Origin of the sequence: Actinacidiphila epipremni, from assembly GCF_012034175.1 — a bacterium.
GTDB classification, from domain to species: domain Bacteria; phylum Actinomycetota; class Actinomycetes; order Streptomycetales; family Streptomycetaceae; genus Actinacidiphila; species Actinacidiphila epipremni.
The window spans coordinates 1-57,671 of sequence record NZ_JAATEJ010000004.1; the positions used below are offsets into that span (position 1 = coordinate 1).

Below are 57,671 nucleotides of genomic sequence, written 5' to 3' on the forward strand. Positions count from 1 at the left end.
GCCCGTCGCCCGTCGCCCGTCGCCCGTCGCCCGTCGCCCGTCGCCCGTCGCCCGTAACTGTCAATCCTAGTGCCGGCAGGCTCGGCCGCGCCGGCGAATCCCCTGATCAGGGGCGCGTTTTCCGGCTGCGGGGAGGACATGCCCCGATGGTACGCGAGCCGTGCCGGACCCCGTTCTGCGTGCTGCCGGGCGTCGTGCGAACGGGTGATTCGGCCACGCGGCTCCGACGGCTCGGGGAGAATCGCCGCCATGAGCGAGGTGGGGATTGCCCTGATCGCGGCGGGCTCGGCCGTGGCGGGAAGTGTCGTGACGGGCTGGTACGGCAGGATCGCGGCCGGTGAGCAGGCGCGGGCCGCGCTGCGCGCCGGCGACCGCCAGGCAGAGGCGATGCTGGAAACGGTGCGCCTGACCCAGGCCGGTCAGGCGGCCGAGCACGCGGCGGAGACCCGCCGCCAGGCGTACGTACGCTTCCTCGACGCCGCCGAGACGGCAGCCGCCGTCGAACGCGGCCAGGGCGGCTCCGACGCCCGGGCCGCCCTCCAACAGGCCCTGGCCGAGGTGGTCCTGGAGGGCCCGGACGACGTGTCCACCGCCGCGAGCGCATGCGTCGACCTGCTCCGGCGGCACGCCCGGGCGGACGAGGTCGAGCGGGCGAAGCAGACCTTCATCATGGCGGCCCGCGCCGTACTCCACACCTGAAACGCCCGCTCGACCGGCCCCGGGGCTAATCCTCGTCGTCCGGGTCGGATTCATAGTGGATGACGCCGTCCTCGTCGAGGGTGGGGTGGATCTGCTCGGGTGGGTGCATGTCGGTGTCGGAGGGGCGTGGGGGTTCGGGGCCGTCGGGGCCCCAGCGGACGAGGCGGCGCATGCGGCAGATGCGGCGGACCTCGCCGTTGACCTCGACCTCGTTGGCGCGTTCGTGGCGGAGGCGGTCGGCGGCGTGGACGAAGGCGGCCAGTTCCTGGGCGGCGGGGTGGGTGCCGGCGGCGACCAGGGTGCGGGCGTCGGTGTCCTTGTCGGCCTCGAAGTCGATGTAGCCCTGGTGCCGGGGCTCGAACCAGGTCAGGCCGAACTCCAGGGAGCGGCGGGCGTCGTGGGCGGTGCTGTGCAGGCTGCCGGTGATGGTCCAGCGGTCGCCGGTGTGCTTGAGGACCCGGAAGGTGGTCGGCAGCAGCAGGACCTCGGGGTGGCTGTCCACCGCCTGGGCGGAGTCGCGCAGCACGTCGGGCGGGTAGCGGGTGCCGCTGTAGGCGAGGCTGCGCATGGCGAGGCGTTCGGCGGCCTGGGTGGGGGTGATCGGCGCCTCGGCGTCCAGGACCAGCCCGGCGTCCACCTCGGGCTCCCGGGAGGACCGGTCCCAGTTGGCGACGGCGGGCTCGGGGTCGGTGGGGCGGGGCAGCTCTATGCCGTCCGGGCCGGCCCCGGCGTACTCGTCGGCCCGCACCATCCGGTAGCGGACGCCCAGCACCGTCAACTCGTCGACGCGCTCGCTCTCCAGCCGGGCGACCGCCGCCAGCAGCGCACGCCGCTCGTCCCGGCTCTGCGCTTCGTCCTTCGCCCGGAACCACAGCATCGAGTTCAGCCGGTCCCGGGCGTCCTGCGGCGTCGCGCACGTCACCGCCGCGACCACCCGCCAGCGCCGCGCCTCGCCCGGGTCCTGCGCGACGACCCCGAACAGCGGGCCCCGCACCATCAACGTCTGCACCTGGCGGGCCGCGTCGAGCGCGTCGGCCTCCTCGACCGCCTCGACCGGCCCGTCCGGATACCGCACCACCACCGGCCACATCGCGTCCGGTCCTGCATTGCCGTCAGCCATGCCGCCCATCCTGCCGCTCCCGGTCCGCCGCCGGTGGCGGTTCCCGCACGGAACACCTGATCGCGTGTACGCGCCGGGTCCTGCCGTGCCGGGGGAGCGGCCGGACTTGACCGGGAAACTGGCCACCGGTCGGGGCCGCGGACACAGTTGTGCGCACAAAGGAAGTCGTGGGACGACCGGTGACATTTCGTGAACGGCCGGTGGTGCGGTGGAAATGGGGTTCGCCGTTTCGGCAGTCGTGCGACGTGCCCGGTGGGTTACGCGGCTTCCGCCGTGAGCAATTCGAGAGGAGTCGCATCGTGAGGGCATTTGCCACCTCCGCGCTCGTTGTCGCCGCCATGACCGTCACCGCGCTGACGGCGGTGACCGGAACGGCCAACGCCGCCATCATGGTGGAGAACCAGCAGTTGGCGAATGTGGAGTTCAGCGAAGACGGCGGTTATTGCGTCGTGGACGAGAACGGCAGCTTCATCGGGGCCTGCTCGCTCTACGGGAACCAGGAACTCTGGAACTTCGAGTCCGTCTACCCGGACGCGCCGAACCACGCCTACGCGAACGTCCGGATCCGCAGCACGGCCTGGAACCAGTGCCTCACGGTCCTGGACAAGACCGGCCCGGGCGGGTTCGGCAAGGAGGTGTCCCCGCGGGCCTGCAACGGATCGGCCGCCCAGGAATGGGCCAGCACGCGCAGCGCCGGCGGCTCGCTGAATTACTTCAACTTCCAGTACCGGGTGTGCCTGGACGGCGGGTACGGGGACACGTACGGCTATCCGGAGAACGGCTGCAACGCCAACGGGGAGAACCCGTACGAGGATTGGTACTACCTCCCGCTGAGGGAGTAGAAACCGCCGGCCGGGGGCGGCCGTCGGCCCGTCCCCGGCCGCCGCGCCTACGCGGTGAGCCAGGGGGCGCCGTTGCCGCCGAGGAGGGGCTGGAAGCCCTGCCAAGTGCCGTTGGCGGCCCGGACGTTCCGGTAGAGGACGTCGTTCGTGCCCGACGCGAGGATCTGCGACGTGCCGGAGCTGTCGGCCGGGGCGCTGACGGAGTCGGTGTGGGCGACGAAGGGGGTGCCGTTGCCGCCGGGGATCGTGCTCCAGCCCGTCCAGGCGGTGGGGGTGCGGGTGTTGTGGTAGAGGGTGCCGTCCGTGGCGGTGACCAGGACTTGTGAGGAGCCGTTCGGCAGCCCGGTGATGGAGGGGGTGGTGCTGGTCTTCCATGCCGTGCCGTTGCCGCCGGTGAGGGGTTGGAAGCCCTGCCATGTGCCGTTGGCGTGGCGGATGTTGTGGTAGACGGTGCCGTCCGTGCCGACCGCCAGCACCTGTGAGGAGCCGGAGCCGTCCGGTATGCCGGCGACGGTCGCGCCCTTGGTGACGAACGGGGTGCCGTTGCCGCCGGGGATCGTGGTCCAGCCCGTCCACGCGGTGAGGGTGCGGGTGTTGTGGTAGAGCGTGCCGTCCGTCGCGGTGACGAGGATCTGCGAGGAGCCGTCCGGGAGGCCGGTGATCGACGGGGCTGTCGAGGTCTTCCATGGCGTGCCGTTGCCGCCGGTCAGCGGGCGGAAGCCCTGCCATGTGCCGTTGGCGTAGCGGATGTTGTGGTAGACGACGCTGTCCGTGCCGACCGCGAGGATCTGTGAGGAGCCGGACCCGTCCGGTACCGCGGCGACGGCGGCGTACTTCGCCACGAACGGCGTGCCGTTGCCGCCCGCGACGGTGGTCCAGCCGGACCATGTGCCGCTCGCGGAGAGGGTGTTGTGCCACAGGGTGTCGTCCTGGGACATCGCCAGCACCTGGGTGCTGCCGTCCTTCAGGGCGGCGATCGACGAGGTCACCCGGAAGGGGTCGGCCGGCGCGGGACGGACACCCCATTGGCCGTAGTCGGCGGTGATGGCGTAGTCCCAGTCGCAGCTCACGCCGCTCGGGGTCGTGTAGTAGCCGCGCTGCCAGATGTGGGTGTGCGCGTTCAGGGTGCCGTTCTGGCCGCCGGAGAAGCCCGACGACATCGACTGCCAGAACCAGGTGGCCTTGCCGTTCGCGGCCAGGTGGTCGATGCACCAGGTGCTGGAGTAGACGCCGATGCGGTTGCGCGGGAGGACCGAGGCGATGCCGTCCAGGTAGGCGTCCACGGCGGCGTACTGGGACGGCTGCACGTCGAAGTCGATGCTGAAGTAGATCGGCCGGTCGGCCGGGATGCCGCTCGACTGCGCGGTGGCCAAGGCCTGTTGGGCGTCGGTGGCGCCGCCGGCGTAGCCCCGGGGGGTGGGGTCGGCGTACCACTCCCAGTTGGCGATGACCGCGACGCCGTTGGCCACGCACGCGGCGACCTTGGCCGCCGTCATGATGCCGGGGCCCGCGAGGTAGTAGGAGATGAACGTGTAGCCGGCGCGGGCGACCTCCGCCGGGTTCGGGTTCGCGTTGGAGTCCAGCCCCTTGGCCCAGGCGTTGGTGTCCGCGCGGGCGGGGCCGGTGTCGGTCAGGCCCAGCGTCAGGGCGCCCGCGACGGCGACGGCGCTCGCGGTGAGGAAACGCCGGCGGTCGACGCCGGTGGGTGGGGGAGTGCTGCGGGAGGGCAGGGAAGACATGGATGAGCTCCGATGGGTGGGCAGGTGGGTGCCGCCAAGTCGGCCGGGGCGACATGGGGTTGGGCCGGGGTGGGCCGGGCCGCGCGACCGCGGGCACACCCCGGCTGTGCTGCGGGGAAGGGCTACGCGGTGAGCCAGGGCAGGCCGTTGCCGCCGGTCAGGGGCTGGAAGCCCTGCCATGCGCCGCTGCTCAGGCGGGTGTTGCGGTAGAGGACGTTGTTCGTGCCGACGGCGAGGATCTCGGACGTGCCCGAGCCGTCGGGGAGCGCCGTGAGGGAGTCGGTCTGGGCGACGAAGGGGGTGCCGTTGCCGCCGGCGATCGTCGTCCAGCCCGTCCAGCCGCTGCTCGTACGGGTGTTGTGGTAGAGCGTGCCGTCCGTCGCGGTGACCACGACCTGGGACGAGCCGTTGGGAAGGCCCGCGATGGAGGGGGTGGTGCTGGTCTTCCATGCCGTGCCGTTGCCGCCGGTGAGGGGTTGGAAGCCCTGCCATGTGCCGTTGGCGTGGCGGATGTTGTGGTAGACGGTGCCGTCCGTCCCCACCGCCAGCACCTGTGAGGAGCCCGACCCGTCCGGTATGCCGGCGATCGTGGCGCCCTTGGTGACGAACGGGGTGCCGTTGCCGCCGGCGATGGTGGTCCAGCCTGTCCAGCCGCTGCTCGTACGGGTGTTGTGGTAGAGGGTGCCGTCCGTGGACGTGACCAGGATCTGCGCGGAGCCGTCCGGGAGGCCGGTGATCGACGGGGCCGTGGACGTCTTCCACGCCGTGCCGTTGCCGCCGGTCAGCGGGCGGAAGCCCTGCCATGTGCCGTTGGCATAGCGGATGTTGTGGTAGACGGTGCCGTCCGTCCCCACCGCCAGGATCTGCGCGGAACCCGACCCGTCCGGGATGCCGGCGATGGCGGCGTACTCCGCCACGAACGGCGTGCCGTTGCCGCCCGCGACGGTGGTCCAGCCGGACCATGTGCCGCTCGGGGAGAGGGTGTTGTGCCACAGCGTCCCGTCGGTGGACATGGCCAGCACCTGGGAGCTGCCGTCCCGCATCGCGGCGATCGACGACGTCACGCGGAAGGAGTTGACCGGCGCGGGAGTGCCCTGGGCGGCGCCGGAACTCACGTAGCCGAGCACCCACATGGCGTGCGGGGTGCCGGCGAAGAGGGTGGTGTGCGGGTTGAAGGCCGCGCCGTTGCCCTCGTCCACCTTCACGCTGGGCGCGTCCCCGTCGTCGCCGCCCTCGTTGCCGCCGACGTCGGAGAGCAGGCCGTCGGCGTAGCCGGTGACGACGGCGATGTGGGCGCCGTTCGGGTACGTGTTGTCGCCGTAGACCACGGCGTCCCCGGGCAGCGGCGTGTAGCCGGAGCCGAGGGTGTGGTAGCCGGGGGCGTCCTCCCACGACGGGACCCACGCGGGAGCGGTGGCGGGGACGGTCACTCCGGCCTGCTGCCACACCCAGGCGACGAAGTCGCCGCACCAGTTCTCCCCGGAGCAACTGCCGTCGAAGCCTTTGCCGTTCGCGCTGTTCCAGTCGCAGCTGTGCGCTCCGACGTTGGCCTCGGCGATGCTGACGATCTGCGCCGCGGTGCCGGTGCCGGCGGCGGCGGCTGCTGCGGAGCCGGGCAGGGTGCCCAGCAGGGCGGCGCCGCCGACGGTCGCGGCGGCGAGGCCGGCGACGGGACGGAACTTCTTGCGGCGTGCGGCCACGGTATTCCTGAGGAACATGGAAAGGCGCTCCCATCGGGGCAGGGACTGGTTCGGCGACAACCTTGTCCGCGCCCGGCGGGCAGCCTCCAATATTCCGGGCAAGTCCGGACACCCGGCCCCGAGGGCGCAGGAACCCCGGCGTCGAGCGCGCAGGACCCCCGGCCTCCGGGCAGCCGGCAACCCCGGCCTCCGGGCAGCCGGGAACCCTTGCGCCAAGGGCACAGGCGCCCCCGGGAGCGCGGCTCACCCCGCCGCAGGACCGGCGGCCAGGGCGACCCGGTGGACCGCCGCCGAACCGGCGTGCGTGACGCCCAGCCGGTCGAGCACCGCGGTCTCGCCCGCGGCGTCGCCCGCCGCCCGCGCGCTGTCCAGGGCGGCGGTCAGGGCGTCGAGCCGCGCGTCGGCTCGGCCCTGGAGGAGCAGATGGTCGCTGATGACGACGAGCAGCTGCCAGGCGGCGGTGTGCCGGCCCCGGTCCGCCGCGAGCCGGGCCGCGGCGAGCAGCCCGGGGGTCTCCTGCTCCCACCACCGCAGGGCCTGGTCGCGGTCGGCGAACTCCATCGGGTGGCAGTCGCCGCCCGGCGGTTCGAGGTCGAGCGGGCGGGCGCACGGGTCGACGAGCGCGCGGGCGCGGTGCGCGCTGTGCAGGCAGAACGCGAGCAGCCGGCCGACGGCGGCCTCCGCCTCCCGCGGCTGCGCGTGGGCGAGTTCGCGCGCGTGGGCGCGCAGCAGGCCGTGCAGGCTGTAGCGGCCGAAGGACCGCTGCCGCACCAGGTGTTCGTCCTGGAGCCGTTCCAGCAGGTGGTGCGCGGTGGCCGGGTCGGTACCGGCGAGCGCGGCGGCGGTCTGCGGGGCGAAGTCGTCGCCGGTGTGCAGGCCCAGGGCGCGGAACATCGTACGGGCGGGCTCCGGCAGGCCGGCGTAGGACAGGTCGAGGACCGGGCGCAGGGCACGGCCGCCGGCCGAGACGGCGTCCAGGCCGCCGCTGCGCAGATGCTCGGCCAGGTCGGTGAGGCGCCACGCGGGCCGGGTGCGCAGCCGGGCGCCGGCCAGGGCGACCGCGAGCGGCAGCCCGCCGCACAGCGCGGCCACCCGGGCGGCTGCGGCCGGCTCGGCCGCGACCCTGGCCGGTCCGGCGACCGCGGCGAGCAGGTCGACCGCGTCGTCCACCGCGAAGGTGTCGAGTGCGAGCAGGGCGGCCCCGTCCAGGCCGGCGAGGCTGCGCCGGCTGGTGATCAGCACCAGGCACGAGGGCGAGGAGGGGATCAGGTCGCGCACCTGGTCCTCGTGCGCGGCGTTGTCGAGCAGGATCAGTGCGTCCTTGCCGTGCAGGCGGTCGCGGAACATCGCCGCGCGCTCGCCGAGCCCGTCCGGTATGTGCGGGACGGGTACGCCCAGGGTGCGCAGGAGCCCGTCGAGGACGTCGGCGGGCGCGGCCGGGGGGCGCTCCGGGTCGAAGCCGCGCAGGTCCACGTAGAGCTGGACGTCCGCGAACTTCCCGGCCCGTACCAGGCGGTGCGCGGCCTGGAGCGCCAGATACGTCTTGCCGGCGCCGCCCATGCCCTCGATCGCGCAGACGGCCACCGCGCCGCCCTCCGTACACCCCGCGGCGAACGCCCCCAGATACGCCCGTGAGGCCGGGCCCGTGGTGGCGGCGGCCAGCGCCAGGATCTCGCCGAGTTCCCGCTCCCGGCCGGTGAACAGCGGCGGGACTCGCGGGAGTTGCCGGAACACCCCGGTCGGGCCGCCGTTCTTCGCGCCCGCCTGCGCCGCGACGCAGGCTGTACGCCAGCGCGCCACCGTCGCCTCGTCGGCGCCGAGCGCCCGGACGATCGCCACCACCAGGTCGAGGTTGAGCCGTTTGCGGCCCGGCTGGAAGACGTCCCCGATCGTCGACTGGGACACCGCCTGCCGGGACCTGAGCAGCGGCCCGACCTTCCTGGCCAGGCTCCGGTAGGACGGTGCGCCGGCCCACAGGCGCAACTCGTCGAGCGCCGCGATGAATTCGGCCAGGTCCGCGGCACGGCGCGGATCCGGGCCGTGTTCCTGAACGTTCTGCGTCATCACGCTCCCCACGACCGGGTGGCCCGCGCCGCGAGCAGGGGGGCTCGTCGGCGCGGGCCGGACCCGCGGCCCGGGACGGCATGCGGGGACGCGGGCCTGCCACGCGTCCACGAAGGGGGCTCGTGGACGCGGGCGGCCGGGGCGGTCCCGGACGCGGCCTCCCCTCCGGGATCACCTCCGGGACCAGGTCCGGCTCCGTGCAGGGACTCTGTCGGCGATCTCCGGCGGCGATCCAGTTTTCCGGTCAAGTCCGGTCACCGCCGCGGTTGGTGGGAGCGGTCGAGCCGGGTCAGCCAGAACACCGGGATCCGCCGTGCGGTGCCGGCCTGGAACCCCCCGACGGCCGGGTGCCGCGCGACCAGCTCCGGCCACAGCGCCTCACGCGTCGCGTCGTCCCACTCCTCGGCGAGTACGGGGAGGGTCCCGGTGCCCACCTCCAGCCAAGTCCGGGGGTGCGCGCGGAGGTTGTGGCACCAGCCCGGGTGCGCGGGCGCGCCGCCGTTCGACGCGACGACCACCCATCTGCCCTCGCCCCACGGGGAGCAGACCAGCGGGGTGACGCGCGCGACGCCCGACCTGGCACCGACGTGGTGGACGAGCCCGAGGGGGCTGCCGGCCAGGGGGCCGCCGACGCGGCCCCCGTTGGCGCGGAACTCCTCGATCGTCGCGCGATCGACATCGGCGGCCGACCCGCGTGCCGAACGGGGCTCGCCCATCAGCGGATTCCGTAGACCAGGCTCAGCCGGCCGTCCGACATCCGCCGCACGTCGTGGAGTTCGAGCCCGTGCCGCAGTTGCGTCGTGGCGAAGAGAGCCGGGCCCTCGCCGGCGAGCAACGGGTGCACGATCAGCCGGAGTTCGTCGACGAGGCCGGCTTCGAGGGCGCCGGCGGCCGTGGGGGCGCCGCCCATCAGGTAAATGTCCTTGCCCGGCCGCCGCTTGAGGTCCGCGATCTCGTCGAGGCCGCGGACGATACGGGTGTTGGGCCACGCCACGGACGTCAGGGTGCGCGACAGCACGTAGTGCGGGAGCCGCGCGGCGACCTCCGCCCACTCGATCTCGCCGGGGGTGGGCGGGGTGTCGTCGATCCAGTGCGGCGTGCCGGGCTCGTTCCTGATCGCGGTCCAGTACTGCTCGTAGGTGCGGTACATCCCCGCGCCGAGGACGCACGCGTCCACCTGCGGCGTCAGTCCGTAGTCGTCGGCCCACGACCTCACCCAGTCCGCGTAGCCTTCCGGTCCCTCGGTCCTGCCGTCGACCGAGATCTTGAACGCGGCGATCAATTTGCGCATGGTCGTCTCCTGGTGGTGTCGGTCCCTTTCCGGTGGTTCCGCGCCGCGCGCGGCGGCCGGTCCGGAAGGGGAGGTTCACCCCACCGACGAACGCGGGCCCGCGGATCGACCGCCGGGCGGAAAAAACTTTCCGCGGCCCTTCCCCGGTCCTTCCGCGGCCCTTCCCCGGCCCTTTCCCGGCCCGCCGCGCGGACGACGGCGGTACGTCCGGGATGTGCCCGTCCGTGGTATGAGATGCGGGAACGCGACCGGCGTACCCGCGGGTGCGTCCGGGCCAGGAGGAGCACCTGTGAAATACGCCCTGTTGATCTGCGACGACGAGTCGGGCCGGTCGGGCGCCGAGGACATCGCGCGGGGCCACGCCACGTGGACCGCGTACATCGAGAGCCGCGGCGCGGTGTTCCTCGGCGGCGTGCGGCTGCGCCCCAGCGAGGACGCCACCAGCGTGCGGACGCGCGCCGGGGAGGTGATGATCAGCGACGGGCCGTTCGTGGAGACCAAGGAGCAGATCGGCGGCTTCGCGCTGATCGAGTGCGCGGACCTCGACACGGCGGCCGACATCGCCTCCCGGCACCCGTACGCCGCGCACGGGGTGATCGAGATCAGGCCGGTCCTGGAACCGTGAGCGACGAGGTCGGCGCGGCGGTCGGCCGGGCCTTCCGGCAGGAGTGGGGGCAGGTCGTCGCGACCCTCATCGGGCTGACCGGCGACTGGGACCTCGCCGAGGAGTGCGCGCAGGACGCCTTCGCGCTCGCGCTGGAGAAGTGGCGCCGCGACGGCGTCCCGCACCGGCCCGGGGCGTGGCTGACGACCGCGGCGCGGCACCGGGCCATCGACCGGCTGCGCCGGGAGGCGGTCGGCGCGGCCAAGCTCCGGGAGGCCGGCATCCTGGCGGGCCTGGAGCAGGCCGGGACCGCCGGGACCGCCGCCGGCGGCGTCGGCGGCGCCGGCAGCGCGGCCGAGGAGCCCGCCGAGGACGAGGCGGCCGTCAGCGGCGTCGCGGACGACCGGCTGCGGCTGATCTTCACCTGCTGTCACCCCGCGCTGCCGCTGGAGGCCCGCGTCGCCCTGACGCTGCGCACCCTGGCCGGGCTGACCACCCCGGAGATCGCCCGGGCCTTCCTCGTCCCGGAGGCGACGATGGCCCAGCGCCTGGTGCGGGCCAAGCGCAAGATCCGCAACGCCGGCATCCCGTACCGCGTACCGGACGCGGCGCTGCTGCCGGGGCGGACCAGCGGCGTCCTCGGCGTGCTCTACCTGCTGTTCAACGAGGGGTACGCGGCGAGCAGCGGCGCCGATCTGGTGCGCCGCGGGCTGACCGCCGAGGCGATCCGGCTGGCCCGGCTGCTGACCCGGCTCATGCCCGACGACTGCGAGGCCGCCGGCCTGCTGGCGCTCATGCTGCTGCACGAGGCGCGGCACGCCGCCCGGCTGGACGCCGCAGGCGACCTCGTGACGCTGACCGAGCAGGACCGCACCCGCTGGGACGCCGACCGGATCGCCGAGGGCGTCGGGCTGCTGCGGGCGGCGATGGAGCGCGGGCGCCCCGGCCCGTACCAGATCCAGGCGGCGATCGTCGCCTGCCACGCCACCGCCGCGTCGGCCGGCGAGACCGACTGGGAGCAGATCGTCGCGCTGTACGGCCATCTCGTGGAGCTGGCGCCCTCGCCGGTGATCGAGCTGAACCGGGCGGTCGCCGTCGCCATGGCGGAGGGGCCCGCGGCGGGCCTGGAACTGCTCGACGCGCTGCGGGAGTCCGGGGCGCTGGCCCGCTACTATCTGCTGCCGGCCGCCCGCGCCGACCTGCTGCGCCGGCTGGACCGGCCCGCCGAGGCCGCGGACGCCTACCGCGAGGCGCTGGCCCTGGCGGCCACCGACAGCGAGCGCCGCTTCCTCGCCCGGCGGCTGGCGGAGGCGGAGGGCGCGGGGGAGGGGGAGGCGGAGGGCGCGGAGGAGGGGGAGGCGGAGCCCGGGGCCGGCGGCTGACCGGGGCGGTCCGCGCAGGGCGTTCCGGGCCGCCCGAGGCTGTCGATTCGCGCCGGCCCGTTCGTCGGTAGGGCGAGCAACCTACCGACCTGCCCGATCCTGGGGAGTCCACCATGTACGCCGCCGACCCGTCCACCGCCGCCCTGCGAATACTGCCCGGCCGCCGCCACCCCCGCCGCACCACCCGGCTCCACCTGCCGTACGGCACCGCCCGCCCCGACACCGCCGCCCGCCCCGCCGGCCGTATCGCCCTCCCGGCGACGGCGGCCGTCCTCGTACGGCTGCCCGGGCCGCGTGCCTCATGAGCGCGGGTGCCTACGGCCGGGTGCTGAGGGTGCCCGGCGTCGTGCCGGTGCTGCTGGCCGGGATGGCCGTACGGGTGCCGTGGGGCGCGGCGGGCGTGGTGGTGGTCCTGCATGTCGTCGACGACCTGCACCGCGGCTACGGCCCCTCCGGCGTGGTGGCCGCCGTGCTCGGGATCGCGACCGCGCTGGGCAGCCCCTGGCGCGGCCGGCTGCTGCAGCGCGCCGGGGTGCGCCGGGGGATCGGGCCGTCCCTGCCGGTGCTGGCCCTGGCCGGCCTCGTCACCCCGTGGGTCGGCTACTGGCCGCTGCTCGGCCTCACCGCCGTGACCGGGGTGCTCGCGCTGCCGGCGCTCGCGGTGGTCCGTGCCGCGCTGGACGCGGCGGTGGACGGGGAGCTGCGGGGCACGGTGATGGCCCTCGACGCGATCGGCGCGGACCTGGCCTTCCTGCTCGGGCCGGCCTGCGGGATCGCGCTGGCCACCGCGGTCGGCGACCGTGCCGCGCTCGCGGTGTGCCTGGTCGGCCACCCGCTCGGGGGCCTGCTGCTGTGCCGGCTCGACCCCGCGCTCGGAGCGCCGCCGCGGTCCGGCGCCGCGCCGGCCCGCGGGCGGGGCGCGGCGGTCCTGCTCGTCCCGGCGCTCGCCATGGCCTTCGCCTGCGCCGTCGTCGACAGCGGCGGGGAGCTGTCGACCATCGCGGCGATGAAGGGCTGGCACCGCACCGAGCTGACCGGCCTGACCATCTCGCTGTGGGCGGTCGGCTCCGTCGTGGGCGGTGTCGTGTACGGGGCGGTGCGCGTACGTCCGTCGAGCGCGGTGCTGACGGCCGGACTCGCCGTGACGCTCGCCGCGACCGCGGCGGCCCGCGGCAGCGGGGCCTACGCGCTGCTGCTGGGCCTCAACGGGCTGTTCGTCGCGCCCGCGTACGCCGCGATCAGCGCGGACGTCACGGCGGCGGTGCCCGCGGGGCGGGCGGCCGAGGCGCTGAGCCGGCAATCCGGCGCGATGGTGCTCGGCGGCGCTTTCGGCACCCCGGCCGCGGGCCTGGTCATCGACGCCTGGGGCTGGCCGGCCGGCCTGCTCCTGCCCGCGGCCGTCGCCGCCCTGGCGCTGCTGTCCCGCGCCGCGACCGGGCCCGGGCCCGGTCCGGCCGCCGAGCCGGAACCCTAGCCGCCCTCAGTCCTCCTCCTGGTAGGAGTAGCGCTGCTCCTTCCAGGGGTCGGCGATGTTGTGGTGGCCGCGTTCCTCCCAGAAGCCGCGGCGGTCCGCCGTCATGTACTCGATGGCCCGCAGCCACTTGGGGCCCTTCCAGCTGTACAGGTGCGGGACCACCAGCCGTACAGGGAAGCCGTGTTCCGCGGTGAGGTGCTGGCCGCCGTGGTGGGTGGCGAGCAGGGTGCGGGGGGAGGCGAAGTCGGCGAGGCGGAGGTTGGCGTTGTAGCCGTATTCGGCCCAGGCCATGACGTGGGTGGCCTGCGGCGCCGGTGGCGCGAGCTCCAGCAGGGCGGTGGCGGGGAGGCCGAACCACTCGTGCCCGGTCGTGGACGTGCCCGACGCGCAGTGCAGGTCGGCGACCACGGTCGTACGGGGGAGGGCGGCGAACTCCTCGAAAGACCATACGTGTTCGGTGCCGCTCGCGGTCGCGCCGAAGACCTTCAGGTTCCACCGCTCGGGGCGGAAGCGCGGGACGGGACCGTAGTGCGAGACGGGCCAGCCGTGGGCCTTGCGCTGGCCGGGCGGCAGCATGTCGCTTCCCACGAGGTGGTCGTCCTTCCCTGCGTACCGCATGTGCGAGGTCAACGCGTGTTGACGAGTATCACATGCGGCACGTTTCGGGCCGTACGCCACGCATCTGCGGCGCGGCGCGCACCGCGGCCGGGCCGCCGGCGCCGAAGGGCGAGCCGAGCGGGGAAAGGCGGGCGCGCGAGGCGGGCCGGTCGTGCCACGATCGGGGGAAGCACGCGCCGGGCGGGACGGCGCGCTCGTTCCTGGGGCACTTGGGGGAGACCTATGCCGTACGACGACGAGGCCACGCGCGCCGCGCGCCTGCTGGACGCGCAGGCCAAGGCGGCGGAGCTGTTCGCCGAGATCGGGGCCCGCGGCCTGGTCGCCGCGGGGGAGAGCGAGCGGGTGGTCAGCGACCGGGTGCGCGACCTCGCCAACGAGATGTTCGGGCCGACCCGGCACTGGCACAAGCGCATCGTGCGGTCCGGGGTGAACACGCTGCGGCCCTACCGGGAGAACCCGCCGGACCGGGTCATCGGCGAGGACGACATCGTCTTCGCCGACTTCGGGCCGATCTTCGAGGAGTGGGAGGCCGACTTCGGCCGCACCTTCGTCCTCGGCGACGATCCCGTGAAGCAGCGGCTGCGCGACGACCTGCCCGACGTCTTCGCGGCCGGCCGGGCCGCCTTCGAGGCCGACCCGGACATCACCGGCTCCGCCCTGCACGCCGAGGTCGCCCGGCTGGCCGCCGACCGCGGCTGGCAGCTCGGCGGCTGGCACGCCGGCCACCCCGTGGGCGCCTTCCCGCACGAGGAGATCGCCGGCGCCGAGATCGCCTCCCACATCACCCCCGGCAACGACACCCCGCTGCGCCGCACCGACAGCAAGGGCCTCCAGGTCCACTGGATCCTGGAGATCCACCTCGTCGACCTCGACCGCGGCTTCGGCGGCTTCTTCGAGGAGCTCCTCGACCTCTGAGCGATGGCCGCGCCCGGCGCCCGCTCTCAGCCCAGCTCCTCCGCCAGCGCCACGATGACGCCCTCGGGCCCGCGCACGTAGCACAGCCGGTAGACGTCCCCGTACCGCTCGACGCGGCCGACCAGCTCGCCGCCGTGCGGGCGTACCCGGGCCAGGGCGTCGTCGAGGTCGTCGACGGCGAACATGACGCTGCGCAGGCCCAGCGTGTGGGGCGGGGCGCCGGCCCGGTCGGCGCCGACGGCCGCGGGGGAGTGGAACCTGGTCAGTTCGAGCTTGCCGTGGCCGTCCGGGGTGCGCACCATCACGATGTCCACCCGTACGCCGTCGAGGCCGCACACCCCGTCCACCCAGGGCCCCTCGACGGGCGTGCGGCCCTCCACCTCCATGCCGAGCGCGACGAAGAACGCGACGGCCGCGTCCAGGTCCTCGACGACGACGCTGACGTGGTCCATCCGCTGGATCGCCATGGCTGTCCTCCTCCGTACGGGGTACGGCCCCGGCGGCCGTCTCCACCCCTGGGACGGAGCCGGCACGCCGTTCTCGACATCCCGGCCCCGCGGGGGGCCGGGATCAGGCCGGTGCGGGCGCGGCGGTCGCCGCCGCGTGCCGGGCGCTGACGTCGGTCCAGTTCACCAGGTCCCAGAGCTTGGTGACGTAGTCGGGGCGGACGTTCTTGTACTGGAGGTAGTACGCGTGCTCCCACGCGTCGAAGACCAGCAGCGGGGTCGTGCCCTGGCCGACGTTGCCGTGGTGGTCGTAGACCTGCTCGACGACCAGCCGGCGGCCCAGCGGCTCCCAGGCCAGCACGCCCCAGCCGGAGCCCTGGACGGAGGACGTGGCGACGGTGAGCTGCTTGCGGAACGCCTCGAAGCCGCCGAGGTGCTCGTCGATGGCGGTCGCGAGGGGGCCGTCGGGGCGGTCGCCGCCGTCGGGGGACAGGTTCTGCCAGAAGATCGAGTGCAGGACGTGGCCGGAGAGGTTGAACGCGAAGGTCTTCTCCAGGCCGACCAGCCCGGTCGGCGTGATCGCGTCCTTCTCGCGCGCCTCCGCGATCTGCTCCAGCGTGTCGTTGGCGCCCTTGACGTAGGCGGCGTGGTGCTTGGCGTGGTGGAGCTCCAGGATCTCGCCGGTGATGGCGGGGGCGAGCGCGGAGTAGTCGTACGGCAGGTCGGGAAGCGCGTAGGTGCCCATCAGGCACGGCTCCTTTCGGCGGCGGTCGGAACGGGTCCGGCACCACACTAGACCGCTATTGCGAAGAAGTTGCAACAGCGACCCTTGTGCATCAGCATGGTGGTGGCGGAGCCGGCCCGACAGCTTCGGAACCTCGCGAGAGCCTTCCTCGCTGATCGTCTTTCACCCGGCAACCGGCCGGCGGCCGGCTCCGTCCCTGCCGCCGGCCGAGGTGCCGAGGACGACCAGCCGCCCGCGCGGCGCCGGCGCCCGGAGCGCGGCGCGGGTGTCCGCCCCGGGCTCGGGCAGGCCGACGCCGTTACGCGGCTGCCGGATGCAGCAGCACCTTCGTCCAGCCGTCCAGGCGCTTGTCGAAGTGCTCGTACGCCTCGGGCGCGGCCTCCAGCGGCAGCTCGTGCGAGACGATCCGCCCGGGCCTGGCCCGGCCCCGGACGATCAGGTCGCGCAGCTGGTGGTTGTAGCGCTTGACCGGGCACTGGCCGTGCCCGAGGGAGATGTTCTTGTCGAAGACGGTGCCGTAGTCGAAGGCGATCCGGCCCTCCTTCGCCCGCTCCGTCGCCGCGCCCGGGTCCTGCGGGTTGTACACGCCGACGACGCCGATGCGGCCGGTGGACCGTACGACCTCCACGAGCTTGTCGAGGACCATCTCCGGGTGCTCCTGACCCGCGGGGTCGTGCGCCTGGTAGCCGACCGCCTCGACGCCGCAGTCCACGCCGAAGCCGTCCGTCGCGTCCAGGATCGCCTCGGCCGGGTCGCCGGCGGCGAAGTTCACCGGCGTGGCGTCGTACTCCTCGGCGAGCGCGAGCCGGTCCGGCTCCTTGTCGACGACGGCAGGTTGAAGTCGGCCCACGGCACCCGCAGGTACTCCGCCTGGCCGCCCCAGTAAGGCCCCATCTGCGGGTAGCCGTAACCGGCGGTCGGCTTGCCGGAGGGGTTCGCGCGCAGGCACGCGTTCGTCCAGCCGGCGTTGCAGTTGCGGCACGTGCCGCACGCGATGTTGAACGGCACGGAGACCCGGTCGCCGACCGCGATACGGTCCACGCCGTCGCCGACGGCCGCGACGACGCCCATGTTCTCGTGCCCGAGCACCATGCCCTCGTCGAGCGGCGCCCGGCCCTCGTACGGGTGCAGGTCGGAGCCGCAGATGTTCGCGGTCGTGACGCGTATGACCGCGTCGGTCGGCTTCTCGATCCGCGGATCGTCGACGTCCAGCGTCGCCACGTCGAACGGACCTCGGTAGACAACCGCCTTCATCGTCATCCCGGCCTTTCCTGGTTCGGGTACGGAGCCCGTTGTACGGAATCCGTCCCTGCGGGTGCCCGGCGGCGGGTGGGGCGAAACGGGGCTTACGGGCATTGCGTGGCGGGAGGGGCGTTTCGCGGCGGCGGGGCCGGTCAGGCGTCCGTACGACGGCCACGAGGAGAGGCGGCGGACGACCATGAACCAACCCGCACAGGAGCAGCGGCCCCCCGGCACCGAGGCGGAGATGGAGCCGCGCCCCGACCACGGCGAGCACAGCTACCGCGGGTCCGGGCGGCTCGACGGCAAGGTGGCGATCGTCACCGGCGGTGACAGCGGCATCGGCAAGGCCGTCGCGATCGCGTACGCGCGCGAGGGCGCCGATGTGCTGATCTCCTACCTCGACGAGCACGAGGACGCCCGCGACACCGCCCGCTGGGTGGAGGAGGCGGGCCGCAAGGCGGTGCTCATGCCCGGCGACCTGGCCGAGCCGGCGCAGTGCATGGCGGTGGTCGCGCAGGCCGTGGAGACCTTCGGCAGGATCGACGTGCTGGTCAGCAACGCCGCATACCAGATGACCCGGACCTCGGTCGAGGAGATCCCGGACGAGGAGTGGGACCACACGCTGGCGCTCAACCTCAGCGCGCTGTTCCACCTGGTGAAGGCGGCCGTCCCGCACATGGGCCCCGGCTCGTCGATCATCGGCACGTCCTCGGTCAACTCCGACCAGCCCTCGCCCGCGCTGATGCCGTACGCGGCGACGAAGGCGGCGATCGCCAATATGATCGCGAGCCTCGCGCAACTGCTGGCCGACCGCGGCATCCGCGCCAACAGCGTGGCGCCCGGGCCGATCTGGACGCCGCTCATCCCGTCCACGATGCCGGGCGAGCATGTGGCGGAGTTCGGCGGCAACGTACCGCTCGGGCGGCCGGGGCAGCCGGCGGAGGTCGCGCCGGTGTACGTGATGCTCGCCTCGGACGAGGCGTCGTACGTCTCGGGGGCGCGGGTCGCGGTGACGGGGGGCAAGCCGATTCTTTAGCTCTCGCGCGGGCGGGCGGGCCTCGGCCGGCGGTTGCCGGCGGGGGACGGCTCTTGGCGGTTGCCGGCGGGGCGGCGGCTCTTGGCGGTTGCCGGCGGGCGACGGCGCGGCGCGCTTCCCAGGTTATTGTGATATCACTTAACCGGGTCGCACGTACCGTGCCGTCCGCACCTCTGGGGGAGGTCCGCCGATGTCCCGCGTTCCCGGTGTCTCCGGTGTTCCCGCTCTGCCCGCCGTACCCGCGCTGGAGTTCAGCGGCCTGGTCAAGCGGTTCGGCGGGCAGACCGCCGTCGACCACGTCGACCTGGTCGTCCCGCCCGGCTCCTTCTTCGGCCTCGTCGGCCCGAACGGCGCCGGCAAGACCACGTCGCTGTCGATGGCCACCGGACTGCTGCGGCCCGACGCCGGCGCCGTCCGCATCTTCGGGCACGACGTGTGGGCCGACCCGGTCGCCGCGAAGGAACTCGTCGGCGTGCTGCCCGACGGCATGGCGCTGCCCGACCGGCTCACCGGCCGCGAAGTGCTCACCTATCTCGGGCTGCTGCGCGGCATGGCGCGCGAGGTCGTCGAGCAGCGCGCCGCCGAACTGCTGGCGGTGCTGGAGCTGGACGCCGCCGAGAGCACCGCGATCGTCGACTACTCCACCGGCATGCGCAAGAAGATCACCCTCGCCACCGCGCTGCTGCACGGGCCCCGACTCCTCGTCCTGGACGAGCCGTTCGAGGCGATCGACCCGGTCTCGGCGGCCACCATCCGCACCATCCTGCAACGCTTCGTGCGCGGCGGGGGATCGGTGGTTTTCTCCAGCCATGTCATGGCGCTGGTCGAGCAGTTGTGCGACCACGTCGCCGTGATCGCCAGGGGGCGGGTCGAGGCGGCGGGCGCGCTGGACGACGTACGCGGTGAACACCCCACCCTCGACGAGGCGTTCGTGCACATCGTCGGAGCCCGCGCGGGCGGGGCGGAGGGGCTGTCGTGGTTGGCGTCCTGATCGGCATGCGCGCGCTGATCCTGCGCAAGAACGCGCAGGGCAAGCGCATATGGGGCACCCTCGCGCTGCTGGTCGTCGTCCTGGCGCTGGCCGGCAGCACCTTCGCCGCCGGGCTCGCGCACTACGCCCAACCGGGCGCCGGCGCCGACGTGTTGGCGACGCTGTCCTTCGGCTGGCTGCTGGGCTGGGTCGCGGGGCCCGTCATGACCGGCGACGACGCGACGCTGCGGCTGGACTACTTCAAGCTGCTGCCCATCCCGCCGCGCAAGCTCGCGCACGCGATGCTGGGCGCCAACTTCGCCAACGTCTCGCTCGTCTTCAGCTTCCTCGCCTTCGCCGGCATGATCGCGTACGGCGCCCGGTCCGGCGCGCAGGCCGCGCTCGTCGGGGTCGTCGCGGTGCTGCTGAACCTGGTGCTGGCGGTCGTGGCCTCGACGGTCGCGGTCGGCGTGCTCGGCCCGACGATCTCCTCCCGCCGGGGCCGGGACTTCAGCTCGGTACTGGTCGCGCTCGTCATCACGCTGCTGTCGCTGGCCTCCGCCGTAGTGCCGTTCCTGGCCCGGAAGTTGACGGACGGCTCGTCGCCGGTGCTGGCCGGCGTCGTCCGCGGGCTGCCGTCCGGCTGGGGCGCCGACGCCGTCCAGTCCGCGGCCGACGGGCACACCGCCACCGCGCTGCTGCCGCTCGCCGGCCTCGTCGCGCTGATCGCCGCGCTGGTGCTCGTCTGGCCCCCGCTGCTGGCCCGCCGGCTGACCCTGTCGGGCCGCGGCTCCTCGCGCCGGACCTCCCGGCAGAAGGCGTACGTGGCCGTGGGCGCCCGGCGGCTGCTGCCGAGCACACCGCTCGGCGCGGTCATCGGCAAGGAGCTGCGGATGTACTCCCGGTCCGTACTGCGCAGCGTCCAGCTGATGATCGCCCTCCTCGTCGGCGTACTGACCTCCGTCATCGTGGCGTTGAGCGGCAGCACCAGCGGACTGCCCTTCGGCGGGCTGCTGTTCACCGTCATCGCCGCCGCCTGCTTCACCAACCTCTACGGCGACGACGGCTCCGCCCTGTGGCTCACCCTCACCACCCCGCACGCCGAACGCGCCGACGTGACCGGCCGCCAGTGGGCGTGGTTCCTGGTCGCCGGACCGCCCGGCCTGCTGCTCACGGTGCTGCTCACCGCGGCCGGCGGGCAGAACTGGGCCTGGCCGTGGGCCCTTTCGGGCGAGGCCGCGGTCGCCCTCGGCGGTACCGGCCTGACCGTCCTGGTCTCCGTGCTGAGCATGCAGCCGCTCTCCGCGGACGGCGGCCCCACGCCGGGCCGCCAGGTCAAGGCACACCTGATGCTCGTCGCCGTACCGGTGCTGTGCTGCCTGCCCCCGCTGGCCCTGCTCCTGCCGGGCGCCCTCACCGGCACGACCTGGCTGGAGTGGACGGCGGTCCCGGTCGCCCTGGCCTGGGGCGCCCTCCTGTGCCGGCTCGGCAACCGTACCGCCACACGGCGCCTGACCGCCCGCGGCCCGGAGCTCTTCGCACTGGTCCGCCGACCGGCGAGCTGAACTCTGCGGCGGTGGCCGCCGTTTCGGCCGCCGGCCCGCCGGCCCGCCGACTCGCTGGGCGCCGCCGCGGGGTTCGCGCCACCCGCGGCGACGCCGGCTCGTACGTCCCGCGCGGTCAGAGCGGCAGGATCGTCAGGACGGTCGCGTAGTCCAGGCTCGTGACGCCGCCCGGGGTGGCGCAGTCGAGGAACGCCAGGTTGGCGGCGGTGAACGTCTCCACCACGTGCTGCCCGAGGAACTCGCCGGCCACGACCGTACCCGTCTCCGTCAGCACGGTGTTCGAGCCGATGTGCGCGGCCGTGGCGGTGAAGGCGAACGACGTGGACCGCCCGTCGTTCCACTCGATCGTCTCGGTGCCGGTCTCCGTCAGCACGGCGTTGCAGCTGACGTCCAGCAGCGCGGTGACATCCCGCCGCCCGGCACTCGCCGACGACCCGAGCGCGAGGCAACTCCCCGTCGGACTGTGCGCGTCCACGATGTTGTACCGCCCGGCCACGGTCACCTCCGTGGCCCGCACGGTGTTCGTCAGCCCCGGGCTGTACGTGGTGTAGCTCCACCCGGTGCAGCTGATCGCCCCCCCGAGCGCATGCGCCGGCCCGGCCACGAGGGCGAGATCACCCCACACGAGGCCCAACAACGCGGCGGCGAGGACGCTGAGCCGCTTCTTTCCGTTCATGAGGACACCTTTTCCCTTGACGTGCACGCGGCGGCCGGACGGCCGCGCCAAACGTAGCGAGGGCTTCCGCTTGGGCGGGCGGGAACGGGTCGTATCGTCTTGAAGCGACCCATAGCTCTGGTCACGAATACGACGCGGGGTAACCCCCCGCACCTCACCCCCCACATGAGCCCCACGAACCTCATGGCCCCCGCCCCGAACCGGCCACGCCTGAGGCTGCACCCCCGCGCCGTGCGGTGCGGGGTGATCCCACCCCCAGCCACCCGTGCGAGTGGTACGTCGGCTTTCTGCCTTCCCGTGGCCCTCCCCCGCCATCGGGGGCTCTCCGCCCGTGGGTGGTGCCCGCGCCTGCGGCGCGGGGTGTCCCCACCCCCAGCCACCCGTGCGAGTGAGTGGGCGGGTGCGGGTCTCCTTGTGGGGCTTGCGCGCCGCCGGGGGCTCTCTGTCCGTGCAGACGAGCCAACCCTCGGCACCAGAAGGCCAGCGCGAACCCACCCCCAACCACCGGAGGCCACCGGCAGAGGCCGGAAGGGACGGCGTACCCACCCCCATGGCCGGAGACCCGCCAGCGCAGCCCAAAAGGGACCGCGTACCCCCACCGGCGGAAAGCCGCGAGCGGACGGTGAAAGGGGCCGCTCACCCACCCCCACTGGCGGAAGCCACCAGCGATCGGCGGCAGGGCCGCGTACCCCATCCACCCCCGCCCCCACGGGCGGAAAGCCGCCAACGGACGGCGAAAGGCGCCGCGAACCCACCCCCACCGGCCGAAGGCCGCCCGCGGCCGGCGGGAGGGACGGCGTACCTCACCCACCCCCGCCCCCACCGGCGGAAAGCCGCCAACGGACGGCGAAAGGGGCCGCAAACCCACCCCCACCGGCCGAAAGCCACCGGTGGTCGGCGGAAGGGGCTGCGTACCTCACCTACCCCCGCCTCCACCGGCGGAAAGCCGTCAACGGACGGCGAAAGGGGCCGTGAACCCACCCCCACCGGCGAAAGCCACCGGTGGTCGGCGGGAGGGGCTGCGCAACCCACCCTCACCGGCCGAAGGCCGCCCGCGGTCGGCGGGAGGGGCGGCGTACTCCACCCACCCCCGCCCCCACCGGCGGAGAGTCGCCGGCGGTCGGCGGAAGGGGCCGCGTGCTCCACCCTCACCGGCCGAAGGCCGCCCGCGGCCGGCGGGAGGGACGGCGTACCTCACCCACCCCCGCCCCCACCGGCGGAGAGTCGCCGGTGGACGGGCGGGAGGGGGTGATCTGGGGGGTGCCCCCGCAGGACTGCGCACGACGGCCGGGTGCTGGATTCGCCCGGAGGGCAATGTGCGCAGTCCGAGGAGGTGCCCCCCGGAGCGCCCCCGCCCACCCCACCCACCGAACCGAACGCGCCCCACCCGCACCCGCACCTCCCGGCGTTACGTCCCCCGCGCCCGGCTCGTCCAAGAGGTGAACGCAGCGCACGGACGACTCATCCCAAGGAGGGCCTCATGGAGCCTCGGATCAACGCGCTCGGCACCGACGTCGGGCAGAAGTTCGTCAAGCACATCGTCGGAGCCGACCGCGTACTCGCCGGCTCCGCGCTCTCCAACCGCACCAGGGAACTGGTGAACATCCGGGCCAGCCAGATCAACGGCTGCGGCGCCTGCCTCGACATGCACGTCAAGGAGGCGCAGGCAGCCGGCGAGACGCCCCTCCGGCTCGCCCTCGTCGCCGCCTGGCGCGAGACGAGCGTCTTCACGGACGCCGAGCGCGCCGCGCTCGAACTCACCGAAGCGGGCACCCGTTTCGCGGACGGCAGCGGAGTGAGCGACGAGGTGTGGCAGAACGCTGCCAAGCACTACGACGACGAAGAGCTCGCCGCCCTCGTCTTCCAGGTCGGCCTCATCAACATGTTCAACCGGATGAACGTCATCATCCGCCAGCAGGGCGGCGACTACGTCGCCGGGACGGTGCACCGCTGAGGGTTCCACCCAGGGAGCCCGCCGGGGCCGGGGCGCTGCGCCCCGACCCCCTGAACCGCCGCGGACCTACCCGCCGCAGACCAACTGCGTCACGCCATTGCCCGAGCGCGCCGCCGGGTCCGTGGTGACGGTGACGCCGATGTAGGGGCGGTGATTGTCCTGCTTGTAGGGGGTGAGGCGGGCTACGTAGTCGTAGCTCCCGGCTCCCTTGGGGAAGGTCGCAATCTGGGGCGGGTTGATCGTGACCCTGTCCCCACCCCACCGCGAGGCGCTGCGCCACCAGGTGAGGTGGAGGGTCCCGGAGGCGGTGCCGTCGTACGTCACCACGACCTCGGCGCTCGCCGTGCGGTTGTGCGGAACGCACGCGTGGTCGGTGATCGCGACGGACGTGACGTGCGGGCCGGCTGCCGCCGGGGGAGGAGTGGCGGGGGTCTTCGCCGGCTTCGTGGTCGGCGCCGACGCAGCCTTCGAGGGGTGCGTCTTGGGCGGCGCGGTGGTCGTAGGGTCAGCCTCGGGGGACGAGGTCGGCGTGGAGGTCGCGCTCGGCGCCGGCGCGGTCGTGCCCGGTGCGGTGGTAGGAGCCGCGGCGACGGCCTTCGGCGAACTGCTGGCGCTGGGCGTCGACGCCGCGGCGGCCCCGTCGTCCCCACCGGTCGCCACCGCGGTGACGGCAAGCGCCCCAGCCACGACGACCACGGCCGCGACAATCGCCACAACCCGCGCCCGCCGCCCGAACCGCGGCGCCTTCTCCTTCCCGCTACCCTCACCATCGACGGCACCGAAGCCCTGCCGGGCGAGGTACCCGGGTACGGCCGCGGGCGCTGGCACCTGACCCGCGGTGGCCTGCGCCTCGGCGCCGGACGCCTGGCCGGCGACCTCCCCGGCGGGAGCGGACGCCTGCGCGGCAACGCCGGCGGCTTGCGACTGCTCGGCACCCTCGGCCGCCTGAGCCGCGGCCCCAGCTGCGGCAACCACCGCACCCTTCGCCGCAGTCTTCTTCGCCGCCGGCGCCTTCTTCACGGGCGCGGCCTTCTTGGCGGCGGTCCTCTTCTTGCCGGCAGCACCAGCAGCGGCGGTCCTGGCGGCCTGCGCGTCACCCGCACCGGCAGCAGGGGCGGCGGCTGCGTTGCCAGCAGCGGCGGCAGGAGCACCGGCGGCAGCGGCAGCGGGAGCGCCGGCGGCTGGCGCGGAGGCAGCCTTCCGCGGCGGGTTCGCCGCAGCCTTCTTCTGCGCGGCGGTTGCCGTCTTGCGTGTGGTGGCCTTCTTGGCGGCGGCGCTCGTTGCCGCGGTCTGGGCGGAAGCCTCTTGCGGGGGCAGCGGCTGGGCGTCCCCCGCCGAAGTAGTGGGCGCTGCCTTCGGCCGGGCAGCCGCGGCCTTACGCGTGGCGGGCTGCTTCTTGGCAGCGGCGGCGGGCGCGGCCTGCGCAGCCTTCGCGGCACCTGCGGCGGGAGCCGCCTTGCGGGCCTTCGCGGCGGGGGTCGTGGCCTTCTTCGCCGGAGCCTTCCGCGTACCGCCCGCCGTCTTGGCCGCCGCCGGCAGCGGCTGCTTACCCTGCGCCACGTCGCCAGCGGTCGCCGTACCCGGCGCCGCAGCCGCACCGCCACCGGCGGTCGGTGCATCCGGAGTCGCGCCCGACGAACCTGGCGCGGCAACCGCACCCTCGCCCGGCGCCGACGAACCCGGCGCGGCAGCGGCAGCCGTAGGCGCACTCGGCTTTGCGGACGTACCGTCGCCGGCAGACGAAGCACCCGGCGTGGCAGCGGCAGCCGGCGCCGCAGCCGTACCCCGACCGGCAGCCGACGCACCCGGCGCGGCAGCGCTACCGTCCCCCGCGGCGGGGGCACCCGGCGTGGCAGCGGCAGCTGCAGGCGCACCCGGCGTCGCACCCGTACCGTCACCGGCGGTCTGCGCACCCGGCGCGGCAGCCGTCGGCGCACCCGGCGTCGCGGACGCCGCAGCCGGCGCGGCAGCCGTACCCGGCGTCGCAGCCGTACCCCCACCCGCCGCCGGCGCGCCCGGGCGCTTCGCCGGGTCCGGCGGCAGGGTCGGGGAGTTGGGGGATGCCGCCGGAGGTATGCCGTGCTGGTGGTCCACGTGATCCGCCCCTCGCGATGAGCCCTGTGCGGAGGGGACGGCCGTCGTACCCCTCGGTGCCCGGTTTCGTGCTCGGCCTCCTGCCGGCGGCCGGGCCGGGCCGCCGGGGGCTCACGCGCGCCGCGCTGTGAGGGTCACGAGCGTACTGCCCGCGCGCCCGTGCCACCGACCCGGGAGACCGTACCGGAAGGCCCGCCTCCCGGCTCCCGGCAAGGGAGCGGGGAGGCGGGCCCGGAGCTCAACTCAGCGGAGCGCAAGCGCTCCTACCCCACCGGTCTCACGCTCATCCGCCGGCACCAGAAGGCACAGCAGCGAGCACGCCACCGCCGACGACGGCTCCGTCGTCGAATACGCCGTGCCGTGCGGCGAGTTGGCGGGCAAGTAGCTCGCCGACGCCGTGTTCTTCAGCGGCAGCGCCAAGAGCAGCGAGTCGCAGTAGACCTGCCTGCTGCTGCCCGCCGTGAGCGTGAAGGTCCCGGCGGCCGACGAACACGCCCCGACCGCCGGGTCGTTGACGGTGACCTGCGTCGCGTCCACCGGCCCCGCGTCGGTGACGGTGATCCGCCAGTGCGCCGTACCGAGCAGCCCGAGCAGCCCGACCGGGCTGGACTTGACCCAGGGCCCGGGGCCGCCCGGCGTGCAGTCCCGGGGCGCGGCCGACCCGCAGATCTCCTTGACCGCCGTGACGTGCGGCAGGCACGCCGCCCCCGGCGCGACCGGCACGGTCACGGTGTTGGACGTCAGCGCGCCCGACGCGTCCGTGCCGCTCGCGGTGTCGGTCACCTGGCTGGTGGCGCAGTCCGTGCCGACGACCGTCCGCAGGCATATCTGCGGTGCGTCGCCCTGGAAGGCGACGGTCAGGGCCGGCCGCCGCCCGCCCCCGAAGTCGCTCGCGTCGGTGAGGCTCAACCGCACGGTCACCGTGATCGACGGATGCGCCGTCACCGAGATCCCGGACAGGTCCACCGTGCCGTCCGTGCCGAGCACGGGAGTTGCGAGGACCGTGCCGGCGGGGTCGGTCACCACCACGCTGGTCGCCGCCGGGTCGGCGTGCGCGAGGTCCAGGCCGGTCAGCCGCGCCTGCGTGTACGCGGCGGCGTGCCCGGTGCCGCCGCAGGAGAAGTCCGCGGGCGTGAGGGTGACCGAGGCGCCGGTGCGCAGGCAGGGGGAGTTGCCGGTCGCCGGGTCCATCGAGAAGAGGATGCCCGCGTCGCCGAGCCCGTACAGGCAGCGGGTGGTGGCGTCGTACGCGTAGCCGTAGTCGCGGGTGACCCCGCCGTTGACGGCGGGGTGCTGGGCGATCGTCGGGAATCCGGCGCAGGGCGCGGCGTGCGTCCAGCTGTAGCAGACGGTGCCGCCGGCGAGCGTGCCGCCCCACGCGCCGAAGTAACTGCGGTTGTCACCGCCCGCATTGACGACCTCGGGGTTGAACACCAGCGCCCCGGCGGGCAGTGAACCGAGCCCGGTGGCCGGCGCGGCGAGCGGCTCACCGTCCAGCGTGTAGCAACTGGTCACCGGTGCGCCGCCGGTGGTGTTCGCGGTGCACACGCCCTGCGGCTGCCCGGCCGTGTCGTAGGCCACGAACGCGCTGTACGTGTACGCGCCCGGGCCCGGTGCCGCCGGGTGCGGGGTGTCCCAGCCGGCGCAGGTCCCGCCGGTCGCGGGGTCGTAGCAGCCGAGCGCGGTGACGGCGGCGCCGTTCTGCGGCGAGGACGAGGCGTAGACCCGGCCGTCCGCGACGGCCAGCGCGCCCTGGTAGAGCGAGTATGTCGCGCCCGGGGCGTCGTGGTTGGGCGGGACGATCGCGGCGAAGGGCTGGCCGGTGCAGGGGCTGTGCGAGGCCATGTCCATGCACAGCACCTCACCCGTGCCGGCCACGCCGTAGACCTTGCCGCCTACCGTCACCACACCGGCCAGTCCGTTGGCGGCACTTGGCGACCCGGTGGACGACTCCAGCGCCACATAACCGCAGTTGGCGCGGGCGCCGAGGTCGAGGCAGCCGACGCCGACCGAACCGGCCGCGACCGCCGGGTAGTAGACGACGCCGGGCCGGGACGGGTCGGTGACGTACTGCGGGGTGAGGGTGGTGAAGACGTCGCCGGTGCTGCCCGAACCGAGCGGCCCGGCCGTGGTGTTGAGCGGGCGCGGCCAAGGGCCGCCCGGGCAGGGCTGGTTGGTGGACAGGTCGTTGCAGACCAGCGTCGGATCGGCGGGGCCGGTGTGGTGGTAGATGTTCCACGCCTCGACGTCGCCGGAGGGCGCGCGGAAGAGGATCGGCGTGAAGCCGTCGCCGCCGGTGGCGCGGGCCGCTGCCTGTACGGGAGGCAGCAGGTCGCCGCTCAGGGACGTGCCGGTGGCGCTCGCGGTCTGCTGCACGGCCCGGACGACGGAGGTCGCGGCGCCCTGGTCGGTGCCGGCGAAGGTGCTGCCGCCGGTGGACCAGCCGGGCGTCCAGCCGGGCGGCACCCGGAGCGAGCCGGGGACGTAGGTCTGGCCGGCGCCGATGGGGTCGGTGACGGTCGCGGGCGCGGCCGGGTCGGCGCCGCCCGTGCTTCCGCCCGACGTGTGCGCGGGAGCAGTGCCCTGCGCGGCGGCCGGCACCGGCGAACCGGCCGCGGTCGTGGTCGCGCTCGTGCTCGCGACAAGAGCCGCGGAAATCACCGCCGCCGCGACGACCACCGAATGGCGCCGCCGGCTCCGGATCGCGGAACACGCCACCGGCGGCGACGCGGAAAGGGAACGTAAAAGCCGGAGCATCGGTGTCCCTGCCTCCTCCTCGGTGCGCACGGGCGCCGTCCCGGCCCGCGCGCGAACACGGTAGGGCAGGTGAGAGGCCCTGGGTCACTCGAAAGAAGCAAAGGGAAGGGGCGGTGAAAGCTATTCTCCGGGTACTTTCGAAAGGCACCGGAAGGCACCGCTCCGGCGACCGCTTTCCGACCGCATCCGCCCGCGGGAAACGCGCGGGAGCCGGGGCGTACGACCCGCGTACGGGAAAGCCATTGCGTGCTTCGCCCGCGTGTGTGGCCGCCGAAATCACGCCCCCGCTTCCGGACCGCTTCCGGACCCCTTCCCGACCGCCTCCGGCCGCCGACCCAAGTCGCCCCCGCTCGCACCGAAACGGCGGCCGGGGGCGTACCGCATTACGCCGGCGCGGCCTCAGTCGTACCGCCGAACGGTTGAACCCGACCCGCCATTGGAGTGAAACGCGGAGAGTGCAGCACGAGTACCGGTCTGCGCGGGCACACGGTGGGCATAGGGCGGGTGACCTGCCGGAACAGTGCGGAGGACACCTGCCGAAGCGGGAGGTGAGCCGTGATCACCAATGGGTTGTGGCGGACCGTGCAACGGGCCATCGAGGCTCCCGAGTTGACGATCCGGTTGATTGCCATTCTGGTCACCATGGGGACATGCGCGGCGGTATTCGCCTGGCTCTGGAGAGCCTGACCCCCGCGCCCGTGCCCACACCCGCCGCGGTCCGGCCCGTCCGGCCCGCGGCGGGTCGTCCACAGCCTGTGGACGGTCGTCCCGGGGCGCGCCACCCGGCGCGCCGCACGCCGGGACCGGGGCCGCGGACCTTCGGTCCACGAGCCCAACTGCCCTGCCCCACAACGAAATTGGAGCCGTCAGGCGCCCCTGGCATAGTCAGCCCCATGCTCATGGACACCGACCCCTTCTGGATCCTCATCGAGGGCTCCGGGCGGCACGGGTTCGGGGGCGACACGCGCGACAGCCGGCTGCGCGACACCCTCGCCGGCCGGCCCGGCTGCGACATCGTCCGCTTCCAGGCGTGCCTGGACGCCCTCACCGACCAGGCGCTGACCTGGGACCTGTGGGCGGCGGCCGACCGGATCTTCGGCGGCTGGTGCCCCGACGACGCCTTCCGCTCCTTCCAGCACTGGATGATGGGCCTGGGGCGGGCCGTCTTCGAGGCCGCCGTCAACGACCCGGACGTCCTCGGCTACGCCCCCGAGGTGCTGCGGCTGGCCGGCTGCCCGAGGGCGCAGTGGACCGCCGAGGACGCGCCCGGCTGGCCGACCCTCGACACGATCGGCCTTCAGGCGTACGAGCTCGCCACCGGCCCCTCCGACGACTTCGGCGACGCCTTCTACGCCGCCGTACGCGCCGCCCGCCGCGCCATGGCCTGCACGCGGCAGCCCGCCCCCGCCGCGGGCGGCACCGGCCCCTCCGGCCGCCGCTGGTCGGCCGGCGACGAGGCCGAGGCCGCCCGCCGCCTCCCGCGGCTGAGCGTCCTGTTCCCCCTGGACGTCCCCTTGGGCGTCCCCCTCGACGCCCCTCCCGGCGTCGTCCCGCCCGGACCCCGCGCCGAGCCGTACCCGCACGGGCGGCCGGACGGCGGGACCGGCGCCGTCAGACCCCGTTGACCAGCCGGATGTAGCGCACCCAGTCCCAGTTCGGCCCCGGGTCGGTGTGGTCGGTGCCGGGCACCTGGTAGTGGCCGATGATGTGGGCGCGGTCCTTCGGGATCCCGTACTTGTCGCAGATCGACGCCGTCAGCGCCGCCGAGGCGTGGTACATCGCGGTGGTGAAGTACGACGGCTGGTCGACCCAGCCCTCGTGCTCGATGCCGATGCTGCGGGTGTTGTAGTCCCAGTTCCCCGCGTGCCAGGCGATGTCGTGCTCGCGCACGCACTGGTCGATCGCGCCGTCCGCGGACCGCACGACGTAGTGCGCGGCGGCGGCGTGCGCCGGGTCCTGGAAGAGCTTGATGGTGTCGCTGAAGGTCTCCTGGGTGACGTGGATGACGACCAGCTGGACGGGGTAGCTGGTGGGGCGGTTGGACGCGGTGTAGTTGCCGGTGCTGGCCGGCGCCCAGGTCGCCGACGGGTAGTCGACGGCGGAGGCCGCCGGGGCGGCGTGCGGCCCGGCGTGCGGGGACGTGTGCCCTCCGGCGTACGGGCCTGCGTGCGGTCCGGCGTGCGGGCCTGCGGGCCGTACCCGGCCGGCGGCGGCATGTGCGGCGCCGGCGGACCAGAGGTCGGCGGCCAGGCCCGCGGTGGCGGCGGCGCCGAGGCCGAGGCCGCCGCGCAGCAGCGAACGGCGGCTGGGCGCCGCGGAGTCGGGGCGATGCATCGGGGCTCCCTGAAGCGTCATGGTGTGGACGAGTGCATGACAAAGACATCGGGCCCGCCCATCGTGCGGCCCGTGCCCCCGGCGTGCCAAGCGGTTCGCGCATTGGCACAGGTTCAGACCACTGGCACCTCACCGGCCGGGTGGCCGGCCGGGCGGTGCCGTGGCCGCGGATATCAGCCGCCCGTGCGCGCTCCCGGGGCCGCCCCGGCGTACTCCCGTCGCCATGCCCCGCGCCCCTCTGCTTCCGCTCGCCGTCGCCGGCTCACCACCCGTAGCCATGCCTCCCCTTTTCGGTAACAACTGACACACGCTCACGTCACCGCCCGGCCACGCCGCTTGTCCGGTTCGTCCCGTCAAGTCATACCCTGCCCGTTTGCTTCCCACCCCGAACTCTCCCGTTCGGCTTGGAAAACCTCCCCGGCTCTATTAACGTTCGATAACGCAGCGCGGTCGTCACTGCCGCCGACAGGCGGCACCGTGCGCTTGCCGAATCCCGTCCGCGGGAACCGGGGACCCGCCCTTCCGTCACCCACGGAAGGGGTCCAATGGGGTGAATCGGGGGGCCGAAAGGCAACCCGTAGGAGACCTTCCTGCTCCGAACCCGTCAGCTAACCCGGTAGGCGAGAAGGAAGGAAAGGAGTGCGCCCCCGTGGCGTCCAACCAGCCTGCCTACGCCCCTACTCCGGTGGCCGAGCCGACCGGGCAGTGGTCCTTCGGGGAGCCGGACGCGGCCCTCGTCCTCGACGGCGACCCCGCGGGCGCCGCACCCCGCATCCAGCGCCTTCCCCGCCAGCGCACCGGCCTGCCCGGCCTCGGCGGCGCGGCCGTCGGCTCCACCGTGCTCGGCATCGCGGCGATGGCCGCGGTCGGCGCCGGCGGGGTCGCCGCGGCGGCCGAGGCGCCCGCCGCCACGCCGATAACCGTCGCGGACACCCCGCTCGCCCCCGAGCCGCTGCCGGCCGCCGCGCCCCGGCCCGCGCAGGCCACGACGGCCGCGACGGGCACGCTCACCGCCCCGGCCGCCACCGCCGCCGCGACGCTCACCGCGCCGGCCCCCGCGCCCGCCGAGGCCGAACCCGGGCCCGCGCCCGCCGCCGAGCCGGCGCCCGCCGGCACCGAGCCCGCCGCGGCCCCGGCTGCCCCGGCCGCCCCCGCCGCCAGCCCCGGCGACGTGCTCTGCCACCGCATCATCGCCCAGGTCACCCGGCAGCGTGAGGCCGCCGAGCAGGCCAAGCGCGACGCCGCCGCCGCGCTCGCGGCGAAGGAGGCCGCGGCCCGCAAGGTCCGCGAGCAGGCCGCCGCCGCCAAGGCCGAAGCCGAGGCGAAGGCCAAGGCCGCCGCCGAAGCCGCCGCCCAGGCCGAGGCGGAGCGGCTGACCCACCTCGCCGCCTCCTACGTACGGCCGATGGCCTCGTACACCCTGACCACCGCCTTCGGCGAGTCCGGCAACATGTGGGCCACCCACACCGGCCAGGACTTCGCCGCGCCCACCGGCACCCCGGTCCACGCCGTCCACACCGGCACGGTCACCTCGGCCGGCTGGGCGGGCTCGTACGGCTACCGCGTCGTGCTCACCCTCGACGACGGCACCGAGCTCTGGTACTGCCACCTTTCCACGATGGTCGCCACGTCCGGTAAGGTCACCACTGGCGACACGATCGGCAGGGTCGGAGCCACCGGCAACGCGCCGGACCCGCACCTGCACCTCGAAGTACGCCCCGACGGCGGTGCCCCGGTCGACCCGGTGCCGTGGCTGTACGGCCACGACGTCGCCGTCTGAACGCACCGCCCGCACGCACGTAGCGGACACGTCCGCTGCGCCCTAGGCTCTGACGCACGCAAGGCTTTTCCGCACACCGGAGCGGGTTCCGATCCCGCCCCACGCACCGCCCAGCACCACACGGGCCGACCCCCGGGCGCAAGCCCGGCGGCCTCCACGGACCGCCGCGGCCCCGGCGTTCACCCCCCCCGACGCCGGGGCCGTCGGCATGTCAGCCGCCGGCCGTGACGCTCCCCGCGGGCTCCCCGCTCTCCGGCGTGCTCTCCTCCGCGCTCTCCCGCGCCGCGAAACCGGCCGCGAAGCCCACCAGCGCCACCAGGTCCGCCCGGTCCTGCGCCCCGTCCAGCGCGCGGTACTCGACGGCCGCGAGGATCGCCATCCGCTCCGTCAGCCCCCACCGCGGATGCGGGTCCGCGGCGATCAGCTCGGCCGCCAGCACCGGCAGCGGCCGGCCCGCCGCGTGCCCGCGGTGGATCGCCTCGCGCAGGTCCAGCAGGTAGTCGGCGTAGACCCGCACCTCCTGCGGCGTCATCACCAGCCCGTGGCCCGGCACGACGATCCGCGGCCCGCACGCCAGGATGCGCTCGCACGCCCGGTGCACCGACTCCAACGGCCCCGCCCAGTGCACCGGGTGGTCCTCGTGGAAGACCACGTCCCCCGCGCACACCACACCCTCCTCGGGGAGGTGCACGATGAGGTCGCCGGCCGTGTGCGCGGGCCCCACCTCGATCAGCCGCACCGCCGATCCGCCGACGTCCAGGTCGAGTTCACCGCTGAACGTACGGGTCGGGTGGGTGGGCGAGGTGACGCCGAAGTCGCCGTAGCGCGCGAAGTGCCGCTTCATGTACGCCCCGAGGACCGTCGCCGGGTCCGCGGCGGCCACCAGCCCGGCCAGCACGGCAGGTTCCGGCTCCGCGCACAGGTGCTCGCCGTTGGCCTCGGTGGCGATGATCTCGGCGCCGGGGAAGAGGCCGTTGCCGTACGAATGGTCGCCGTTGCCATGGGTGTTGACGACCGTACGGACGACCGGGGCGCCCGGGAGCCCGGCGACCAGGTCCTGGAGATGCCGCGTCATGCCGGCGGTGTACGGGGTGTCGACCAGCAGCGCGGTGGCCGGGCCGTCCGTGCCGCGCCGCCCGGTCACCAGCACGCAGTTGGCCAGGCCCCACGTGGCGTGGCCGTCCGGGAGCCAGGCGTGGATGTTCGGTGTCAGCGCCCGCAGCTCGTGCGGCAGAGGGAAGTTCATAGGGTCACATTGTGCTGCCCGGCGGCACGTACCGGCTCCTGCGGGCCGTACGCGGGCCCACCCGTCCCGTACGCCCCGGCGCCCGCTCCCGGCCCGTACGCCCCCGTCCCCGGCCCGTGCGGGGCCTCCTGCGGGTCCACCGGGCCGTGCGCGGGCGCGGATATCGCCGGGCCGTGCTGCGGTTTGTCGCCCTGGTCGAACAGCACGAACATCAGCCGCCCGCCCGGCACCCCGAACGGGCCCGCGGTGCACAACGTCGCCCACCCCGGCCCCAGTTCGGCGTGCACCACCGGCAGCGCGTTCTCCGCCCGCGGCCCGATGTACTCCGCGGTCGGCGTCTGGAGATACCGCGCCACCACCGGGTCGCGCCCGGCGTCCGCGTGCAGCTGCGCCAGCGTCCGGTTGTGCGGGTGCGCCACGACCGCGGCCCGCAACTGCGGGACCAGGCGCGGCAGCCAGCTGCGCTCCCAGTCGCCGAGCGTCTCGCGCGCCTCGGGGTGCAGCAGCATCCAGCGCATCGTGTTGCCCGGCACCTCGCGCCGCTTGAACAGCCGCGCGAAGGCCGCGTTGTAGGCCACCACGTCCCACGCGGCGTCGTTGACGTACGCCATCTCGCGCGAGCCGCGCAGCACCCGCTCCCACGGCCGCGGCACCGCCCGCCCCAGCTGCGGGTCCAGCCGGTAGGCGGGCGGCAGCCCCGTGGCGTAGAGGACCAGCGCCTCCCACTCGTGGTCGGACAGGTGCAGGATGCGTGCGATGGGCTCCAGCAGCTGCGTCTCGATCGCGGCGAGCCGGCCGCGCTCGACGTAGCCGTACTTGTGCTCCGGCCAGCCCAGCAGCCGCGTCATGTGCTCGTGCGTGAGCCCGGCGACCTTGCGACCGCGCGGGTCGGCGCGCGGGGCCAGGCCGAACTCCGCCGGGTCGACGCGTGCCCGGGCCCGGGCGAGCAGCGTCTGCATCGCCTCGCGGTCGCGCACTGCCCTCACGGCTCCCTTCCGCCCCGCCCCGACCTGCCGTGTGCGGTCGGCCCTGCCATGTGCGGCCGGGCCCGTCACAGGTCCCGGGGGTCGACCTCCCGGGCGAGCTTGTACCCGGCCTCGAAACGGCTGCCGGCGTCGAGCCGTTCCATCAGCGCGGCCATCACCGACTGTACGTCCGGGGTGGTGATACCCAGCTTCCGGGCGATCCTGTCATCGCTGTAGCCGTTGGTCATCAGCCGGATGACGGCGCGCTCGCGCTCGCCGAGCTGCGCGTGGTGCGGGCCCGGCGAGGTGCGCGACAGCGGGGTCGCGCGCTGCCAGTACGAGTCGTATATCGCGCCGAACGACGCGGCCAGCAGCTGCCCGGTGACCCGCACCAGCGGCGGCTCCTCGCAGTCCCGCGCGGACGGCCTGGCCGCCAGGCACACCGTCTGCCCGTCGAAGACCAGCAGGTCGTGCGGCACATGGTCCAGCACCCGCACGCTCACCCCGGTGTCCGACACCTGCCGCAACCGCGCCGCCTGCTCCGGCTCGGCCAGCAGCGCCCGCGGATACATCGCCCGCACCCGCACCCCGCGGGCCGCCATCGCCGCCGACGCCTCCACCTCCGGCTGCCCCGGCCCCTTGGTCAGCATCCCGTCCGCCGACTCCAGCACCGAGCCGGTCATCTCGTAGAGCATGCACTCGTACGACTCCTGCGGGCGCGGATACTGCTCCACGACCAACTGCTCGCGCCGCCCGCCCGCCGCCAACCGGAAGACCGAGGTCGGCGTATGCCCCACCCACCCGGCCCCTGCCCCGTACCTCGCCCCTGACGTCGCCTTCGGCTGCACTGGCCTGAACCTCCTGCTCGTGTCGGCTGCCCCGCGCGGCACACCGCCTCCGCCCGGACGTGTACGAGCCCCCGTGATCCGTCTGTCGACCCGTCAGATACAGAGTGTTACAGGGGTGTCACGCGTTTTCCAGGTCTAATCCGTCGAGGAAATGAACCACCCGATATCGGCGTGAACGTACTCAACCCGTCCTTTTCCGAGGTCAGTTCGTCGTCGGATACGGCCGAAGCCCGGTCGTGGCCAACGTCCACGGCCCCACAGTGACGGGGGCCCCGAAGGCGTAGTCGTGCTGGGCGCGGTAACGCGGTCCTTCGGCGGTCGGGCCGGGATCACCGAAGACGGTGAGGGTGGACTTGCGCGGGTCGACCACGAGGTAGTGCTCGATGCCCATGGCCGCGTAGTCCTCGACCTTCTCGACGTAGTCGTTGGTGTGGTTGGACGGGGAGACGACCTCGACGACGAGGGGGACGTCGCGGGGGTCGAAGGGGTCCATCGTGTCCTCGTCGAAGGCGGCGTTTGCCACGACGATCACATCGGGGCGGCGAAGCTTGCCCAACGACGGGTCCTCGATGTCGCCGCCCGTGTGCGCCACGAGTTCGGGCGGGAGCTGCTGGTCCAACTGCTGCCGGATGCGCAGGGCGGCGTACTCGTGCGGCCTCGGTGGCGACATCAGCATGACGATCGTGCCATCGGTGATCTCGAAGCCGCGCACATCGTCCGGTGCGTGCTTGGCCAGCTCCTCGGCAACGGCCCGCGTGCGTGCGTAGTCCACCATGCCGCCATTGTCCTGCAGAGGCGTCGTCTCACAGGTGCTTCGGCGGCGCCCATTGCCGAGCCGGGGCATAGGGCGAGTGGTGCGGGGGCCAGGCGGGGGCGGCAGGCTGGGTGGGGAAAGGGCTGGGGAAGGGCGGCGGGTAGGGCGGGGGCCAGGGGGTGGGGAGTGCGTGGAGGAGGGCGGGTTGGGCCAGGGGGCGGTGGTGCCAGAGGTGGTGGAGGAGTTCGGACTCGCGGGCGGCGAAGTCGGGGGGCTGGAGGCCGCGGGTGGCGGCGGAGCGCAGGAAGGCGAGGTGGGAGGCGTAGACGGCGTAGTCGCGGACCGCGCGGGCGCCGGTGTCGCCGTGGTAGCGGCGGGCGGTGTCGCGGGCGTCGGCGCGCAGCCGCATCGAGCCCAGGGCCACCGGTTCGCGCGGCGCGAGCCAGCCCGCGGCCACGTAGACGCCGAGCTGCTCGCGTACGGTGCGCAGTTCGCGTGAGCGGGCCCAGAAGGCGAGCCACACCAGCAGCCCGAAGACGGGGATCATGACGGACACGTACACCGTGAGGAAGCCCACCGGCGACAGCTGCGAGGAGCCGTTCCACGAGCCGTGCAGCACCATCGCGAGCAGCCAGCCGCCCACCGGGCCGAGCCAGCGCAGGGGGCTGCGGGGGCGGGCGACGGCGGCGACGGCGAAGCCGAGGCCGGTCATGGACGTGAAGAGCGGGTGCGCGAAGGGCGTCATCAGGACGCGTACGAAGAAGGTCGCCGCGGTGGTGGAGCCCAGCACGCCCGCCCCGACGGCCTTGTCCTCGCCGAAGGCGGTGCCGAGGTAGAGGATGTTCTCGGTGAAGGCGAAGCCCGTCGCGACCAGCCCGCCGAGCACGATGCCGTCGAGCAGCGACTCGATGTGCCGCCGCCGGAAGAGGTAGAGCAGGAGGATCGCGGTGCCCTTGGCCGTCTCCTCCACCAGCGGCGCGACGAACGTCGCCCCCCAGCGGTCGGACTGGCTCGGTGTCGCCGACAGCGTGCTGGCCAGCAGCTTCGCCCCGTACTCGTTGGCGAACAGCGCGACCAGCGTGGCCGCGCACGCGCCCCACGCGAAGGCGAAGGCGACGTTCTGCCAGGGGCTGGGCGCGACCCGGTCCAGCCACAGGAACGCCCACAGCAGCAGCGGCACGGGCAGCACCGCGAGCGCCATCCCGACCAGGAACGGCTCGGTACCTATGTGGTGCCGCACCACCGCGAGGATGACCACGCCGCACACCGCGAGCACGGTGAACAGCGCACCGGTGCGGACGGCCCGGCTCTCCCAGAACGGCCGCCGCGGGGCGTAGTGCAGGGAGGCGGGCGGCTCCGCCGGTACGTACACGCGCTCGTCGGAGGAACTGCCGGGCGGCGGCCCGGGCTCGGGGGAGTTCGGGGACGAGTACGAGTACGTGGACACCTTGTCGACAGTACGGGGCCGCGGCGGTGCTCCGCGAGGGTGCGGGGGCGCCCGACCTGGCGCGTCGGCGCGGGGAGCGGGCGCTCGGAGCCGCGTACGGACCCGGCGCTGAGACCAGGCGCTGAGACCTGGCGCTCAGACCCGCGTGAAGAGCAGGTCCCGCACGACGTGCCCCTTGTCCAGGCCCTGCCGCTCGAACTTCGTCAGGGGCCGGAAGTCCGGCCGCGGCGCGAAGCCCTCCGCCGGGTGCGCGTTCACCAGGCCCGGCGCGGCGCTCAGCACCTCCAGCATCTGCTCGGCGTACGGCTCCCAGTCCGTCGCGCAGTGCACGACCGCGCCGGGCCGCAGCAGCGGCGTGACGAGGGCGAGGAAGGACGGCTGGATCAGGCGGCGCTTGGCGTGCTTGGCCTTGGGCCACGGGTCGGGGAAGTAGACGCGCAGGCCGGCGAGCGAGCCGGGCGCGAGCATGTCGCGCAGCAGCACGATCGCGTCGCCGTTGGCGACCCGGACGTTCGTCAGGCCCGCGCGGTCGGCGAGTGCGAGCAGGTTGCCCTGGCCGGGCGTGTGGACGTCGACGGCGAGAATGCCGGTGCCGGGGTCGGCCGCGGCCATGTGCGCGGTCGCGTCGCCCATCCCGAAGCCGATCTCCAGCACGACGGGCATCTCGGCCGACCCGAACAGCGCCGCGAGGTCCAGCGGCCGGCCGTCCAGCTCCACGCCCCACGCACCCCAGTGCCGCTCGATCGCCGCGGCCTGGGCGTGCGTGATCCGCCCGCGGCGCGCATGGAACGACCGGATCCGGTGCTCCTCCCGCGACCCGGCGGGATCAGCGGCGGGCCCGTCCGGAAACCGCCCCCCGCCCCGCCGGGTACTCGCGGGCGCGGTCGCATCGGGAGCGGCGGTCGCATCGGGCACATGGGCGGCGGCTTCGGCGGCGGCAAGGGATGAGCTGGACACAATGCATCCGATTCTACGGGACCACGCCGGTGGCAACGGTGCAGGTGGTGGCCGGTGCAGATGGCCACCGGCGGTTCCCCCGCCGCCCCATCCCGGGGCCCGGCGCCCACCGGGGCGCGGCCGGGGAGAGGCCGGGGCGCGGCCCCGCAGCGGCCCGGCGGGAGCCCCCCGGCCCGCGGCCCCGGAGCGCGGCTCCTGAGCCCCGGGAGCGGCCTCAGAGCGCCGCCAGCACCCGCCGGGCGATTTCGCGGCCGATGGGCAGCGCGGCGGTCGCCGCGGGGGAGGGGGCGTTGAGGACGTGGACGAAGGGCGGTGATCCGGCGAAGCGGAAGTCGTCGACGAGGGTGCCGTCCGGGAGCACGGCCTGCGCGCGCACCCCGGCGGGCGCGGGGCGCAGGTCCGCCGGGCGGAGCGCGGGCAGCAGGCGGCGGGCCTGCGCGGCGAAGGCCCGGCGGGACAGGGAGCGGCGCAGTTCGCCGGCCTCCTGGCGCCAGTGCCGGCGGGCGATGCGCCAGGTGCCGGGGTAGGCGGCCGTACCGGCGAGGTCGCGTGGCCGCAGGCTCCACCGGTGGTAGCCCTCGCGGGCCATCGCCGGGACCGCGTTCGGGCCGACGTGGACGCCGCCGTGCACGTCCCGCGTGAAGTGCACGCCGAGGAAGGGGAATTGGGGGTCCGGCACCGGATAGACCAGGCCGCGCACCAGCCCGCGCCGGGCGGGCGCCAGCTCGTAGAACTCGCCCCGGAAGGGCACGATGCGCAAGGCCGGCTCGTCTCCGGCGAGCCGGGCGAGCCGGTCGCTGTGCAGGCCCGCGCAGTTGACCAGCACCTTGGTGCGCAGCGCCGGCCCGCCGGCGGCGGTGCCGACGGCGACCGTGCCGTCCGGCTCGCGGTCGATCGCGGTGACCCGCAGCCCGTACCGGATGACGCACCCGGCGTCCGCCGCGAGCCGGGCGAGCGCGGCGGCGACGCCGCGGAAGTCGCAGATGCCGGTCGAGGCCACATGGATCGCCGCCAGCCCGGCGATCTCCGGCTCGTGCGCGGCGATCTGCGCCGGCCCCAACTCCCGTACCGTCAAGCCGTGTTCGCGCCCGCGCTGGACGAGCGCATGCAGCCGCGGCAGCTCCGCCTGCTCGGTGGCGACGATGAGCTTGCCGGTGATTTCGTACGAAATCCCGTGCTCGGCGCAGAACTTCGGCGTCTCCGCCGCGCCCGCGAGCGCGTACTCGGCCTTGAGCGAGCCCGGCGGGTAGTAGATGCCGCTGTGGATCACCCCGCTGTTGTGCCCGGTCTGGTGCCGCCCGGGCCCCGGCTCCTTCTCCACGACGGCGACCCGCAGCGCCGGCGCGGCCCGGCTCAGCGCGTACGCGGTGGCGAGCCCGACGATGCCGGCGCCCACGACGGTCACGTCGTACGTCTGCTGCGTCTCCTGCTGAGCCGCGCGCGTGGCGGACATGGCGGGCCTCCTGTCCCGGGCAGGGTGTGCCGGTGATCAACTTACGCAACGAGACGCGGCGTTGTCCGGCAACCGGCGAGGGACCACGGGACCCGGCCCCCGAAAGGGCCCGCCGGGGGCGGCGCTACGCCGGGGCGGCCAGCAACGGCCGGGCCCGCTCCCGCAGTTCCAGCACGCGCGGCTCGTCGTTGTACGGCTCCAGCCGGTGCAGCAGGTCGCGGACGTACTCGGTCGTGCGGGCCGAGGAGATGCGCCCGGCGACCTCGACGGCCTTCGCGCCCGCCGCGCACGCCGCGTCCAGGTTGCCCGACTCCAGCTCCGCGACCGCCGAGACCACCAGCCGCAGGCCGTGCGAGCGCACGAACTCCTCGGTGGGGCGCGCCAGCGCGTGCTCGGTGAAGCGCTGCACCTGGCGCGGCAGCCGCAGGTCGCGGTAGCACTCGGCGGCGTCCGCGGCGAGCCGGTCGTAGGAGTAGAAGCCGAGCCAACTGGGGTCGGTGTCGCCCTCCCTGGCCCGCTCCAGCAGCGCCTCCGCGGCGGCGAGCGAGGCCCCGCAGGCCGCCGCCTCGCCGGCCTTGGCGTGCGCGCGGGCCTCGACGAGGTGGAAGAAGCTCATCGTGCGGGCCGTCGCCAGGCCCCGGTTGCGCTCGATCGCGGCCTGCGCGAGGTCCACGCCCTCGTCGGCGAAGTTGCGGTACGTCGCCTGCAGCGACATCGACGCGAGCACGTACCCGCCGAGCGGCACGTCCGCGGCGGCGCGGGCCAGCCGCAGCGCCTGGATGTAGTAGCGCTGCGCGGCTTCCTGCTGGCCGGTGTCGAAGGCCATCCACCCGGCGAGCCTGGTCAGTTCGGATGTCGCGCCGAACAGCGCGCGGCCCACGTCGTCGCTGTACGAGCCGAGCAGCAGCGGCGCCGCCTCGACCCGCAGGCACTCCGGCACCATGCTCGAACGCCAGTCGCCGCCGCCGTACTTGGAGTCCCAGCGGCGCGCATCCTCCGCCGCCTCGCGGAGCTTGGCGACATCGGCGTGCCCCACATGCGCCATCCCGGGAGCGGGCGCGTCGCGCGCCACGGTCGCGTCGGCCGGGGTGATCAGCCAGCGTGAGGCGGGCGTCACGTAAGCGCTCACTGCGAAGGATCCGGCCAAGCTCTGCCAGATGCCGGCCCCGCCGGGCCCGCGGCGGCCCGCGAGGTCCAGCCGCCACAGGTCGGTGGCCGATTTCACCGCCTCGCCGACATCGCGCGGGAAGGCCAGACCGACCTCGGGCGCCGGGTCGGCGTCGGCCAGGCCTATCTCGTGCAGCGGCACCGGCCGGCCGAGCTTGCTGCCGATGGCGGCGGCGATCAGATGCGGCGCGGCGCCCTGCGGCACCATGCCCTTGGCGACCCAGCGGGCGACGGAGGTCTTGTCATAACGCAGCGTCAGGCCCCGTTGCGCGCCGAGGTCGTTGACCCGGCGCGCGAGTCCGGCGTTGCTTATTCCGGCGAGACCGAGAAGGGCGCCGAGTTTCTCGTTCGGCCCGCGGTGTTCTCTGTTCACTGCGGTTCACCTCGTGATGCCGCTGGGGGCAGGCCGGCGGGCCTGGTCGGTCGATGGGGTGCGGGGGTCGCCCTCCCCTGGAGCCGATTCAGCCACCGCGGGGGCCCGTTGGCGGCGAGCGCGGTGCCTGAGCCGGTTGTCCGAGCCGCACGTACGGGTGCGAACCGGGTACACCCAGCGTAGTTCGCCGCCTCCCGACCGTTAAGTGTCTCGTGTCGGATGGCGCGAATCCAGCCCCTTACGCCAACGCGGAGATGGCGCGGAAAGTGCCCCCGCGCGGAGCTCCGCGAGCCCGCCGGCGGGCCTTCAACCGATCTTCCGCGCCGCCGCGTCGAACCTGCCGCGGACCACTGGCGGGGGTTCCGCGGGGGGTTCGCGGGGGTTCGGTGAAGGCGCCCGTGGCGCCCCGCTCAGGGGGCGCGATCGTGCTCCCGGTATATGTGGCCGTGCGCCTGCCTGTGCGCTCTGTGCCGGGACGGCTGCGGGGGGTTGCATGTGGACCCGTGGGTCGGCCCGCGCCACCGCCAGGCGGCTTGGCGGTGTGCGGCGGGCCGGCGAGTTCCGCTGCCACAATCCCCGCGGGTGGCGGACCGGCCCGGGAGGCGTTGGGCCGCCTCCCGGGCCGTGTGTCGCGGGCCCCGGGCGGTCCGGCGCCCCGGCGCCGGCCGCCTCGCCCCGTCCCGGTCCGCCCTCCTCCGCTGCCGCCCCGTTCCCGTCGCCGAGTCCCCTTCCCGGGTGGGCCGTTGGCTGCCCGCCGGGGTGATCGCCGGGGCCCCGTACCGGAGTTGCGCGCCGGCGTGCGCCTGCCGTGCGGCCGGCCGCCCCCGCCGTCCCGTACGGGTGCGTCGGCCGGATGCGGCGGGCGGCCCGCGGCAAGATCGACGGCGGAAAACGATCGCGCCGAACCGGCCCCGCCGTCCGGCATATCGCGCGCGGCATGTGCCGCTCCCGCGCCAAAACTTTGGCGTGAATACGACGTTTTGGCCGTGGCGTTCGTCACGCCTTCCGTCGCCGTCCGCAACATCCCGATTACGTACGGGATATGCTTGGTGATCGAGGTGCACGCGGGGTGCGGTGGAAGCCCGGCCGAGGAGTCGGCGGGGCTGGTGCGGGCGCCCGCGCGGACCGGGGGAGCCGGTGCATATGCCCCCGGGCTGGACCAGGGCGCACGAACCGGCGCACCCGGGAGCACTCATGCGCCTCCTTGCGCGCGTCCACGTGGCAGCATGGACTTTCGGACGTCAGACGTGGCGGCGGTGGCGGGGCGAGGCGCGCGGCGAGTCAGCGGTGGGTCGGATCCTGCACCGGCTGTCCACAGCCTGTGGAGGCGGCGATGCGGTGGTTGGTGGGGTGGAGCAGTGCCACCGCGAGTCCCGTACCCGGCGCCGGGACGCGCACCCTGCTCCCGGTCGGCGCGCAACTGCTCTGGGACGGCCCCGATCCGCTGTGGGCGGTGGGGGACTGGCGCCCCGACGAGATCCGCGTCGTCCACGCGGACGCCGCCGGCGCGGGCGCGCGGTACGGCAACGGCGCTGCGTACGGGGCGGGTTCGTACGGCGGGACGTCGTACGGCGAGAGCTCGTACGGTGAGAGCTCGTACGCGAACGGCTCCTCCGGCGGGGTCTCGTACGGCGGGACCTCCTACGGCGAGGGCTCCTACGTCAACGGCGGCGCGTACGGCGGCACTTACGGCAGCGGCCCCCGCGTCAACGGGCGGGGCGGGCCGGGCGGCGGGGCCCAAGGCATCGCGCGGCTCGCGGTGTTCGGGCGGTGCGCGGCCAGCGACTCCGAGCTGCGGCTCGGCCTCGTCGCCGCACGCGGCGGCGCCCTGCGGCATGTCACCGCATGGCCGGGAAGCTACACCGCCGTCCTCCAACTCGGCCGCCGCGTCACCGTGCTGGGCGACCTCGCCGGCGCCCGCCCGGTCTTCCACACCCGCTTCTCCCTCGGCACCGCCTACGCCACCGCCGCCCTCCCGCTCGCCGACCTCGTCGAGGCCGGCCTGGACGTCACCCACCTCGCCGCGATGCTCGCCTGCCCCGACGCCCCCGAAGCCCTCGGCGACGGCACCCCCTACCTCGGCGTGCGCCGCGTCCCGCCCGGCCACGCCCTCACCCTGCGCGAGGGCGGCACCGAGATCACCGGCTACGAGCCCACCGCCTCGCTCGCCGTCGGCCACCAGCCCGCCACCGCCGCCGACGCGGACGCCGCCGTCGCCGCCATACGCGACGCCCTCGTCGAATCCGTCCGGGCCCGGCTCGCGCAGCCCCGCTTCGTCCCCGACGGCGCCGGCTTCGACGGCACCCTCGCGGACGGGCCCGCGCCCGGCATCGGCGCGGACCTCTCCGGCGGCTGCGCCTCCGGCACCCTCGCGCTGCTCGCCGCGGGCCTGCCCGGCATGCCCGGCATGCTGCCCGGCGCGCCCGGCACCGCGGCCGGCGAACGCCTGCTCGCCGTCACCTTCAACGACCTCACCGCCGGCGGGCTGCCGCTGCGCGAGGGCGAGCTCACCCGTGCCGGCGAACTCGCCGCCGACCCCCGGCTGCGGCACGTCGTCGTCGCCGGCGGCGAGGAGGCCCTGCCGTACGCCGACCTCACCGGCGGCGCGCCCATCCCGCTCACGGACGAGCCCGGGCCCTCGCTCGTCGTCGCCGAACGCCACCGGCGGCGGCTCGCCGCGGGGGGCGCCGACCATCTCATCGGGCTCGGCGCCCGGCAGGTCCTCGACGCGCACCCCGCGCGGCTCGCCGACCTGCTCATGGACCGCCGCCGCCGGCACCTCGTACGCCCCGTCGCCGCGCTCACCCGCGCGGGCGGCTCCGCCGCGGGCGGGCCCGCGGTGCTCGTGCCGCTCACCGTGCCGATCACCGTCTACCGCGCCGCCCGGCGGCTCGCCCGCACCCCGTACCAGCAGGGCGTCGAGGACGCGGCGGCGCGGCTGCTCTCCTACGCCTCGGGCGGCGCCGTCGAGCGCCCCGCCGACGGGCCGCTCACCGCGTCCCTCGCCGCGATGGCCTGGGTCCGGCCGGGACCTGCCGCCCGCTGGCTCACCGGCGAGGCGCTCGCCGAGGTGTCCGTACGGCTCCAGGACGCCGCGCGCCGGCCCTGGCCCGTCGAACGCCCCGGCGAGCGCCGCGCCCATGCGGTGCTGGCCCGGCACGCGGCGGACTTCCGCGTCCTGGAGCAGGCCGCTGCCGTGCCGAGCCAGCGGCTGCACGCGCCGTACCTGGACAACGCGGTCGTGCGGGCGGCGCGGGCGCTGCCGGGCGCGCTGCGGGTACGCCCCGGGGCGCGGGCGGAGATCCTGGGGGACGTGCTGGGGAGCGCGGGCGTACGGTCGCTGCCGGCGGGGTGGGGGGCGGCCTCCCACTCCACGGCGTCCGCCGCGGCGGCCTCCCGGGTCGGCCTGCGGGCGGCCCTCGACCCGCTGGTCGAGCTCTTCGAGGCCCCGCTGCTGGCCGACGCCGGCCTCGTCGACGCCCGCGTCATCCGTAAGGCCCTGCACGCCGCCGCCACGACCCCCGCCCCTCTGGAGGGCCTCGCCGACCTCGTCGCCGTCGAACTCTGGCTCCGCCGCCTCCTCGCCCGCCGCGGCTCCTGCTGGACCGGCCCGGACTCCCCCGAACGCCGGGCTGTGGCGAGCGGCGTCCAACGCCTCTCCCTCTGAGCGGGGGGCTGGGTGCCGCCCGGCGGGGCGGCGGGGCCGGGCGGGGGGCCGGGCGGGGGGTCGGGTGCGCTCCGGGGGGCACCTCCTCGGCCTGCGCACCACACCTCCTCGCGAAGCCCGGTACCCCCTTGTCGTGCGCAGTCCTGCGGGGGCACCCCCCGAATCCCCCCCTCCTGCTCCTCACCCCTGCTCACGGACAGGGTGACCACCCCCATCCATGCACGGAGAGCCCCCGACGGCGCGCGAGGGGCACGGGAAGACAGAAAGCCGACGTCTCACCCGCACGGGTGGCTGGGGGTGGGAACCACCCGCGCCGCAGGCGCGGGGAACCACCCACGTACGGAGAGCCCCCGACGGCGCGCAAGGGGCACGGGAAAACAGAAAGCCGACGTCCCACTTGCACGGGTGGCTGGGGGTGGGATCACCCCGCGCCGCAAGGCGCGGGCACCACCCACAGGCGGAAAGCCGGCGACGGCGGCAAGCCCCACAAGAAGACCCGCCCCGCCCGGACGGGCGATGTCACCCCCATGCCGCAGAATGGACGCCCGAGGGGCGAAGCCAAAACGAGCCGGCCCGCGTAAGCGGACAAGCGGAAGGGAGTACGCATGACCGTCTGGGACGACGTAGTCGGCCAGCCCCACGTCGTCGCGGAGCTCTCCGCAGCCGCCACCGACGCCGACGCAGTCGTCACCTCCGGAGCCCCCGGCTCCCGCATGACCCACGCCTGGCTCTTCACGGGCCCCCCCGGCTCCGGCCGCGCCACCGCGGCCAAAGCCTTCGCCGCCGCCCTCCAATGCGTGAGCCCCGACAAAGCCCTGGGCGCAGCCCCCGGCTGCGGCTTCTGCGACGGCTGCCACACCACCCTCATCGGCACCCACGCCGACGTCGAGTTCGTCCGTACCGACCTCCTCTCGATCGGCGTCAAGGACACCCGGGACCTGGTGCGGCGCGCGTCGATGTCCCCGGCGGGCGGTCGCTGGCAGGTCATCGTGCTGGAGGACGCCGACCGCCTGACCGAGGGCGCCGGCAACGTCCTGCTCAAGGCGGTGGAGGAGCCGGCGCCCCGTACGGTGTGGCTGCTGTGCGCGCCCTCCGTCGAGGACGCCCTGCCCACCATCCGCTCGCGCTGCCGCCTGCTCACCCTGCGGACGCCCTCCGCGGAGGCGGTCGCGGACGTGCTGACCCGGCGGGACGGCATCGACCCCGTCCTGGCCGGCGAGGTCGCCCGGGCCACCCAGGGGCACATCGGACGGGCCCGGCGCCTCGCGACGGACGAGGCCGCGCGTGAGCACCGTGCGGCGGTGCTGCGGGTGCCGCTGCGGGTCGACGACATCGGCGGGTGCCTGCGCGCGGCGCAGGAACTCGTCGACGCGGCGGCCGAGGACGCCAAGGCGGTCGCCGAGGAGGTCGACGCCAAGGAGACCGAGGAGCTGCGCGCGGCTCTCGGCGCCGCCGCCGGCACGGGCGGGCGGATGCCGCGGGGTACGGCCGGCGTGATGAAGGACCTCGCCGACCGCCAGAAGCGCCGCAGTACCCGTACCCAGCGCGACACCCTCGACCTAGCCCTCACCGACCTCGCCGACTTCTACCGCGACGTCCTGACCGTCCAGTTCGGCACCCCCGAACGCATCGCCAACACCGCGGCAGCCGACAGCATCCACAAGGTCGCCGCCGCCTCCCGCCCCGAGCAGAGCCTGCGCCGCATCGAGGCCGTCCTCGCCTGCCGCGAAGCCCTCGACCGCAACGTCGCCCCCCTCCTCGCCGTCGAAGCCCTCACCCTCACCCTCCGCACCGGCTGACCCCCCCGCGCCTGCCCCGAGGCGAAGCCACCGCCCAGCCCCCCGCCGGGCCCGTCCCCCCCCGCAGCCCCCGGCGCCCGACAGCCAAGACCGCAGCACCCGGCACCAGTAGCTGACCGCCTGCGCCCCGCAGCCCGGACCGTAACGCGCGGCCTTCGGCAGCCCGCGCCGGGACCGTCCCCCCTGCGTCCTTCGCCAGCGGGCAGCGCGTAGCCGGGCCGCCCGGACCGTACCCGGCAGCCCGGACGGCAACCCTCAGCCGCTCCCGGCAGCCGGCAGCGGACCGTCGGGCCGCCGGGACCGCGCCCTCCAGCGGTAGGCGGCCAGCGGCCCGCAACCGCACCCCGCGGCGTGCAGCGGCCCCCCAGCCCCCGGCAGGGCTCCTCCTGGGTCAACCCCGTGGCGCGTTCGGGTGATCGGGCGGCGGGGTGCGTGACGGCGGCGCGGGGTGGGGCGGTCGGCGTTGCAAGGTGCAGGCAGTGGTCCTGCCTCCCGCCCTGTCCCCGCGGGAGTGCCGTCGTCCCGAGGGGGTTGCCGTGGCTGACGTCGTACGGTTGGTGCTGCTCGTGCTCCTTGGCGCAGGGGCCGCGGGGTTGGGGCACTGGGCGGTGCGGCACTGGTGGCGGGAGCGGCTCGGGCGGGCCTACGAGCTGCCCGTCGACCGCACCGGCACGGTCGTACGGGCCGGGGCGGCAGGTGTCGCGGCGGTCATGGCCGGGGTGCTGGCCCTGATCATGACCGGCGGCCCGCGCAGCGGCGAGCAGCCCGCAGCCTCCGACGTCACCCCGGCGGCCGTCGCGGCGGGCGCACCCCCGCCCCCTGCCGCACCCCCCGCCCGGACCCCCGAGCCGGCACCGCCCGCGCCCGCGGCCCGCGCCATCGGTCACCCGGCCGGCGGCGTGCTGGAGCAGCTGCCCGACGGCACCCGGGTCTGGCTGCCCCCGCGCTACACCTCCCCGCGGGCCGCCCGTATCGCCTTCCCCGTGGCCCTCGTCCACCTCCCGGCGGCCTCGGAAGCCGACCTCTTCGCCGGTTTCGCCCGCGCCGCCCAACGCGGACTCGCCGACCCCTTCGTCCTCGTCCTGCCCACCACCTGCTCCTTCCCGTCCACCGCGCACACGCCCCTGACCCCCAACCCTTCCGCCGCCGTCAGCCCCGGAGCACCGGCAACCCCGGGCCCCGGCGCCGCAGCCTCCACCCCCACGAGCCCGGCCCCCACCGCCACCGCAGCACCCCCCGCCGACGACCTCACCGCCCTCGCCGAAGCAGCCCGCCGCTACCGCCTCCTGACCTCCCGTACCGCAACCGCCCTCATCGGGGCCGGCGCCGACGCCCCCTGTGCCGTCAACGGAGCACTCGCCACCACCGGCCGCTTCGGTGTCGCCGCCGGGATCTCCGGCCTGTATCCACCACCTGCCCCCTTCCTCCCGGGCGCCGCCAAGCCCCCCACATCGAACTCCTCCGCATCGAACCCGTCCGCACGGCGCACCTCCGCACCGCGCCCCTCCCTGCTCCTGACCACCGCCCCCGGCGAGACCGCCGCCCAGACCGCCGCCCGCCGCCTGCGTGACGCCCTGCACCCCGGCTACGACCAGGTCCGCCTCCTCACCGGCCCAGCCGCCCACCGCGACCTCTACGCCCAGGTCGCCGCCTACTTCACCGAGAAGCTCGACGGCCCCGCCGCGACCGCCGCGACCCCCTCCGTACCGACACGATCCACCCAACCCCCCTCACTCACGAAGTCCCCCGCACCCGCCTCACCGCCCCACCCCCTTGCTACCCACCCCGCACCGCCCCCCAATCCCCCAAAACCGCACCAAAACCCATAATCACCCGTTAGGGGACATCGCCCAGGCCGTCCCGGCCCACCCCAGCTACGCTCGCAGTCATCCGACGGGAGGACCTGAGCAGCCGATGCACCTGACGCGCCCGCTCCGCTCCCCGGCCATCGCCCTCGCGATGACCGGGCTGCTGCTGTCCGTATCCACGGGATGCTCGGACGGCGGCAGCCACCACGCCGCGGCCTCCTCCCCGCCCCCCGCCGCCCCGACCGCCCCCGCCGCCGGCGCGGCGGCGCAGCCCGCGCCGTCCGCAACCGCCTCCGCCGCCGCGGATTCCGCCACCCCGGGGACGCTCACCCCCCTCCCGGCGGCGATCCCCGCGAACCTCCAGCCGTACTACAAGCAGAAGTTGTCCTGGCACACCTGCGGCGTCCCGGAGTTCCAGTGCACGACGATGCGCGTCCCGCTCGACTACGCGCACCCCGTCACCGCCGACGACCTCACCCTCGCCGTGGCCCGTAAGAAGGCCGACGGCCCCGGCAAACGCCTCGGCTCGCTGCTCGTCAACCCCGGCGGCCCCGGCGGCTCGGCCATCGACTACCTGCAGTACGCGGCCCTCGGCTACCCCGCCGAGGTCACCGCCCGCTACGACATGGCCGCCGTCGACCCGCGCGGCGTCGCCCGCAGCGAGCCGGTGAAATGCCTGACCGACAAGCAGATGGACGCCTACACCGCGGTCGACACGACCCCCGACGACTCCGCCGAACAGGGCAAGCTCGCCACCGCCGACCGCGGCTTCGCCGCCGGCTGCAAGAAGATGTCCGCCAAGCTCATCGGCCACGTCTCCACCATCGACTCCGCCCGCGACATGGACGTCCTGCGCCAGCTCCTCGGCGACAGCAAGCTCAACTACGTCGGGAAGTCGTACGGCACCTTCCTCGGCGCGACCTACGCCGGCCTCTACCCGCAGCGCGTCGGCCGCCTCGTCCTCGACGGCGCCATGGACCCCTCCGTCAGCGCCGAGGAGAGCAGCCGCGCGCAGGCCGGCGGCTTCGAGACCGCCTTCACCGCCTTCGCCGGCGACTGCGTCAAGCGCTCCGACTGCCCCCTCGGCCACACCTCCACCGCCGACGCCGGCAAGCGCATCGACGCCCTCTTCGCCGCCCTCGACAAACACCCGCTCCCCACCGGCACGCCACGCCCCCTCACCGAGGCCCTCGGCACCACCGGTGTGATCGCCGCAATGTACGACCAGGAGGCCTGGCCGTCCCTGCGCGGCGCGCTGGCCAGCGCCAACAAGGGCGACGGCGGCCCGCTGCTGAAGCTCTCCGACAGCTACTACGAGCGCGACGACGCCGGTAAGTACAGCAATCTGATGTACGCCAACGCCGCCGTGAACTGCCTCGACCTCCCCCCGGCCTTCCACTCCCCGGCCGACGTCACCAAGGCGCTCCCCGCCTTCCGCGCCGCCTCCCCGCACTTCGGCACCGCCCTGGCCTGGTCCTCCCTGGTCTGCGGCTACTGGCCGTTGCCCGCCACCGGCCACCCCGAGCGCATCCCCGCCAAGGGCGCCGCCCCGATCCTCGTCGTCGGCACCATCCGCGACCCCGCGACCCCCTACGCCTGGGCGAAGTCCCTCGCCGCCCAACTCACCTCCGGCACCCTCCTCACCTACGACGGCGACGGCCACACGGCCTACGCCCGCGGCTCCTCCTGCATCGACTCCGCCGTCAACGCCTACCTCCTCTCCGGCACCGTCCCCCCACCCCACAAGACCTGCACCTGACCAGCCCCCAGCCGGTCAGGACCACCCCCCAGAACCCTGTAGACTTTCCCCCGCTGCGCCTGCCACCCTTGGCCCCACGCGCGCAGCACGCCGCCTTAGCTCAGTTGGCCAGAGCAACGCACTCGTAATGCGTAGGTCTCGGGTTCGAATCCCGAAGGCGGCTCCGAGAAAAGGCCAGGTCACATAGCCCGTGACCTGGCCTTTTGTGCTTCTCGGGGCATAGCGCGTCCGGCCGCTCGGATAGCGGTGAACGGCTTGCGTGAGCGATGCGTGAGCGGAGCCGCTCGGGACCTACTTCTTGGGCTTCTTGCGTTTGCCCTTCTTCTCGGTCCGGGCCTGCGCTTCCCTCGCCTTCTTCGCAGCCTTGCGGGCTTGCTCCGCCTCGGCTTTGCGTTGGAGGGGGACGAGCTTGGCAGTGGCCTCGGCGGCACGCTTGCCGACCTCGGGGAGGACGCTCTGGTAGATGTCCCGCGTGATCCGGGTGTCGCTGTGGCCGAGGGTGTCGGACACGACCTTCACGTCGACGCCGGCGGCGAGCATGAGGGTGGCGGCGCCGTGGCGGAGGTCGTGCAGCCGGATGGGCGGAAGGCCAGAGGCGGCGACCAGTCGTTCGAAGAGGTCGGTGATCTTGCCGGGGTGCAGCCAGGAGCCGTCCTCCTGGGTGAAGACGAGCCCGGTCTCCACCCAGGCCGAGGCCCATTTCTCCCGGTCGGCCTCCTGCCGCTCACGGTGCCTCCTCAGTACCTCCACGGTGTCGTCGTCCAGGGCGATTACCCGGAAGCCGCTGTCCGTCTTGGGCTCGGACGTTTCCACCTGCCAGCCGTGCTGGACGAGTTGGGCGGAGACAGTGAGGGAGTGGGCGTCGAGGTTGGTCTCCGACCAGGGCTGACCGCACGCCTCGCCGCGTCGCAGGCCGCGGAAGGCGATCAGGTGCCACATCGCGTACAGCCGGTCCTCGGCGACGAAGTCGAGGAATGCGCCGGTCTGCTCTGGTGTCCAGACCATGACGGGGGAGGGCTTCTCACCGGTCCTGTGCCACTTCGCGACCCGTTCGTCCGTCCACACCAGCGCTTTCGGCTTGCGGACCGGATCGAGTTCGACGTGGGCCGCCGGGTTGAAGGTGATGATCTGCTGGCTGATGGCGTCGTTGAGAGACGCCCGCAGGGTGGCCTTGATGTGCAGCCGCGTCGCCGGACCGGTCACCCGTCGGATCGCGGGCATGGCGTCGATCGCCGTCTTCATCGCCTTGCGGCGCGCACGGTGCGGGGCGCCTTTCCACGGCACTGTGGCCAGTTCGGCCACCGCTGCCTTCCGCTGGGCGTTCTGTTCCAGGACCTCGGCGTTGGAGTCGGCGATGGCGGTGAACATGTCGCTGAGGTGGCTGACTCGAAGCCGGTCGAGACGAAGGTGCCCTATACGCGGCTTGAGGTGGATGCGTATGTCGGTCTCGTAGCGGCTGATGCCCGACCTGCGTATGCGCTTCGCGGCGAGCCACTGGTCCAGCCATTCGCCGACGGTGATCCGCCCGATGAGATCCTGGCCGGACTTCAGCCGACGCCGCGTCTCCTCGACGTCAGGAAGTGGGGTCTTTTCTTCGCTGACTTCCGCCAGCATGGACGCGATCAGCGCGATGCCCTCGGGGTCGTCCGACTCGGCCAGACCGAGGAGGGCGCGTACGTGGTCGAGGTCGGCTTGAGCGGCCTTGAGCGTCTCGTAGCCGGCGCGGCTGAAGGAGCGGCGGGAGCCGTCTTCGCGGGGAGGGAGTTCCTGTCGTACGGAGTACGAGCCGTGCTTCCGAGTGGCGAGCTTGGGGCAGTTCTTGCCGAGGGGTCTGCCGGTTTCGGGGTCGCGGCAGTAGCAGCGGCGGTGAGTGGAGCCCTTCAAATGCTGTCCTTTCCGTCGGGGATATCGGCAGTGAGCGTTTCGAGCCCTGGTGGCACACTCACCGTTGGGCCGAGGATGCGCTGGATCCGCGAGCGCGTGGTTCGCAGGCTGGCTGCCGCTGCTTTGAGGCGCTTGATGGCTTGGTCCGCGTCCCGCTCGGCTTCTTCACGTCTCGCAGGATCTGTGGCTCTCCTTGCGGCGTCGTGATGGGACCGCATGTCGTTCCAGGCGTTGAAGGCGGCGCTCTCCTGGCGGCCCTTCGCGCGGAACGCTCTGACGAGGGCCGCATCCAGGCCGAAGCCGGATTCCCCGGTAAACCAGCTCATGGCGTCCCAGGTGGCCGTTGGGTGCTGGAGGGGCAGGCGCTGAACTTCGCTGACATGCCCCAGGGGGTAGATCAGGAGCGCGGGGTGCGTGCCGAGTGCCTCGGCGAGCACGATGACGTCGACGAGCGGGAGGACCGAGCGGCGCCCGGATTCCATGTTGGCGATGACGTTGCGCGGGATCGGGTGGCCGATCGCGGAGCAAGCATCTGCCAGTTCCTGTGCGCTCATGCCGCGCTCCTTTCGCCGACGGCGGACCTCGGCAGCGAGGGTCGCCATGACATGAGTCGTCCACTCCGGTACGTCGTCGCTCTCCTCCTCGTCCTCGAAGCTGTCCATGTATTCATCGTCAGAACCGACTTGTGTCACAGAGACACATTAGCTTCGTCAGGATTGTTTTCTGAAGCCGGGAGATCGAGGACCACACGGTGTTCGCCGAAAGCTTCAGGAAACGAGCGGAGTTGTGCATGGGTGTGGCCGAAACGGCCCGTCCGATGACGAGGGGAATGAGCCGGACCGAGGTGCTGGCACTGCCGGCAGCGGTGGACCTGGAGACGGCGAACAGGGCGCTGGGCCTGGGCCGGAGCAAGGGCTACGCGTTGGCCAAGCGCGGTGAGTACCCGTGCCGCGTGCTGCGGCTGGGCAACGCCTATCGGGTGGTGACCGCCGAACTACAGGCCCTGCTCGGCCTGGCGGCGTGAGCCCTTGCCGTCGTTTTCCCAGGACGCTCTCAACAGTCCACCCCGGTGGGACCGGCGTTCCAGCCTGCAGCCTGCCGTTCGAGGAGTGATGCATGCCCCGTACGAATCCAGGCGCCGACGGCGCACCCCCGAGTCCGGCATGGCCGCCGGTGGCGATATCGGGCGGACCAGGCCGGGTGGCCGGCGGACCGCTTGATGCCCGCGGACCGGTCCCTGAGTGGTCCGCGGATCAGGGGACCACAGCGGGAGCGATCCTGCGGACCAACGGTGGCTGGTCCGCCGCACGGCACGCCGGTCCCGCAGGGGAACGGACCGCGAGTTCGGAGGCTGAGGACCGGACCGAGGCTGAGCGGTTGGTCCCCGGACCAGCGGTCCGCACGGATCAGGGCACGGACCAAGCTTGGTCCGCGCAGGTCACGGCCCTGGACGCCGCGGACCATGCTGGTCCGCTAACCGGAACTTCCGGTCAGGGGACCAGCGATGACGACGGCAAGGGACCGGGCGGTCCGGACCGGGCGGCGGTGGACGACGCCAGCACTGCTGGGGGACCGGGCAGGGGACCAGTTGAAAGGACCGCGGTGGTCCAGGTGCCGTCTGGTCCGCGCGGACCAGACCAGCCGTCCGCGGACCACCCACAGAGTGAGGGGGCGGGATTGCTGGACGAGTTGCGTGCGGCGGTGGCCCGGTACGTGGTCCCGCCCAGCCCGGAGGCGCTGGATGCGATCACTTTGTGGATCGCAGCGACCCATCTGCAGCCGGCGTGGCAGCACGCGCCCCGGCTGGCGATCGTCGCGCCGACGAAGGCGTGTGGGAAGTCCCGGCTGCTGGACGTGCTGCACGAGACGGTCCACGACCCGTTCATCACGGTCAACTCGACCCCCGCGGCGATCTTCCGGTCGATCACCGAACAACCGCCGACGCTGCTGGTGGACGAGGCCGACACGATCTTCGGCAGCGTGAAGGTGGCGGAGAAGAACGAGGAGATGCGGGGTCTGCTCAACGCGGGGCATCAGCGCAACCGCCCGACGACGCGGGTGGTGGGGCCGGAGCACAAGCCGGTGAAGTTCCCCACCTTCGCCATGGCCGCCATCGCCGGGATCGGTGACCTGCCGGACACGATCATGGACCGGGCGGTGGTGATCCGGATGCGCAAGCGTCTGGAGAGCGAGCACGTCGACGACTTCCGCACGCGTACCGACGTGCCGTTCCTTCAAGCGGTGCGGGCCAGGCTGGCCGACTGGCTGGGCCCGCAGTTGGAGGCGGCGTCGGACCTGGTGCCGACGATGCCGGTCCGGGACCGGGCCGCAGACACGTGGGAACCGCTGGTCGCCGTCGCCGATCTGGCGGGAGGTGCCTGGCCGCAGCGTGCCCGGACGGCGTGCCGGACGATGACAGACCGGGAGAAGGGCAACGAACACGATCGGGGCGCCAAAATCCGAATCCTGGTCGACATCCGGGCCGCGTTCGCCCGTAACGGAGATCCGAGGCTCATGGCCACCGAGACGCTGCTGCACGCTCTGAACTCCGACCCGGAAGCGCCCTGGCACGAACACGGCCCGGTCGGACTGACCGCCCGCAAGCTGCAGATGCTGCTGGCGGACTACGAGATCCACTCCGCCAACCGCCGTTTCTCCGAGAGCACGCAGCGCCGCGGCTACGCCCGGGCGGACTTCACCGACGCCTGGAACCGGTACTGCCCCGCGCCTGAGTCCGTCGCCTCGGCGGCTTCAGGCGTCCACTCAGCTGCACCGCCGGTAGGGGCCGAACGCAGCGAATCTGAGGCTCGGTCCCGGCCGTCTCCGCCACAGGCGACCCAGCGCAGGGGACCGGGTTCGGGTCTGCCGCTGGCGCCCCTGGTGCCTGGTACGGGTCCGCGCCGCTGATCGACGCGGACCCTCATCAACCCGCATCACCCGTCCCGTCGCAGGTCAGCGCGGGACGGGTGGCGGTGCCGTGACGGGTCGACCCGTACCACGACGGCAACCCGTAACTGCTCTGACCAGCCACGCAACGAGTGGGACGGGTTGCTGATCCTTCACGGCAGCCGGATCGCCCAGCCTTAAGGAGGCATCACGAAAGAGAAGAAGCAGCCGCAGATCCCTGCCCGAGTGGGAGCAAGCTGGAGCGGTCGACACTCCTTTCGGGTTTCGTCCGCGCTTGCCTCCGCCCCGGCGGGGGCGGAGGGGGCCCGGCGCCAGGGGGCACCGGACGAGATGGGTGAGGCCGAGCGCGGCCTCAACCAGGACGCTGCGCGCCCGTCGGTCGGCGGGGTCTGCCCGTCCTGCGGCCAGCACCTGCCCCTCGCCCCGGCCGAGCCGTTGTCTGCGCGCGATCCCGCTGATCTGCCGCTGCTCGCACCGCTCTACCGCAAGCGCACCCGGGAGACCCGCGACCGGGTGCGCAGCGTCCGGTTCACTCCGACCGCGGAGGCGGTGATCGAGGCCGCAGCTCAAGTCCGGGGTCAGTTCTTCGCCGGTTACGTCGGCGATGTCGCCTACGCGCACGCCCTTGGTCGGACCGGCACCGGTGCCGGGAGTCCTGAGGACGACCCGGCACGCGCGCTCGTGGAGGTGGTCGAGCGGCTGATTGCGCAGCTGCGGCGGACGGGCAACAACCTGAACCAGATCACCCACGCCCTCAACTCGGGCGTCGTCCCCGACCACGCCGAGCAGGTCCTGGCCCGGGTCGAGCAGACGGTGGAGAACGCGTTCACGCTTCTCGACGGGTTCGTCGGCAAGCAGCAGGCGAGCTGATGGTTCCTGACGTCTCCACCGGCTCGCACACCGCCGGCTTGCTCTACTACCTGTTCGGCCCCGGTCGGCGTGACGAGCACGCCGATGCGCACATCGTCGCTGCCTGGGACATGGCCGGGGCCCCCGACCCCGGCCGCGACCCGACCGCCACCATCGGCCGGCTCGCTGATCGTCTCGACCTGCACGCGCGGCTGCGGGCGAAGGAGACCGGGACGATGCCGGCCAAGCACGTCTGGCACTGCCCGGTGCGCACCGCGCCCGGCGACCGCTACCTCACCGACACCGAGTGGGCGGAGGTCGCCCGCCGAATCGTCGCCGCCACCGGCATCGCCCCCGACGGCGACGACCTGGCGTGCCGGTGGATCGCCGTCCGGCACGCCGACGACCACATCCACATCGCCGCCGTCTCGGTGCGCGCCGACGGCCGCCGCGCCCGCACCCACCGCGACGGCTGGCGCGCCCAAGCCGCATGCCGCCGGATCGAGACCGAGTTCGGGCTGCGTCAGCTCAACCCCGGTGACATGACCGCGCCGAAGACCCCCACCAGCGCCGAACGCGCCAAGGCCGAACGCCTGGGCCGGCCGGTGACGAGCCGGGAGTGGCTGCGGGAGCAGGCGTACGCCGTGCTGGCCGCGGTCGGCAGCGAGCAGGAGTTCTTCGACGTCCTGGGCAGCCTGGGCATCACCGTCAACAAGCGCCTCGGACCCAAGAGCGGGGAGGTCACCGGCTACAGCCTCGCCGCCCCCGGCGACACCAACACCAGCGGTGAACCGGTCTTCTACGGCGGGTCGAAACTCGCCCCCGACCTGTCCATCATCCGCATCCGCGAAACCCTCACCCGCCCCGGACAAGCCCGCGCCCGCCGGACCCGGCCCCACCCCCGTGAGAGCTGGCAGCACGCCGACACCGCTCTGCGCCACGCCGCCCAGACCCTCGACAGCGATGACGACGCCGCAGCCCAGGCCCACCTGGCCGCCTACAGCACCATGCTCCACAACACCGCCCTCAACGCCCCGCCCGCCTACCGCGCCGAACTGCGCGCCGCCGCCACCGCCTTCAACCGCGCCCGCCGCTCCGCGATCCGCGCCGACCACCAGAAAGCCACCGCCCTACGCCAAGCGGCGAAGGACCTCACCTACGCCTCGCACGACGCCGGCGGCCTGCCCGTCGCGGTGATCGCCACCCTCGTCCACCTGGCCGTCGCCGCCACCCGCTGGTACGAGCAACGCGGCTACCAGCAGCAAGCAGCCGCCGCCCACCGCACGCTCACCCACCTCCACGCCGGCTACCGCCACGCCGCCGCCCCCGTCCTGGCCGACCTGGCCCGCCGCACCCCACACCCCCAGACCACCCAGCGCCTGGAAGCCGCCGTCCGCCAGGCCGTCCCCCAGCACGCCGACCGCATCCTCACCGACCCCACCTGGCCCGCCCTGGCCACCACCCTCGCCCAAGCCGAAACCGCCGGCCACCACCTCCCCACCCTCCTCCACCAAACAGCCACCGAACGCGAACTCCACACCGCCCACTCACCCGCCGAAACCCTCACCTGGCGCATCACCACCACCCCCAACCACCGAGCCACCGCAGCCCGAGCCCGCACGACCACCGGAGCGGCACCCTCCGGCCCCAGCCCAGCGGCGGCATCCCCGGTGAACGCTTCGCCCGATATGGGGTCGCAGCGTCACCGGTAAGAGAGGCGGCGATGGCCGCGGAGGCCGTG

At 74.1% G+C, this 57,671-nt stretch carries 46 protein-coding genes, 1 tRNA gene and 1 riboswitch; of the genes, 22 read left to right on the forward strand and 25 right to left on the reverse strand.

Annotation, left to right across the window (positions count from 1 at the left end; genetic code table 11):
- Positions 1–249: 249 nt before the first annotated feature.
- The gene (locus tag HCN08_RS07240; RefSeq protein WP_167982084.1) at positions 250–699 is read left to right on the forward strand and encodes a hypothetical protein; all 450 of its coding nucleotides are present in this window, start codon (positions 250–252) and stop codon (positions 697–699) included.
- Positions 700–724: 25 nt separating this feature from the next.
- Here the strand turns inward: HCN08_RS07240 and HCN08_RS07245 are convergent, their stop codons facing one another.
- Complete coding sequence (locus tag HCN08_RS07245) at positions 725–1,819, reverse strand: DUF5954 family protein (protein WP_240969872.1); 1,095 nt, start codon at positions 1,817–1,819, stop codon at positions 725–727.
- A gap of 299 nt (positions 1,820–2,118) precedes the next feature.
- On the opposite strand from HCN08_RS07245, the gene HCN08_RS07250 reads away from it, so the two are divergent.
- Positions 2,119–2,661, forward strand: a complete 543-nt coding sequence (locus HCN08_RS07250; protein ID WP_167982085.1) for a hypothetical protein — start codon at positions 2,119–2,121, stop codon at positions 2,659–2,661.
- A gap of 47 nt (positions 2,662–2,708) precedes the next feature.
- On the opposite strand, the gene HCN08_RS07255 is transcribed toward HCN08_RS07250, so the two are convergent.
- The 5 genes from HCN08_RS07255 to HCN08_RS07275 all read right to left on the reverse strand — a co-directional run bounded on the left by HCN08_RS07255 (position 2,709) and on the right by HCN08_RS07275 (position 9,455).
- Entirely contained in the window at positions 2,709–4,400 is a 1,692-nt protein-coding gene (locus HCN08_RS07255; RefSeq protein WP_167982086.1) for a glycoside hydrolase domain-containing protein, read from the reverse strand.
- A gap of 122 nt (positions 4,401–4,522) precedes the next feature.
- Entirely contained in the window at positions 4,523–6,118 is a 1,596-nt protein-coding gene (locus HCN08_RS07260; RefSeq protein ID WP_167982087.1) for a CHAP domain-containing protein, read from the reverse strand.
- Between the two features lie 225 nt (positions 6,119–6,343).
- Positions 6,344–8,164, reverse strand: a complete 1,821-nt coding sequence (locus HCN08_RS07265) for an NB-ARC domain-containing protein (RefSeq protein ID WP_167982088.1) — start codon at positions 8,162–8,164, stop codon at positions 6,344–6,346.
- Between the two features lie 254 nt (positions 8,165–8,418).
- Positions 8,419–8,880, reverse strand: coding sequence for a nitroreductase/quinone reductase family protein (locus HCN08_RS07270; protein WP_167982089.1), 462 nt, complete (start codon positions 8,878–8,880; stop codon positions 8,419–8,421).
- Positions 8,880–9,455, reverse strand: coding sequence for a dihydrofolate reductase family protein (locus HCN08_RS07275; RefSeq protein ID WP_167982090.1), 576 nt, complete (start codon positions 9,453–9,455; stop codon positions 8,880–8,882). Before HCN08_RS07275 ends, HCN08_RS07270 begins: the two co-directional genes overlap by 1 nt.
- Before the next feature lie 289 nt (positions 9,456–9,744).
- Between HCN08_RS07275 and HCN08_RS07280 the strand changes: the two genes are divergently transcribed.
- The 4 genes from HCN08_RS07280 to HCN08_RS07295 all read left to right on the forward strand — a co-directional run bounded on the left by HCN08_RS07280 (position 9,745) and on the right by HCN08_RS07295 (position 12,915).
- Positions 9,745–10,080 (forward strand): YciI family protein, encoded by a 336-nt coding sequence (locus HCN08_RS07280; RefSeq protein WP_167982091.1) that lies wholly within the window; start codon positions 9,745–9,747, stop codon positions 10,078–10,080.
- Entirely contained in the window at positions 10,077–11,441 is a 1,365-nt protein-coding gene (locus tag HCN08_RS07285) for an RNA polymerase sigma factor (protein WP_167982092.1), read from the forward strand. Before HCN08_RS07280 ends, HCN08_RS07285 begins: the two co-directional genes overlap by 4 nt.
- Positions 11,442–11,554: 113 nt before the next feature.
- Positions 11,555–11,746: a hypothetical protein gene (locus HCN08_RS07290; protein ID WP_167982093.1), complete on the forward strand. Its 192-nt coding sequence runs from the start codon at positions 11,555–11,557 to the stop codon at positions 11,744–11,746.
- Complete coding sequence (locus HCN08_RS07295; protein ID WP_167982094.1) at positions 11,743–12,915, forward strand: MFS transporter; 1,173 nt, start codon at positions 11,743–11,745, stop codon at positions 12,913–12,915. Before HCN08_RS07290 ends, HCN08_RS07295 begins: the two co-directional genes overlap by 4 nt.
- A 6-nt stretch (positions 12,916–12,921) precedes the next feature.
- On the opposite strand, the gene HCN08_RS07300 is transcribed toward HCN08_RS07295, so the two are convergent.
- The gene (locus HCN08_RS07300; protein ID WP_167982095.1) at positions 12,922–13,533 is read right to left on the reverse strand and encodes a molybdopterin-dependent oxidoreductase; all 612 of its coding nucleotides are present in this window, start codon (positions 13,531–13,533) and stop codon (positions 12,922–12,924) included.
- A gap of 222 nt (positions 13,534–13,755) precedes the next feature.
- Between HCN08_RS07300 and HCN08_RS07305 the strand changes: the two genes are divergently transcribed.
- Positions 13,756–14,448: a M24 family metallopeptidase gene (locus tag HCN08_RS07305; RefSeq protein ID WP_167982096.1), complete on the forward strand. Its 693-nt coding sequence runs from the start codon at positions 13,756–13,758 to the stop codon at positions 14,446–14,448.
- A gap of 26 nt (positions 14,449–14,474) precedes the next feature.
- Here HCN08_RS07305 and HCN08_RS07310 read toward each other — a convergent pair whose 3' ends face one another.
- The 4 genes from HCN08_RS07310 to HCN08_RS36865 form a co-directional block, all read right to left on the reverse strand.
- The gene (locus HCN08_RS07310; RefSeq protein WP_206318505.1) at positions 14,475–14,915 is read right to left on the reverse strand and encodes a VOC family protein; all 441 of its coding nucleotides are present in this window, start codon (positions 14,913–14,915) and stop codon (positions 14,475–14,477) included.
- A gap of 103 nt (positions 14,916–15,018) precedes the next feature.
- Entirely contained in the window at positions 15,019–15,639 is a 621-nt protein-coding gene (locus tag HCN08_RS07315; protein ID WP_167982097.1) for a superoxide dismutase, read from the reverse strand.
- Between the two features lie 298 nt (positions 15,640–15,937).
- A complete protein-coding gene (locus HCN08_RS36860) occupies positions 15,938–16,489 on the reverse strand; it encodes an MDR/zinc-dependent alcohol dehydrogenase-like family protein (protein WP_407648699.1) in 552 nt (183 codons plus the stop codon).
- The gene (locus tag HCN08_RS36865) at positions 16,408–16,899 is read right to left on the reverse strand and encodes an alcohol dehydrogenase catalytic domain-containing protein (protein ID WP_407648700.1); all 492 of its coding nucleotides are present in this window, start codon (positions 16,897–16,899) and stop codon (positions 16,408–16,410) included. Before HCN08_RS36865 ends, HCN08_RS36860 begins: the two co-directional genes overlap by 82 nt.
- Positions 16,900–17,077: 178 nt before the next feature.
- Between HCN08_RS36865 and HCN08_RS07325 the strand changes: the two genes are divergently transcribed.
- The 3 genes from HCN08_RS07325 to HCN08_RS07335 all read left to right on the forward strand — a co-directional run bounded on the left by HCN08_RS07325 (position 17,078) and on the right by HCN08_RS07335 (position 20,452).
- Positions 17,078–17,917, forward strand: coding sequence for an SDR family oxidoreductase (locus HCN08_RS07325; protein ID WP_167982098.1), 840 nt, complete (start codon positions 17,078–17,080; stop codon positions 17,915–17,917).
- Between the two features lie 190 nt (positions 17,918–18,107).
- Positions 18,108–18,908, forward strand: coding sequence for an ABC transporter ATP-binding protein (locus HCN08_RS07330; RefSeq protein WP_167982099.1), 801 nt, complete (start codon positions 18,108–18,110; stop codon positions 18,906–18,908).
- Complete coding sequence (locus tag HCN08_RS07335; protein ID WP_167982100.1) at positions 18,893–20,452, forward strand: putative ABC transporter permease subunit; 1,560 nt, start codon at positions 18,893–18,895, stop codon at positions 20,450–20,452. Before HCN08_RS07330 ends, HCN08_RS07335 begins: the two co-directional genes overlap by 16 nt.
- Before the next feature lie 115 nt (positions 20,453–20,567).
- Here HCN08_RS07335 and HCN08_RS07340 read toward each other — a convergent pair whose 3' ends face one another.
- The gene (locus HCN08_RS07340) at positions 20,568–21,128 is read right to left on the reverse strand and encodes a hypothetical protein (RefSeq protein WP_167982101.1); all 561 of its coding nucleotides are present in this window, start codon (positions 21,126–21,128) and stop codon (positions 20,568–20,570) included.
- A 1,480-nt stretch (positions 21,129–22,608) separates the two neighbouring features.
- Between HCN08_RS07340 and HCN08_RS07345 the strand changes: the two genes are divergently transcribed.
- A complete protein-coding gene (locus HCN08_RS07345) occupies positions 22,609–23,082 on the forward strand; it encodes a carboxymuconolactone decarboxylase family protein (protein ID WP_167982102.1) in 474 nt (157 codons plus the stop codon).
- 66 nt (positions 23,083–23,148) lie between these two features.
- On the opposite strand, the gene HCN08_RS07350 is transcribed toward HCN08_RS07345, so the two are convergent.
- On the reverse strand, positions 23,149–24,642 hold the full coding sequence (locus tag HCN08_RS07350; RefSeq protein ID WP_167982103.1) for a hypothetical protein: 1,494 nt from the start codon (positions 24,640–24,642) through the stop codon (positions 23,149–23,151).
- 777 nt (positions 24,643–25,419) lie between these two features.
- Entirely contained in the window at positions 25,420–27,855 is a 2,436-nt protein-coding gene (locus tag HCN08_RS07355) for a DUF7617 domain-containing protein (RefSeq protein WP_206318506.1), read from the reverse strand.
- Positions 27,856–28,826: 971 nt separating this feature from the next.
- Between HCN08_RS07355 and HCN08_RS07360 the strand changes: the two genes are divergently transcribed.
- Positions 28,827–29,558 (forward strand): DUF4240 domain-containing protein, encoded by a 732-nt coding sequence (locus HCN08_RS07360; protein ID WP_240969874.1) that lies wholly within the window; start codon positions 28,827–28,829, stop codon positions 29,556–29,558.
- Here the strand turns inward: HCN08_RS07360 and HCN08_RS07365 are convergent.
- On the reverse strand, positions 29,545–30,267 hold the full coding sequence (locus HCN08_RS07365; protein ID WP_167982104.1) for an N-acetylmuramoyl-L-alanine amidase: 723 nt from the start codon (positions 30,265–30,267) through the stop codon (positions 29,545–29,547). The genes HCN08_RS07360 and HCN08_RS07365 overlap by 14 nt on opposite strands.
- Before the next feature lie 474 nt (positions 30,268–30,741).
- A riboswitch (cyclic di-AMP (ydaO/yuaA leader) is annotated at positions 30,742–30,905 on the forward strand.
- Between the two features lie 11 nt (positions 30,906–30,916).
- On the opposite strand from HCN08_RS07365, the gene HCN08_RS07370 reads away from it, so the two are divergent.
- A complete protein-coding gene (locus tag HCN08_RS07370; protein ID WP_167982105.1) occupies positions 30,917–32,047 on the forward strand; it encodes a M23 family metallopeptidase in 1,131 nt (376 codons plus the stop codon).
- 211 nt (positions 32,048–32,258) lie between these two features.
- Here the strand turns inward: HCN08_RS07370 and HCN08_RS36065 are convergent, their stop codons facing one another.
- The 8 genes from HCN08_RS36065 to HCN08_RS07410 form a co-directional block, all read right to left on the reverse strand.
- Positions 32,259–33,293, reverse strand: coding sequence for an MBL fold metallo-hydrolase (locus tag HCN08_RS36065; protein ID WP_167982106.1), 1,035 nt, complete (start codon positions 33,291–33,293; stop codon positions 32,259–32,261).
- Positions 33,290–34,279: an MmyB family transcriptional regulator gene (locus tag HCN08_RS36440; protein WP_167982107.1), complete on the reverse strand. Its 990-nt coding sequence runs from the start codon at positions 34,277–34,279 to the stop codon at positions 33,290–33,292. The genes HCN08_RS36065 and HCN08_RS36440 overlap by 4 nt, the downstream gene beginning before the upstream one ends.
- A gap of 65 nt (positions 34,280–34,344) precedes the next feature.
- Positions 34,345–35,055: a helix-turn-helix transcriptional regulator gene (locus HCN08_RS36070; RefSeq protein ID WP_167982108.1), complete on the reverse strand. Its 711-nt coding sequence runs from the start codon at positions 35,053–35,055 to the stop codon at positions 34,345–34,347.
- A gap of 253 nt (positions 35,056–35,308) precedes the next feature.
- Entirely contained in the window at positions 35,309–35,881 is a 573-nt protein-coding gene (locus HCN08_RS07390) for a Uma2 family endonuclease (protein WP_206318507.1), read from the reverse strand.
- Positions 35,882–35,909: 28 nt separating this feature from the next.
- The gene (locus tag HCN08_RS07395; protein ID WP_167982109.1) at positions 35,910–37,307 is read right to left on the reverse strand and encodes a PrsW family intramembrane metalloprotease; all 1,398 of its coding nucleotides are present in this window, start codon (positions 37,305–37,307) and stop codon (positions 35,910–35,912) included.
- A gap of 135 nt (positions 37,308–37,442) precedes the next feature.
- The gene (gene trmB / locus HCN08_RS07400) at positions 37,443–38,264 is read right to left on the reverse strand and encodes a tRNA (guanosine(46)-N7)-methyltransferase TrmB (protein WP_322974294.1); all 822 of its coding nucleotides are present in this window, start codon (positions 38,262–38,264) and stop codon (positions 37,443–37,445) included.
- Positions 38,265–38,478: 214 nt separating this feature from the next.
- Entirely contained in the window at positions 38,479–39,717 is a 1,239-nt protein-coding gene (gene lhgO / locus HCN08_RS07405) for an L-2-hydroxyglutarate oxidase (protein ID WP_167982110.1), read from the reverse strand.
- A 124-nt stretch (positions 39,718–39,841) separates the two neighbouring features.
- Positions 39,842–41,257 carry an MFS transporter gene (locus HCN08_RS07410; protein ID WP_167982111.1) on the reverse strand — a complete coding sequence of 472 codons (1,416 nt, stop codon included), beginning with the start codon at positions 41,255–41,257 and terminating at the stop codon, positions 39,842–39,844.
- Positions 41,258–42,590: 1,333 nt separating this feature from the next.
- On the opposite strand from HCN08_RS07410, the gene HCN08_RS07420 reads away from it, so the two are divergent.
- From HCN08_RS07420 to HCN08_RS07440, 5 genes are all read left to right on the forward strand, one after another.
- Positions 42,591–44,924: an asparagine synthase gene (locus tag HCN08_RS07420; RefSeq protein ID WP_206318509.1), complete on the forward strand. Its 2,334-nt coding sequence runs from the start codon at positions 42,591–42,593 to the stop codon at positions 44,922–44,924.
- A gap of 605 nt (positions 44,925–45,529) precedes the next feature.
- Positions 45,530–46,723: a DNA polymerase III subunit delta' gene (locus HCN08_RS07425; protein ID WP_167982113.1), complete on the forward strand. Its 1,194-nt coding sequence runs from the start codon at positions 45,530–45,532 to the stop codon at positions 46,721–46,723.
- A 536-nt stretch (positions 46,724–47,259) separates the two neighbouring features.
- The gene (locus HCN08_RS07430) at positions 47,260–48,552 is read left to right on the forward strand and encodes a hypothetical protein (RefSeq protein WP_167982114.1); all 1,293 of its coding nucleotides are present in this window, start codon (positions 47,260–47,262) and stop codon (positions 48,550–48,552) included.
- 85 nt (positions 48,553–48,637) lie between these two features.
- On the forward strand, positions 48,638–50,290 hold the full coding sequence (locus tag HCN08_RS07435; protein ID WP_167982115.1) for an alpha/beta hydrolase: 1,653 nt from the start codon (positions 48,638–48,640) through the stop codon (positions 50,288–50,290).
- 89 nt (positions 50,291–50,379) lie between these two features.
- Positions 50,380–50,453 (forward strand) — tRNA-Thr (locus tag HCN08_RS07440).
- Positions 50,454–50,581: 128 nt separating this feature from the next.
- Here HCN08_RS07440 and HCN08_RS07445 read toward each other — a convergent pair.
- Both HCN08_RS07445 and HCN08_RS07450 read right to left on the reverse strand, forming a co-directional pair.
- The gene (locus HCN08_RS07445; RefSeq protein ID WP_167982116.1) at positions 50,582–52,174 is read right to left on the reverse strand and encodes a tyrosine-type recombinase/integrase; all 1,593 of its coding nucleotides are present in this window, start codon (positions 52,172–52,174) and stop codon (positions 50,582–50,584) included.
- Complete coding sequence (locus tag HCN08_RS07450; protein ID WP_167982117.1) at positions 52,171–52,836, reverse strand: helix-turn-helix domain-containing protein; 666 nt, start codon at positions 52,834–52,836, stop codon at positions 52,171–52,173. Before HCN08_RS07450 ends, HCN08_RS07445 begins: the two co-directional genes overlap by 4 nt.
- A 167-nt stretch (positions 52,837–53,003) precedes the next feature.
- Here HCN08_RS07450 and HCN08_RS07455 point away from each other — a divergent pair, with 167 nt between their 5' ends.
- From HCN08_RS07455 to HCN08_RS07470, 4 genes are all read left to right on the forward strand, one after another.
- Entirely contained in the window at positions 53,004–53,198 is a 195-nt protein-coding gene (locus tag HCN08_RS07455) for a hypothetical protein (RefSeq protein WP_167982118.1), read from the forward strand.
- Positions 53,199–53,776: 578 nt separating this feature from the next.
- On the forward strand, positions 53,777–55,081 hold the full coding sequence (locus HCN08_RS07460; RefSeq protein ID WP_407648702.1) for a DUF3631 domain-containing protein: 1,305 nt from the start codon (positions 53,777–53,779) through the stop codon (positions 55,079–55,081).
- Positions 55,082–55,411: 330 nt separating this feature from the next.
- Positions 55,412–55,951, forward strand: coding sequence for a MobC family plasmid mobilization relaxosome protein (locus tag HCN08_RS07465; protein WP_206318510.1), 540 nt, complete (start codon positions 55,412–55,414; stop codon positions 55,949–55,951).
- Positions 55,951–57,642 carry a relaxase/mobilization nuclease domain-containing protein gene (locus tag HCN08_RS07470; RefSeq protein ID WP_167982120.1) on the forward strand — a complete coding sequence of 564 codons (1,692 nt, stop codon included), beginning with the start codon at positions 55,951–55,953 and terminating at the stop codon, positions 57,640–57,642. Before HCN08_RS07465 ends, HCN08_RS07470 begins: the two co-directional genes overlap by 1 nt.
- The last annotated feature ends 29 nt before the right edge of the window (positions 57,643–57,671 follow it).

Bases quoted from the DNA above. Each gene is read 5' to 3' on its own strand.
- HCN08_RS07240 (WP_167982084.1), top strand. From the start codon at position 250: ATGAGCGAGGTGGGGATTGCCCTGATCGCGGCGGGCTCGGCCGTGGCG.
- HCN08_RS07245 (WP_240969872.1), bottom strand. From the start codon at position 1,819: ATGGCTGACGGCAATGCAGGACCGGACGCGATGTGGCCGGTGGTGGTG.
- HCN08_RS07255 (WP_167982086.1), bottom strand. From the start codon at position 4,400: ATGTCTTCCCTGCCCTCCCGCAGCACTCCCCCACCCACCGGCGTCGAC.
- HCN08_RS07260 (WP_167982087.1), bottom strand. From the start codon at position 6,118: ATGTTCCTCAGGAATACCGTGGCCGCACGCCGCAAGAAGTTCCGTCCC.
- HCN08_RS07265 (WP_167982088.1), bottom strand. From the start codon at position 8,164: ATGACGCAGAACGTTCAGGAACACGGCCCGGATCCGCGCCGTGCCGCG.
- HCN08_RS07270 (WP_167982089.1), bottom strand. From the start codon at position 8,880: ATGGGCGAGCCCCGTTCGGCACGCGGGTCGGCCGCCGATGTCGATCGC.
- HCN08_RS07275 (WP_167982090.1), bottom strand. From the start codon at position 9,455: ATGCGCAAATTGATCGCCGCGTTCAAGATCTCGGTCGACGGCAGGACC.
- HCN08_RS07290 (WP_167982093.1), top strand. From the start codon at position 11,555: ATGTACGCCGCCGACCCGTCCACCGCCGCCCTGCGAATACTGCCCGGC.
- HCN08_RS07295 (WP_167982094.1), top strand. From the start codon at position 11,743: ATGAGCGCGGGTGCCTACGGCCGGGTGCTGAGGGTGCCCGGCGTCGTG.
- HCN08_RS07300 (WP_167982095.1), bottom strand. From the start codon at position 13,533: ATGCGGTACGCAGGGAAGGACGACCACCTCGTGGGAAGCGACATGCTG.
- HCN08_RS07305 (WP_167982096.1), top strand. From the start codon at position 13,756: ATGCCGTACGACGACGAGGCCACGCGCGCCGCGCGCCTGCTGGACGCG.
- HCN08_RS07310 (WP_206318505.1), bottom strand. From the start codon at position 14,915: ATGGCGATCCAGCGGATGGACCACGTCAGCGTCGTCGTCGAGGACCTG.
- HCN08_RS07315 (WP_167982097.1), bottom strand. From the start codon at position 15,639: ATGGGCACCTACGCGCTTCCCGACCTGCCGTACGACTACTCCGCGCTC.
- HCN08_RS36865 (WP_407648700.1), bottom strand. From the start codon at position 16,899: ATGACGATGAAGGCGGTTGTCTACCGAGGTCCGTTCGACGTGGCGACG.
- HCN08_RS07325 (WP_167982098.1), top strand. From the start codon at position 17,078: ATGAACCAACCCGCACAGGAGCAGCGGCCCCCCGGCACCGAGGCGGAG.
- HCN08_RS07330 (WP_167982099.1), top strand. From the start codon at position 18,108: ATGTCCCGCGTTCCCGGTGTCTCCGGTGTTCCCGCTCTGCCCGCCGTA.
- HCN08_RS07340 (WP_167982101.1), bottom strand. From the start codon at position 21,128: ATGAACGGAAAGAAGCGGCTCAGCGTCCTCGCCGCCGCGTTGTTGGGC.
- HCN08_RS07345 (WP_167982102.1), top strand. From the start codon at position 22,609: ATGGAGCCTCGGATCAACGCGCTCGGCACCGACGTCGGGCAGAAGTTC.
- HCN08_RS07360 (WP_240969874.1), top strand. From the start codon at position 28,827: ATGCTCATGGACACCGACCCCTTCTGGATCCTCATCGAGGGCTCCGGG.
- HCN08_RS07365 (WP_167982104.1), bottom strand. From the start codon at position 30,267: ATGCATCGCCCCGACTCCGCGGCGCCCAGCCGCCGTTCGCTGCTGCGC.
- HCN08_RS36065 (WP_167982106.1), bottom strand. From the start codon at position 33,293: ATGAACTTCCCTCTGCCGCACGAGCTGCGGGCGCTGACACCGAACATC.
- HCN08_RS07390 (WP_206318507.1), bottom strand. From the start codon at position 35,881: ATGGTGGACTACGCACGCACGCGGGCCGTTGCCGAGGAGCTGGCCAAG.
- lhgO (WP_167982110.1), bottom strand. From the start codon at position 39,717: ATGTCCGCCACGCGCGCGGCTCAGCAGGAGACGCAGCAGACGTACGAC.
- HCN08_RS07420 (WP_206318509.1), top strand. From the start codon at position 42,591: ATGCGGTGGTTGGTGGGGTGGAGCAGTGCCACCGCGAGTCCCGTACCC.
- HCN08_RS07425 (WP_167982113.1), top strand. From the start codon at position 45,530: ATGACCGTCTGGGACGACGTAGTCGGCCAGCCCCACGTCGTCGCGGAG.
- HCN08_RS07435 (WP_167982115.1), top strand. From the start codon at position 48,638: ATGCACCTGACGCGCCCGCTCCGCTCCCCGGCCATCGCCCTCGCGATG.
- HCN08_RS07450 (WP_167982117.1), bottom strand. From the start codon at position 52,836: ATGGACAGCTTCGAGGACGAGGAGGAGAGCGACGACGTACCGGAGTGG.
- HCN08_RS07455 (WP_167982118.1), top strand. From the start codon at position 53,004: ATGAGCCGGACCGAGGTGCTGGCACTGCCGGCAGCGGTGGACCTGGAG.
- HCN08_RS07465 (WP_206318510.1), top strand. From the start codon at position 55,412: ATGGGTGAGGCCGAGCGCGGCCTCAACCAGGACGCTGCGCGCCCGTCG.
- HCN08_RS07470 (WP_167982120.1), top strand. From the start codon at position 55,951: ATGGTTCCTGACGTCTCCACCGGCTCGCACACCGCCGGCTTGCTCTAC.